Genomic DNA, 56,571 nt, shown 5'->3' with positions numbered 1-56,571 from the left:
TGTTGTGGGGTTGTACCGCGTTGATTTTTGTTGCGTCGGTTTATCTCTTGGCGATAGCACAGATGGATCGACCCGCGGTGTGGATGATTATGTTAGGTAGTGCGCTCTTCATCGGCAATTTGGGCATGTTTTCGGCCAATACCCAAGTTATTTTGCTAAGCCGTTTTGCTCAAACTTCTGGTGCCGCCGCCGCGTTAATGGGAGCCTTCCGCTTTGGTGTCGGTTCTTTAGGCGGTTTTGCTATCGGTCGCTTTCACGCTTCGTCGGCCGCGCCGTTACTCATGGTGATGGGTGTCTGTGGCCTGTTTATTTGTGCTGTCGTGGCATTTGCCGGGAAGAAACCTATAGAGTCTAGTTCAGCTTAGGTTCAGTTTACTTTTGCTCTACTTAGGCGCATCACGGCTCATTAGCAAATGTGCAGAGGTGCGTCATGCAACGCTTTTTCGATTTTCGAGTTCCTTTTCTTACCCATAGTATCGTCATTTGGCTAGTCGCTATGGTCTCTTTGTCTGTGCATGCTCAGACGACCCAGACTGAATCGCGCAGCGATGAATTCTCCGAGTTTAGCCAAGCGGAGCTGGATCAGCTGCTAGCACCAATCGCTCTCTACCCTGATTCTGTGTTGTCTCACGTGTTGATTGCCTCGACTTATCCTCTGGAGGTGGTGTTGGCGAGTCGCTGGCTTGACGACAACCCTGGCCTCAAAGGCGAAGATGCTATTAATGCTGTCGATGAGGAGTGGGACCCCAGTGTCATCGCGCTGGTGGCATTCCCTGAGCTATTGGATCGTATGAGCAAGGATTTGAGCTGGACGGAGCGACTAGGAGACGCGTTTTTAGCTGATGAGGCTAGGGTGCTGGATAGTGTTCAAGTGTTACGACGCAGAGCATTTGACGAAGGCAATTTGGATGATTCAGAGCATACTCGCGTTGTCACCGAGGAGCGGCGGATTATCATTGAGCCGCGCGTCCGTGAAGTGGTTTATCTGCCTTATTACGACACACGTGTTGTCTACGGCTCTTGGTGGTGGACAACCCACCCGCCAATTCATTGGTACTTCCCGCGCCCTCATCATTATGCCCATGCCAGACATGTTTACTGGGGGCCGCGTGTCCACCTCTCATTTAGCTTCTTTTTCAGCAGTTTTCACTGGTCGCAGCATCGGCTTGTGGTGGTAGATCGTCATCACTGGCATCACCGTCCGCACTATACCCGCCGCACGGTTATCGATCATCGCCACGCGCGAACGTGGAGGCATGAGGTGCGGCATCGTCGTGGGGTGACTTATCGGCATCATCGGGTAGCAGAGCGCTACAGCCCGCCGCGTCATAGGTTGCGGTCAGATAAAGCGCCTCACTCGCGCGAGCAGCGCAGTGTTTATCAACCGTCTATTGAACGCCATGCGGATGTGACTAGGCGTCTTAAGAATGAGCGGAAGATATCTGGGAGAGACTCTGATAGCGGTCATAGATCTCTCAATAAGCCCCGAGGTGAATTGAATAAAGGGCGCGAAAGTAAGAGTCGCGATGATTTGCGCGGTCACCAGAGTAGCCATGAGCTGAAAGGCGAACGTAGCGGTCGGCCGTCGAAAGTGATGCCCTATGGCCGCCAGGAGCGATCTAGAGAATCTAAACCATCCCGTGGTGATAGTTCGATCCTTCGGGGGACACCTGCTGGCAGGGGGCAAACACTCGAGCAGCGTCGCGGCGGTTTTTCTGGTAATAGTGTTGAGCGCGGATCAACAACACGCAATGCGGGCACTAGAAGTGCGCAACGTCAGGGAGGTGGTCAGCGGCGAGCTGAATCCCAATCACGACGAGTTGAACGATAAAATGGCTGTGTGAACGGAGGGTATTGGGCTGGCATATCGCTTGCAGTGAACCTTTTAACCAAGAATTCACTGTGAGAGCGATTAAGGCGAGAGCCCCCTAAATAGTGGCGCTTCACGATATAAAATGGATCAACTCGGCCCCGGGCCAAACAATAACGCACTATGACAAGTCAAATTGAATCTGCGTCTGCACCAATATTGGACGCTCAGCTATCCGAGCCTACGCCGGACAAAGATGAACAGAAGACATTCGAAACGTTTTGGCGCTCTTTACGTGCACGGCAAGATACTTTGCTGCTCATTCGCCAGCTGACGCAAATGGTCACGGCGGTTCAGCTTCACCGCGGAATGAGTATGTCTCTCTTGGCGGGAAGCGAATACTTTGGTGAAGAGATTGAGCAGCTTCAGTCACAATTGCGTCATCAACTGACCGCATTGGAAGTATTTGTCGAAGAAACAGGTGAGTTGTTATCCGACCGAGACAAGGAGTGTCTTCATCAGGCTTGGCGGACCATTACTCATGATTGGCGTGATGACGACGTGTTAGATAATTTTGAGCTTCACTCGCACTTTGTTGAAGAATTGCTCAACATGATTAGTCGCCTAAGTGACGAGCTTAAGCTGCCATTATCGGATCAACTGATATCAGAGCAAGAACACGAGTCGACAGTCACCTATCCCCATTCTTTCAAACAGCTGGAATTGCTAAATTTTGTCGCTCAGCAGTTGCCGAAGGTGATTGAGCAGCTGGCTAAAATTCGTGGTCTATCGTCTCACGCCGCGTCGATTGGTAGAGTCGAATACCAGCTTGATAGAAAGTTGCGCTATTTAATTGAAAGTGTACGCATTCAAAACGAAAAGTTGCGTCACCAATCTAGCCGTTTAGAAACGATAATCAATGAAGAGTACCGTTCATTAAGTGACGTCAAGCTATTTGAAATAAAACTCATTTTTCTATTTGGTCGCCTTGAGGATGAGTTGCTGGGCGGGCAAGGCGCTGATGTTGATGGCCCGCAGCTTTTTAAATTGTGTACCGAGGTTATCAATATTTATTCAAAAATTGCAGATGAAGGGTGGCAACTCGTTAGGCGTTGGATTGACTATGATGCAGAACGATGGATCCATCTTCAATCAACCGCAGCCTCTTCATGATTCTTGATTTTCTTTATCGCTCCCTCGACAGGGGGCAATGACCTCTACGGATTAAACTCTCTCTTAGCCATCTATCGATGGCTTTTTTTTGTTTGAAAATAGTCAAAACGCGGATATGTTTTATTCATCAGCAATATGATGAGTCTAGTATTTTACTCGGTGGTTACATTAGCCACTGGTCAAATGGCTGGACAGTAACCTCATCGCCCTCGTTACAGCCTTCGCTGCAGCTATCAAAAATGACGTAACAATTGGCGCGGCTCATCGATAGCATGGCCGCAGAACTTTGATTTCCCGCGCTACCAACTTGCCACTGCCCGCTCGGTGACTGGGATAATAGTGCGCGCTGGAAATCTATGCGTCCTTGACCACTTTTGAATGTTCTTGTCGCGATAGCGGATAGTGTCACGGGCGCGTGAATATTCTCCGGAGACTCACCCGCGTGTTGGCGAATGGCGGGTACACCAATCTGGTGAAGGGTGACGTTGGAAGAGACTGGGTTGCCGGGTAACCCATAAAAATACACGTCGCGACCTTGCGAATTTTTTAGGGTGCCAAACGCAAAAGGCTTCCCTGGCTTAATGGCAACTTTCCAAAAGTCGATATCCCCAAGCTTGTCTAAAATGATCTTCGTGTAATCTGCTTCACCTACAGAAACGCCGCCAGAGGTCACGATAAAGTCGGCTTCATTCAGAGCATTTTGAAAGCACGCTTCGAGCGCAGTTAAATCATCAGGAATAATGCCAAAATCGATCACATCGACGTTGAGCGATTCGAGCATTTGTCCAATCAAAATCCGATTGCTGTCAAAAATATCACCAGATGAGAGTGGTTCTCCTGCGCGTTTTAACTCATCCCCTGTAGAGAATACCGCGGCCTTCAATCGACGATACACAGTGACCTCGGCGATGCCGACAGATGAAAGTAAGCAGAGGTCGCGCGAGGTTAAGCGCTTACCTGTGGATAGTAGTTCATCGCCTATCTGGAAGTCTTCTCCGGCATAGCGCACATGCGCGCCGCAGGACTTGGGAGGGTGGTTAAGCGAAATGTGCGCCTCGTTATTTACCTCCTGGCTGTCGACATTTTCTTGCATAACCACTGTGTCGCAACCGGCCGGTAATACAGCACCGGTCATTATCCTTACGCATTGGCCACTCGACACATTGCCCTTATAGGGGGTGCCTGCAAAACTTTTTCCAACAACCTGTAGAGAAGCGTGGGTATGGATATCGTTAAAACGAAAGGCGTAACCATCCATAGCGGAGTTATCGAAGCCTGGCACAGCAATGCTGCTCGTGATTGTGCGCGCTAAAATTCGGTTTCTGGCGTGTTCTATAGCTACTGTTTCAGCATCGCTGATGGGGGTGATAGTGTTGCGCAGTTGATCAAGGGCTTGCGCGAGAGGCATGAGTCCGGGTTGAGAGCAGCAGTCCACAATAGAGCCTTTTAGTTTCAAGAGATGGGGTGTCATGTATTACGACATCAGTGGAATGGTAAACCATAATAAGTGTGAGTACATCAAGGATAGGCATGACCCGTAACTTGTAGAGCGGCTCGCGCGTAAAGGGGTGGCGGTATTCGTCACGCTTTGGTCATCCATCTTTGCTAAAGTGACGTATAACGCCTGAGTTTTCAGTATGTAATACTGTACAAATATACAAACAAGGTTGAAATTGTAAGCTCAACTCATTACTGTGTTGAACCTGTTATCAGGCTGATAGGTCGACCATTGCCTCTGTTCCTACCAGCTCGTCCAGCTGGCTGAAATAAGAAAGGATATCTCCTCATGAGTACTCCCCGTCCGCTTACCCCACAAGAGTCAGCACTGCTTAATACCCGCACAGTGCTATTAACGGGTAGCGACCCTGAAGCGAAAAAACAAGAAATCCGCGACTATTTTCATAACACTTTTACGCTGTACGAAAAGTTATTTGAGTGTTTGATTGACGACAATGCCTATTACGAGAAAGCGACGCCGCTTCGCCATCCCCTGATTTTTTACTACGGGCACACAGCAGTCTTTTTTATCAACAAGCTGCATGTTGCCAAAGTAATACCTGAGCGTATTGATTCCAAATTGGAATCCACAGTGGCTATCGGCGTTGATGAAATGTCGTGGGATGATCTCGATGAGACCAATTATGATTGGCCAACACCCAATGAAGTCAAACGTTACAGAGACAAAGTGCGTGAGGTAGTGGATCGTGTCATAGATGAAACGCCATTAACCTTGCCTATAACCTGGGATTCACCCTATTGGATTCTCATGATGGGTATCGAGCATGAGCGCATTCATTTAGAAACGTCATCGGTCTTGATACGCCAGTTGCCGTTGCGATGTGTCAAGCCTCATCCACTCTTTTCTATATGCGATGAAACGGGTACGGCACCGAGCAATGAATTATTACCGGTAGACGGTCAACTCATTACACAAGGTAAAAGTAAAGATGACCCGCTGTATGGCTGGGACAACGAATATGGCAATTTAGCAACTAACGTTGCCGCGTTTAATGCCTCACAATTTCTAGTGTCGAATCATGAGTTTTTAGAGTTTGTTGAGGATGGTGGATATCAAAACCAAGCCTATTGGACTGAAGAAGGATGGGGCTGGGCAACCTATACGCAGGCGCAATATCCGAGTTTCTGGGTTCCGGAGGGTGATAGCTATGTCTATCGCGCTATGGCTGAAGTGATTGCAATGCCATGGGATTGGCCGGTGGATGTAAATTACTTAGAAGCGAAAGCATTTTGTGAGTGGAAATCAGAAAAATTAGGTAGACCAATACGTTTGCCAACTGAAGCCGAGTGGTACTGTTTACGAAATGAGATAGAGGCAGATCAACCAACTTGGGATAAGGCGCCGGGAAATATCAATCTTGAATATGGCGCATCAGCCTGCCCAGTTAACAAGTTTGCAACTGAGTTTAAAAACGGCAGCCAATTCTATGACGTAATTGGCAATGTTTGGCAGTGGACTGAAACGCCTATCGATGCGTTGCCAGGGTTTGACGTGCACCCTGTTTATGATGATTTTTCAACGCCAACATTCGATGGCAAGCACAACCTCATTAAAGGTGGCTGTTTCTTTTCAACAGGAAATTACGCAATTAAAGATTCTCGCTACGCGTTCCGCAGGCATTTTTTTCAGCACGCTGGGCTACGTTATGTGGAATCAGACGCAGAGATCGATGTAACGGCAAACCCCTATGAAACTGACGAACAAGTCAGTCAATATCTCGAATTCCATTATGGCGCTAATTATTTCGGTGTCGAGAACTTCCCAAAAGCTTGCGCAGAAATTTGTTTGTCACATATGAAAGGGCAGCCAACCCGCAGAGCGCTGGATATAGGTTGTGCGGTTGGCCGAAGTAGCTTCGAATTAGCACGGGAATTTGATCATGTGGATGGGTTAGATTTTTCCGCGCGTTTTATTTCGCAGGCTGTAGAGCTCCAAACCTCTGGTGTTAAGCGCTATACCATCCGCGAGCAAGGTGATCTATTTGAATATAAAGAGGTGCGCTTAACCGACCTTAATTTACAAAGCGTCGCCAATAAATGTGTATTCATGCAAGGGGATGCCTGCAATTTGCATGAGAAATACGATAACTATGATTTGGTGTTTGCCGGTAATTTATTGGATCGCTTGTATTCACCGCAAAAGTTTTTGAGGTTAATTACCGAACGAATTAACCAAGGTGGCTTGCTAGTGCTTACGTCACCCTACACGTGGCTTGCAGATTTTACTGAGCCTGAAAATTGGTTAGGTGGTTTCAAACGTGATGGTGAGAACTATACGACGCTTGATGGTTTACATGATGCTCTCGATAAGACATTTGAAATGCTCGCAGACCCACAAGATGTCCCCTTCGTCATACGTGAAACGGCGCGCAAGTATCAACACACGCTGGCTGAACTAACGGTGTGGCGAAAGCGCTAGAGAACCGATGGCAGGGGTTGATGCAATGCTCAGGTTTCCGTCATACAAAATGCATGAATTTCCCAAGCGGTGGGCGAGTCATGCCCGTTATCGGATGTCGGCATCGACACTCGAGCCGCTCACTTTGGATGAAATTCTTAGTAGCGTGTCGGGAAAACAACGATCAGAATGGGAAAAACTGCCGCTAGGTTATGCGGCTGATCGAGGTGGTTTGGCCTTAAGAGAGGTAATAGCGAACGACTATCCTGGCTTGTCTGCCGACAATATCGTTGTGTTCGCTGGCGCGCAGGAAGCGGCTTTTTGCGCTCTCTACGCGCTGCTAGGTGACCAAGGTTTGGCAATAAACGATTCCACTCAATCTGCGCTGGTTGCAGCAATCGAGCCAGAGTTTGAACCGCTTATTGCGTTGCCAAAAGCATTGGGTGCGAACGTCATTACCTCGCCATTGCGGCCCACCACCTCAGGGTGGGTTTTTTCTGAAGATCAATTCTGTGAAATTCTCAATTCATCAGCTGCGTTGGCCATTCTTAATTTTCCTAATAACCCAACTGGGGCGTTAATCAGTCAACAACAGCAAGCGAAAATTATCGAACGTTTAAAAAGTACCAATGCCTGGCTTTACAGCGACGAAGTATTTCGCGGTCTCGAATATGATCCTGGTAATTGTTTGGCGCCTGCGGCCGAGTTGTACGAGCGCGCCGTGAGCTTAGGGTCTATCGCTAAACCTTATGGTTTGGGGGGTGTTCGCGTGGGGTGGTTGGCTTGCCAAGATCAGCAGTTTATCGACCGCGTTGTTGAGATAAAACAATCTTTGTCGATCTGTACCGGTACCCCTGACGAGTGGCTGGCGACCGTTGTGTTGCAACAAAAAGACCATTGGTTAGAAAAAAATCGAGCCTATATGGCTGATCATCTGCGCTTTATTACCAATACTCTCGCTGATCTTAACAGTAAACTGGAATGGTTGCCGCCGCAGGCTGGTATCATTGCGTATCCACAACTCCTTGGTGTCAATAGTAGCGAAAGGTTTGCGGAGAAGTTGGTGCAAGAGACGGGTGTTATGGTTTTTCCTAGTAGCAGTTTTATTGGTGATCTTGCACCGCATTTTCGTCTTGGTTTTGGGCTTGCCGACTTTAAAAAATCGTGGCAGTTATTTTGTGATTTTTTGCAAGCGCAATAAGTTTACTGATGTCGGTATGCGCTAATAATAAAGTCGCAGCGTAATGAAAGGGGCGGTTTTGACAACAATTGTTGTTTGGCCTCTGTGTTGCCACGGTGAAAAAATGGCGTCATTGTCAGCAGATCTTTCCACTCTTCACTTGAATCTAGTCTTATATCAAACGTGACTTGCCGTTGTGCTACTTTATTAAGCCCTATAAGTTGTGTTGGTTCTGCATAGGGCTTGAGCGTTGAATATATCGTTTGTTTTATTTCGATTAAATGTTGTGGTCCTGGCCCGACAACAATCAACACGCCGTCGCGTGAAAGAATACGTGCGAACTCTTCTTCTGACGTGGGTGCAAATACATTGAGAATGCCACCTATCGAATTATCTTGAAGTGGTATGTTTTTGCTGCTGGCACATACCCAATCGATGTCGGGGTATTGTTTTGCCGCCATCTGTACCGCGTCTTTCGCAATATCAAAACCACCAGCAATGATGTCTGTTGTTAGCTTTGATGTGATGTAGTTTAGGTAATATCCCTCACCGCAGCCGCTATCCAATAGGGTAGTTGGCGTTGCGGACGTGGGTGTATTGTCAGTGAGAGTCTCTGCAATAGCGTCGAGTAACGGTTGATAGTACCCACGCTGTAAAAATTGACGCCTAGCAAGCAGCATGGTTTTGCTGTCGCCTGGGTTTTTACTGCGTTTGTGATGAGCAAGTAATAAATTGACATGCCCCTGCTTGCTGACATCAAAACTGTGGCGGTTATCGCAACACCATGGAGAGTGGCTCGTATCTAGAGAGAACTGGCAAACAGGGCAGTGCCATGGCAAATGTCGTCTATTAGCCGTCATCGCGGGTCAGTTCTTGGTACATTTCTTCACAAAGAGATTTCAGTTGTACGATTTTTTTAAGGTCTGAAATCCCGAGGCAATAGATTTGATGAGGAATGGCTTCCGCTTTTTTGCGTAGCTTTTTACCCGCACTAGTGAGCACGATCACCTTTTGGCGCTCATCATTTGGTGAAGCTAAACGCTCTAACAGAGCCTTTTGCTCAAGGCGCTTAAGAATCGGCGTTAGCGTGCCTGAATCAAGGCGGGTATGTTCGCTGATGCGCTTAATATTGACACCATCCGACTCCCACAGGCTGAGCATGACGAGGTACTGCGGATAGGTCAGATCCAGTGGTTCGAGTAGCGGGCGATATGCTCGGACAAGCGCATTCGCGGCAGAATAGACCGAATGGCATATTTGGTTATCAAGCTTCAGGAGGTCGCTGGCTGATGGATTGGCGATTGATTTTCTCATGTGCGGTATTTTGCGTGCAAACTAATTGACTTGGCAAGCCCTAAGATATATTGTGCGCAAATAATTAGCAGGCAAAGTAAATTCAACCAGCTGACAAGCTAAATAATAGTGGAGCCAATTAACATGTCTATATTAACCGTGGGTAAGCGCTGTATCGGCGTCATATTGGGTATTACAGCGTTAGTGTCGGGTACGGTGAGTGCTGAAGAGAACTTCGATGTCAGTGAAGAGAGTTTTAAGTGTTTGTTTGACATGACACCGGTGCGCGGCTTCTTCGTCGATAATCTGGCCGGAAATGTTGAAGAAACGCTCGCTGTCGCTCATTCAGAAAATGGAGGGAGATATCCTGAAGGCTCAGTTGTGCAATTGGTGCCTGGGGAAGTCATGGTGAAGCGTGCGGAGGGTACTAGCCCGGCGACAAAAGATTGGGAATTTTTTGAGCTTGATGTCAGCTCTGGTAAAACGAAAATTGGTAAACGTGGTTTTGTTGATGTGGTGAATCGCTTTGGTGGTAATTGCTTTGGTTGTCACGTTCAAGCGGAACCTCAGTGGGATTTGGTCTGTGAAACTGGCCACGGTTGCGACCCATTACCTATAGGGAAAGTCGTTATTTCTGCAATTCAGAAAACGGATCAACGCTGCAGTGACGCGCCCGCGTTAACCGATGCCGAAAAAAAAGCACTAATGCAAATGAGCGCGGCGGCGTCTCAATAACCATTGGTGGATTAACCCGTTAGCAGATAAGCCTGAGCACTGGGTATATCTGCTTGGTTTGAATAAGTTTTAGGCGCTTGTAGTGGGCGCCTTCATACCCCTCTGTTTTATCGTCAATGTCTATTCCCTTAATGCACTCCTCTAAAATTTAACCTAACAATACAGGCTGATGCCTTAAGCCTCAGTATAGAAACGCCTCATGTAAAGTTTTGCAGTGTTCCCGGCTGGCTAGAGAAACGGGCGCGCTTTTTCAGTATTCTACGTGCCACTTACAATTCGTCATTTGCCTACAGTGGAGTAAATACCATGTCTCAGACAATGCACGTCTGGATGTTGCGCGCGGTACAGTTGATCGCGAGTTTTTGTTTAATGATGGCCTCTTTCGCGGCCTACAGCGCAACTACCGAGCCTCAACTCCGGATGGTTGAAAACAACGGTATTACGATGCGTATCGCGGAAATGGGCGAGGGGCCGCTGGTGATTTTGGTGCATGGTTGGCCGGAGTCCTGGTACTCATGGCGACACCAAATAACCGCTCTGGCAGAGGCTGGATATCACGTGGTTGCTCCTGATATGAGGGGTTATGGAAAGACCGACAAGCCCCACAATATTGAAGAGTACGATATCAAACATGTAACCGCCGATATTGCGGGATTAGTTGACTTGATGGGCGAGGAGCAGGCCATATTGGTGGGGCACGACTGGGGTGCCATTGTAACCTGGAATGCGATGTTACTTTATCCAGAGAAGTTTAAAGCATTGGTGGCAATGAGTGTCCCTTATCGTGGTCGAGCAACTGAATCTCCTATTGACTCGATGCGCAAGCGTCTTAAAGATAGCTTTTTCTACATCATGTATTTCCAAGAGTGGAACGTCGCCGAACGTGAGTTTGACGCCGACCCTCGTGGTGTACTAAGTCGATTGTATACCTCCCCAGATACACCGCTTGAAGAGCCAGAAATTACCGATATGAATCGAGGCGCGGGTGGTTGGATCCCTCGTCGCGGGGCACCTAAAGAGCGACCAGATTGGCTGAGTAAGGAAGATCTGGACTACTATGTAAATGAGTTTACGGAAGCGGGTTTCCGCGGCGGGATAAACTATTACCGCAATATGCATCGCAACTGGGAAATCACACCAGAATTAGCTGATGCCAAAATTACGCAACCGGTCTTATTTATTGCGGGTGAAAAAGATGTCGTGATAAGAGGTGCTACCAAAGAGCAACTCGAGTTTGGAATGAAACGCGCCGTACCGGGGCTAGAGGGCGTTGTATTAATTCCGGAGATTGGTCACTGGCTGCAACAAGAGAAACCTGAGGCCGTGAACAAACTTGTGATTGATTTTGTTAACAGGCACAAATAATAAATAGCTAAGGTTTTGTAATTAGCTTTTGTGAGTTTGATGAATAAATAATCGAGTGACGATGTGAACATGCAACGAAGTAAATTGAATATCCTAATTGGGCTTTGTTTTTTCGTAGGGTTCATCCCTGATTTAGCCACGGCGGAACAAGCTAGAAGCCCGCAAACCATTTTCGATACGTTTTGTTTTAGTTGTCATGGTACGGGCTGGGAAAATGCACCGGTGCTCGGTGATAGTTTTGCCTGGGAAGGGCGAAAAGAGCAGGGGATGGCTGTGCTTTTGCAACATACCCTGGAAGGCTTTGGTGGTATGCCGATTAAAGGTGGTTGCGCAGACTGTACCGAAGAAGAGCTAAAAGCCACGATTGAGTGGATGAGTGCGGAGTAATAGAGTGCAACAATTGAAACATAGAAAACTATCATCGCTGTTGTTTTTTTTGGCAGGTAATTTTGCATTAGCGGGATGCTCTGTAATCGACGACAGTACCCGTCACGCAAATGGTCACCAACAAACTGAATGGCGCTATTACGGCGGTGAAGCGAGCAGTAATAAATATGCACCGCTCGATCAAATCAATGCTGAAAACGTCAATCAACTGCAAGTCGCTTGGGTGTGGGATAGTGTCGACAATAAGCTAGTCGATAGCGCGACCCGTCAGCGACCGTCATATTTTAAAGCAACTCCGCTCATGGTTAATGGAAAGCTCTACACTAGTACGAGCTTAAACGTTATTGCGGCACTTAACCCTGCGACCGGTGAAACATTGTGGACATTTGACCCCGAAGCCTACACGCAAGGAAGACCACCCAACTCGGGCTGGCAGCATCGCGGTGTGTCTTATTGGGAGCAGGGTAATGACAAGCGAATTATTATTACCACTGGCGTTGGTGAGCTGATCGCGGTTAATGCAGACACGGGGTTAATCATCGACAGTTTTGGTAACGATGGGCGAGTTGATTTACAGGAAGGCATTACCCGAAACAAAAATGAACGCCGCATGATCGGCTACAGTGCGCCACCCGCCATTGTGAAAAATACAATTGTTGTTAACTGTACCGTGAGCGACGGTGTGCGCAGTGTCGAAACACCCACCTGTCACGTGCGTGGCTTCGACGTGGTTACAGGAAAACAAAAATGGATTTTTCATACGGTTCCGCAAGCTGGTGAGCCGGGGGTTGAAACGTGGCAAGACAATGCGTGGCAGTACACCGGTGGGGCCAATTCCTGGACTATGTCGAGTGTCGATCCGGAGTTGGGTTATGTCTATGTCCCAACAGGCACCCCCAGTAATGACTACTATGGAGGGCATCGTAAGGGCAGTACGGTTTACGCCGAAAGCCTACTTTGCATTGATGTCGAAACAGGAAAGCTGGTCTGGTACTTCCAAGGTGTTCATCACGGATTGTGGGATTACGATTTTCCAGCCGCCCCCAATTTGGTCGACATTACGGTTGAGGGCAAAAAAATTAAAGCAGTGGCGCAGATCAGTAAGCAAGGTTTTACCTATGTGCTAGATCGAGAGACTGGGGAACCCGTTTGGCCAATCGAAGAGCGACCTGTGCTTGCATCGGACGTTCCCGGCGAAGAGGCTTGGCCAACCCAGCCATTTCCAACCAAGCCGCCAGCGTTTGCCAAACAAGGTATCAGTGAAGATGATCTCATTGATTTTACGCCGGAGTTAAAAGCGACAGCCTTAAAAATTGTTGAAAACTACAAACTCGGCCCATTATTCACGCCGCCTAGTTTAGCCACTGAAACCAATCGCGGCACGATCCAAGTGCCTGCTGCTTCGGGTGGTGCTAACTGGGGTGGTGCTGGTTTTGATCCTGAGCTGGGCTATCTATTTGTTCAGTCAGCAAACCAGCCGTCTTTTGCAGCGTTGCGTGAAGGTGATGAAAGTAAAGGTCAGCCGCGTTATATGGGAGGTGGGCGATCGCCGGATATTAAGGCGCTTAATGGCTTGCCCTTATTGAAGCCGCCATACGGTACCGTCACTGCCATTGATTTGAACCAGGGAGAGATCGCCTGGCAGGTTGCGCACGGCAAGGGGCCAAAAGACCATCCTGCAATCAAACACTTAAACCTGCCGGACCTGGGTAATTCCAGTCATTCGTTTTTATCGAGTGGTGGGCCTTTAGTAACAAAAACCTTGCTGTTTGTTAATCAGGTACAACGTGAGTTCGATTCCTCTGCCTATTCCAAAACCGAATGGTATCTACGCGCTTTTGATAAGCAGACGGGTGAAGTTAAGTGGGTCGAAAAAATGAATGTGCCGCCTTTTGGTACGCCGATGTCATACAGCTATCAAGGTAAGCAATACATTGTGATGGCGACGGGGGGTGCGGGTGCGCCGGCTCAATTGGTAGCCTACGCGCTACCCTAAGCCGACAGCGAAAAACGAGCGTGGCTCAACTATTATTCTGTTGTTGGGCTGCGTTTAATTTGTCGAGATCGACAACACTGTTAACCCAAAACTCAAACGCTTCGAACACTGATTCCTTTTGTGTCATGCCGATTTTTTCGTAATTCGTGCGTTTGGCACAGCCCGCCATTAAAATAAAGTAAACCGACCACACGAAGTCGTGATTCAGCCCTTCTTTTAAAAACGGCGTGACGCGCTGTTTCATTACGGCCATACGTTGGTACAGCGAATCCACATACACCTTGCCGAGTTCTGGGTAATCTGATTTTAGATCGGTCCAAAATGCCGTTGAAAAACGTGCATCGTTATCAACCCAGATTTTTACCCATAAACGCAAGATTTCTAAGAGATCATCACCATAGTATTCGATGGGTTTATGAATACGGCTTTCCCAGCGCACAATCATCTCATGAACGATATCGTCCTTAGTGCGAAAATACTTATAAAACGTCTTTGTGCTAATGCGTAGCTCTTTCGCAATATCACCGATAGCGATGGAACGAATACCAACATGCTTCGCTCGTTCTGCAAACGCATCAACAATCTTATTGGGTAACGATTGAGGATCCTGATCGCTGATCTTGGAGGTTAGCAGAGGCATGGGTTTAGGTGCGGTGACGGTATTGAGTTCTGGCACAGGGTAATCTCGGTTTATTTCGCTTGCAGAATTATATCCTGATGTGCCGACCAGCTCCATGTTATCTATCCCAAAGATCCCTTTTGCAGAGATTGAGCATCAAATTCGCTCATCGTGGATTGAAAATATTTGTAAATTATTGCGTCCACCACACAGTAAAGGAAAAGCAGTGGGCTGCTCAATACCGCGCCAGCGCCCGTCAGATAAGGCTTGCTTTAGGGGGTTATCGTTGACAGTAATTTACGTGCGGACGCAGTAAGGCTTACCCCTGTTGACTTCTTGGTCCCGAGTCATAGAATCGGTGAAGGGAAAATACAATAAAAAATTAATTTTCTCTATCGACCAGAAGCGCTTTGTTCGTCTGCATTGGCGCACCACCTCAAGAGATATATCTATGTGGCCCTCTAGTTCTAATCCGTTTTTTAAAACCCCTACGCCGTTAGCTGTCGCAGGTCTATGCGCATTCTTACTGGGTTGTGATCAAACTTCGACGAGTGTTCAGACTGTTGATGCCCCTGTCTCAAAACAGTCTGTGCCCGCACCGGCAAAAGCGAATCCAAATTGGCTGACATGGGGAGGGGACTATGGCAACACGCGCTACTCGCCTCTGGCAGAGATTAACGGAGATAACTTCGCGGACTTAGAGGTAATTTGGCGTTGGAAGTCGATTGATGTTTTGGGTAGGCCAAACGGTAACTGGAAATCCACACCGTTGTATGTTGATGGTGTCCTGTATATCCCCACGGGCGCGACATCGGTCGCGGCTATCGACCCGGCAACTGGCGATACCTTATGGCTCTATACTCCAACACCTGAACATGTCGGAACACGACGTGCGAGTGGATCGTCGCGTGCAGTGTCCTATTGGACAGATGGTGAAGCGCAGCGGATTTTACACAATACCGTTGATGGCCGCATATTATCCATCGATGCGAAAACCGGTAAAGCGGATCCCAATTTTGGCGAAGGTGGCTACGTAGATCTCAACAAAAATCTTCTAGCGCCGGGTGATAATCGTGAAGTGGTCGATGTGGGTATTACCGCTCCAGGCGTTGTTGTTGGCGATGTTTTCGTTGCGCAAATTATCGGTAATGATACGCCAGCTAATAAAGTGGGAACGCCAGGTTATGTCCGCGGTTACGATGTACGTACCGGCAAAATGTTGTGGAAGTTCCACACTATCCCACAGCCAGGAGAATTCGGTCACGAAACGTGGGAAGAAGATTCTTGGAAATACACAGGTGCCGCTGGTGTGTGGACGATGATGTCTGCGGACCAAGAATCGGGTTATGTTTACCTGCCGGTGGAGAGCCCGACGAATAATTGGTGGGGCGGTCAGCGTCCCGGCGATGGATTATTTGGAGAAAGTCTCGTCTGTCTGGATGCAAAAACAGGTGAACGCGTGTGGCACTTCCAGGTGTTGCATCACGGGGTGTGGGATTACGATTTACCCGCAGCACCAATATTGCATGATATAGAGAAAGACGGAAAAACAATTAAAGCCGTTACCCTGTTGACCAAGCAAGGCATGAACTTTGTTTTTGATCGTGTCACGGGCGAACCTGTGTGGCCCATCGAAGAGCGGCCTGTACCAACCAGCATGGGTGTGCCGGGGGAAAAGCTTTCGGAGACACAGCCCTTTCCAACCAAACCTGCTCCGTATTCCAACCTGGGTTATCACGAAGAAGATCTCATTGATTTCACGCCAGAGTTGCGACAGCAGGCATTAGAAGAAATAAAAAATTACGTCACAGGGCCAATGTATACGCCGCCAACGTTGGTCGGTCCAGGAATCCCTACGAAAGGTACCGTGGTGTATCCAAATTATGGCGGTGGATCTAATTGGAATGGCGGTGCAGTTGATTTAGAAAACAACCGATTATTTGTTCCTACTCGAAACACCTACATGTCAATTGGTTTGCAACCTGCGGATCCGAATCTTACAGACTGGGAATACGTGACGAGTCGCCGTGCGTCGGTGCATATCGAATTGCCAAATGGCCTGCCGATTAATCGCCCGCCCTGGGCGTTGGTGACGGCGACTGACATGAATGCAGGTGAGCACCTTTGGTCGCGCCCTCTCGGCGGTGCGCCCGACCGTATTCGTAATCATCCGGCGCTACAAGGGCTAGGTTTGGATTTCGATAATATGGGCAACATTAGCATTCGACCTAGTCCGTTGGTGACTAAGACCGCAATGTTTTTAGCGGAATCAGCCAATATTGGCGGCGACCCTGGTACAAAAATGTTTCGAGCCTACGATAAAGATAGCGGAGCAGTCTTGAGTGAAATTGAGCTGCCGGCAAAAACGTCAGGGGCGCCGATGACCTATAGCCATGATGGCCGACAATATATTGCGGTAACTATTTCAACGCGCCAATATCCTGGTGAGCTAATTGTATTGGCTTTACCAAAAGAAGGAGAAGCCTTAGGTGTCGTTAAAAATGTTAAGCAAGACAAAGGTGGCAATAATAAAGAGAGTGTGAGCGCTACGCCGCAACAAATGGCAATGGGGAAAACGCTTTACGGACAATTTTGTTCAGGGTGCCATGGTGAGCGTGGTACTGGTGGCCCAAGTGGGGGTGCGCCTGCATTGACAGAGTTTACGGATTTGGCGTCGGTCAAAACCACGATTGAAAGTGGCTCGGCGGAAATGCCCGCGATGGGATCCGTTTTAACCGCTGAACAAATTGAAGCAGTATCTCGGTTTGTTGCCAAAGAATTTTCACGTTTATAAACATAACAGCATGACCTTAAAAATAACGAGAGGAAACACTATGTTCAACAAAGCAATGCTCGCTTTATCGTTTGGCATTTCCTTGAATGCTGTTGCTGAAAACTACACAGTGCCTACCAATATTTTTGGCCAGCCAGAAATTGGTGGGGTTTGGAGTAATGCCACCACGACTAAGTTTACTCGGCCTGATGAGTTTGGAGATCAGCTCATTCTAACGGAGGCGCAAGCGGCAAAGTTGGAAGGTAGAGCAGAGGCCTATCGTGCTGCCGGGAACAAACGCACAGACCCTAGCCAAGGTGTTTACGATGATGGCAATACCAGTGCAGGTTACAATCGTTTTTGGACCGATCCCGGCACTGGTGTTGTTCGTGTTGATGGAAAGCCGCGAAGCTCTATGGTGACTTTTCCGAAGAATGGCCAGCTACCAACACGTAAAAAGAGCGCGGCGCCCTATCCTCCACAGCGACTGGTCGCAGAAGCGGAGCGTTCAGATAACCCAGAAACTCGGGGGCTTTCCGAGCGGTGCGTTTTCTTCAATACCTCAGCGGGTCCGGTAATGCGGCCAACGCTATACAATAATAATTATCGTATTTCTCAAGGGCGGGATGCGGTTGTGATTGTTGTTGAAATGTCGCACGAAGCGCGCATTGTTCGCTTAAATGAAAAGCATAATCCCGTCGATCAAAATAAATGGATGGGTGATTCTGTTGGTCGCTATGAAGGGAATACATTGGTTGTTGAAACCATTAACTACAACGATCAACAATCATTTTATGGGGCGTCAGAGGACTTGAAAGTAACAGAACGATTTACGCGTGTTGCGGATGATCGTTTGCTGTATCAGTTCACCGTGGAAGATCCAAAAACATGGTCTGAACCATGGGGCGGTGAATATGAATTCTGGGCTTCTCCAGAGCAATATGAATATGCCTGCCATGAAGGCAATATCGGCCTTGAAGGTATTTTGGCTGGTGCTCGTGCAGAAGAGCGGCGCGAGAAAAGCCAAAAATAACTACATGCAATGATCGGGTAGGTGGAAAAAGCGAGCATATGCTCGCTTTTTTTTGCAAAACTATTTTCGGGGAGGCGGCAAGATCTCAAGAAATGCAACGATGTCGGCTCGCTTTTGCGGGTCATCAATGATTTGAACCATCTGCGTGCCAGGAATAAATTTTTGCGGTGCAATTAAAAAGCGACTTATGTTTTCTTTGCTCCAAGTCATAGGTTGTTTGGCTTTGATGGCATCGCTGTAGTTCGGATAATTGGGCTCGCTAGCCACCGTACGTCCAATCACGCCGCGCAAGGTGGGCGCTATGGAAACGCCGTGGCACCCCTTGCAAATAGCGTTATATATCTTTGAGCCAGATTTTACGTTGCCAGTGAGCGCTAAGGCTGGATCGTCGTTGTTGCCTGTGGCGAGAGCCGAGGACGTCAACAGCATTAGGGCGTTGTATGCGGCAATCTTTAAAATGGTGTGGGGCATGTATTTATCCTATGGGCTTAAGGGCGAAAATAGTCGCGAACCTCAATTGTAAAGTTGTGTTGACAGTTGCAAATGGTTGATTTTGATATCGGGTTTTAGGTCGCAATAGGCGCCTTTGGTCATAATATGTCGGATTTACAAACCTTAATCTAAAACACATAATCAGTAGACCTAACATCATTGACTTTCCGGTCGCTGAAGATACAATTTTTTAAATCGAAAATAAAACGATAATAAAATTTTCCACGAATTCCAAGCAGACTCGTTCTCGTATATACCTTCGGCGAGCACGCCCATCGACAGGCTCTTCGAGATCAAGGCTAACGCGACCCACTTTCTATCTTGTGGGATATAACATCAATAAATAGTAGGCCGAACTATGTTTAAACCCCGTCTAACAACCTGGCTATTAGGGGCAACGCTGAGTGCGTTAACCATGGCTGATGCTATGGCTAGTGCATCTCAAAGCATTACCGTGGCTGCCCGACGCTTGAATGAATCTGAGTATCGCCACTCAATAACGGATATTTTTGGTGAGCAGATTAAAGTACAAGCCCGTTTTGAGCCGGAGAAGCGAGAAGAAGGTTTGCTAGCATTAGGCAATACGGTGCTATCTCTGACGTCGTCAGGTTTTGAACAGTATTTTAATTTGGCTCAAGACATTAGTACTCAGGTGCTGTCTAGAGACGATAAGGCCGGTTTGCTTGCGTGCATGCCTGAGTCGTCAACGACTATGGCGAGGGACTGTGCAGAACAATTTATTCGCGATTACGGTGAGCAGCTTTTCCGCCGGCCATTGAGTGACGCGGAAGTAGAGGCACGACTAGAGACGCTGATGGCGGGCGCTCGCCAAACTGAAAATTTTTATGCGGGCTTGGAGTTGGCACTAAGCAGTTTATTGGTTGCGCCGGAATTTTTGTTTCGCATAGAAACAGCAGAACCTGATCCAGATCGCGTCGGTGAATATCGACTTGATGCCTATTCGAAAGCATCCCGATTATCGTACATGTTCTGGAATACAACACCGGACAAAGAATTGCTGTCCGCTGCGGCGAGTGGTGCGATCCATACAAATGAAGGCGTTAGTGAACAAATTAATCGACTAGCGTCCTCGCCACGATTTCGTCAAGGTTCGCGCGCCTTTTTTGCTGACATGTTGCAGCTCGAAGGTTTCGCAAACATGGTCAAAGATTCGAACATCTACCCCAAGTTTAATCCCACTGTCGCCGACAGTGCTCGCGAGCAAATGCTAAAAACATCAGTGGGTTTGTTGGTGGATAAGGATCGCGATTACCGCGAATTGTTTAGCTCTAACGAAACCTACATTAACCGTGCACTGGCGTCGATCTATAAAGTGCCTTACCCATCAAAAGAAGAATGGGTTCCCTATACATTTCCCGATGAGTTAGAACGTGCTGGCATCCTCACGCAAGTTGGATTTCTTTCTCTGTTTTCTCATGCCGGAACCTCATCACCGACACGTCGTGGGATCAAAATCTTCGAAATATTTATGTGCGAGCCAACGCCAGATCCTCCCGCCGACGTAGACTTTTCAAAAGTCCAAGCACTCGGTACCGGTACTGTGCGCGATCGTTTGTTAGATCATATGGAAAATACTGGCTGTACGTCATGTCACAAACGCAGTGATCCGCCGGGCTTGGCGCTTGAGCACTTTGATGGCTTAGGGCAGTTACGAAAATATGAAAACGGTGTGTTGATTGATGTGAGCGCTGACCTCTATGGCAAAACCATGGTGGGTGCAGAGGGACTTGCAGATTTTCTCCACGATGATGAGCGCATACCTGCATGCCTTGTGCGTAATGTCTATGCATACGGTACCGGTAAAGTGCCTGATTTTTGGGATGAAGAATATCTTGAGGAGCAAACATCAGTGTTTGCTGATCAAGGTTACAAATTTCGTTCTCTGATGAAACAAATTGCCTCAACACCTGAATTTTTTGCAACAGAAATTCCCGAAGATGTTGCTGCCCGATTAATGCATGAACCTGCCACCGCGCAGCTCACTCGATAACAAATTTGGAGAAACCGTATGAGTCGTCATCTAGAAAAGAAAGGCTTTAGTCGCCGCTCCGTTTTGCGAGGAGGTTTGCGTGGCATGTTGGGTGGTACGGCAGTCAGCCTGGGGCTACCCATTTTGGATATCTTATTGGATGAAAATGGGAAAGCATTCGCTGACGGTGCAGCATTGCCGACGCGTTTTGGATCCTATTTTTGGGGCTTGGGATTAACGGATACACCTGCTGGCGGTACTCGTTGGGTGCCAGAAAAAACAGGTTTCGGCTACGACATAAAGCCTGAACTTGAGTCTATCGCGCACCTTAAAGATAAGGTCTCAGTGTTTTCCGGTTACCGCGCAATTACCGACGGTAAAGCTAATCTCGTGCATTGGAGTGGTCACGCCTCGATTTTATCGGGTGCAGCTCCGGGTGCGAATGGTCGTTTTGATGCGCCTTCGTTCGATACAAAAATTGCCGACGCTATCGGCGGATCGTCTCGCTACAAAATGATTAACGTAGATGCGTCCACATCACGACAGCCCGTTAGCTATTCAACGCGGAGTGGTACAACATTCGCGTCGCCAGAAGTCACGCCGTTAGGTTTATATATGCGGTTGTTTGGTGATGGTTTTCAAGATCCGAATAGTGACAACTGGCAGCCTGATCCATCAATCATGTTGCGTCAAAGCGTATTGTCAGCGGTAAAAGATCAGCGTCACGCGCTGATGAAATCTGTTGGTAAAGAAGATCAGATCCGTTTAGATCAATACTTTACATCACTGCGAGAACTTGAGAATCAGCTCGAAGTACAACTTCAAAGGCCAGAAAAATGTGAGGCGTGCGTTATCCCCGATGCCCCTAAAGAAACACCACCTTCTGCATCTATTGAAGTTGTTAATGCGAATACCAAGGTGATGGCTCGTCTACTTGCGATGGGCTTAGCGTGTAATCAATCGCGTGTATTTAACTTTGTACACACAGCGGGTACATCAGAAACCTATATTGGTGGTCAAAGTAAAATTTATCACCAAATTACTCATGATGAACCAACCGATGCTACGTTAGGTTATCAGCCAATTACCAGTCAGCTCGCTGGCATGGTGATGCAAGGCTTCGGTGACTTCTTAACAGAGTTTGAAAATATCAAAGAAGGTGACGGCACCTTGCTCGACAACTGTTTAATCATGGGCTTCAGTGATACCGGTTACGCAAAAATTCACTCCATCGATAATATTCCAATGTTTTTCGCCGGTAGTGCAGGTGGTCGACACAAGGCTGGTCAGCATGTTCATACAACAGGTGAGTCCGTGACGCGCGTGTCGTTAACAGCCATGCAAATCATGGGCGCGCCGGTCGGTGAGTTCGGCCAAGGTACGATGAAAACCGCGAATCCAGTTAGTGAAGTCATGGCGTAAGGAGTAACTAATGAAAAAAATAATTTCCTCCGCCGTTACGGCGTTGCTTCTGCCTGCTGTTGCTAATGCAGAGTGGACGAAAAGTTATGTCATCGAGTGGAATGAACCAGCGATGTACTTTGGGGGTGTCGACGGCAGCATCACTAACCCCGGTAAAGATTGCCCAAAGGGCGTTAACCCGGAGTTGGATTGGATTAAAGTGCTAACCAACGCTGGGTATAGCGAAGAAGAGGCTAAGTGGATTCGTAACCCTGCAAATCCAACTCGAAGTCCAGTTCATGGTCAAAACCAGGTCGCGTTTCGCGGTAAAGATCGTGCTAATGTCTATGTTCATCCCGAATCCTACCCTGACCCTGGTTTGTATCCGATGGAAGGGCAGGTTGCCGAAGGGTTAAACCTCGACGGTGATGATTCCACGGGTTTGACTAGCCCAGCCGGTAAAAAAGGCATCGACAATGTATTTTACGAAACCTTAGGGTGTTGGAAGTCATACCGCGGTCCAGAACGCCTATCCAGTGGTGCGTTGCAATTTAATGATGCAATGCGAAATGGCGCATGGACAACTGTTGTTGTCGTCCATGGTCGAGGTAAAGATCCACTGAATGATAACAATGTAGAGGTGGGTTTTTATCTCAGTGATGACGATATGGTTAAAGGTGGCAATGGGGAAATCGCGCCGGACTATACTTTTGTCGTCAAGCCTGACGCAAAATATGAAGCTATTTTTAAAGCAAAAACTGAAAATGGCGTCATTAAAACTAAAAAACCTAGTGAGCAGGTCATGTTGCGTGACCCCGGTTACACTCGTGACCTTGAATTGTTAGATGCACAGCTAGAACTTGTCATGAATGAAGACGGCACTTTGCGCGGTTACGTGGGTGGCTATCGACCATGGATGAAAGTCTATCAAGGTTGGGTTGATGCGCGAGGGCCGGTCATTGAAGCGCTGACTTGGGTTGAACTTCCAGCCGTTTATTATGCTTTAAAGCGTACCGCAGACTATAAGCCGAAAGGAGCAAAAGGCCCGAATACGCACATTTCTTATGCGCTGCGTATTGATGCAATTCCTGCTTATGTAATGTCGCCTGATGCTCACAATCAAGTGGCAAAAATTAAATCTTATAAAGCGCTAGTGGATGAACCGCCTCAGGTTGCGCGGGCGACTCGCTTCCGCGTGATAGATGGTTTGGTACCACTACCCGACAAAAGCCTAAAGTACGGCCCAGATGTGGATGTCTTCGCGTCACGTAAAACTAACTAAGAATAAAAAAGTGAATCATCGATGAAAAAAATAAATAGCATATTGTGTTTAATTGCTAGCCTAGCGTTGGTTAGTGTTTCCAGCGGGGCTGTTGCAGAAACTAAGGCGGAAAGCAGTACACGATTAGCGGCGGTTGCGCTGAATGTAGTGAGTTTGGAAAAGGCCACCGCATTCTATACAGATGTGTTTGGCATGATCGTGAAGCGAAACATTACTAATGATCAAATGAGTGAAAATATCATGGCCTTCCCCAGCGGTGAAGGTGCTAGTTTGGTGTTGGTGCAATATAAAAATCGAGAGGTAGTCGACAAGAAGCCCGCCCGCGTTGTGTTCTATGCGGCCGACCCGGTTGCTATTGTCAATAAAGGGGTGTCGCTTGGGGCGGAAGTAATTCGCAAGCCACAAACTAGTGAAAGCATGAAGACAGTTATTGGAATTATGCGCGATTTAGATGGCTACCCAGTGGAAGTGATTCAGCGATAAATTACTAGTGATTCACCGATAAAGCACTATCAAAAAATGGCCTCTTGTGAGGCCATTTTTTATTTGAATATTAAAGTGTTAATTTTTCGTGATTGTTGCGCTAGCGATTGTTGGGCTGGAAATAGTGGGCCGAGTATCGCGCATCGCGTGACTGACAAAATTAACGCGATTGGCGAGTTTTTCTTCCGCCCAAATAAGCTGCGTGTTAAACCGGTGGTGCCTGCCGCGTACCTGTTGTACTTTGTGACGTACGGAGTCACTCGCGTAAATTAGCAGCGATAAGCCAATAGCCATAAAAATAATACCAATGGGTATTGGAGAGAAAAGAAATATCACACCAAGCATGATAAAAATCCATGCCATGCTGAGTTGTAGCAAGTGTTTTACTGCTTTTTTCACAATACGCTCTTCAATAAAAATGCACTAATGCGCCGGTCCACTGGTCAAAGTTTTCAGGCTAATTTTTTGCAAGCTTGGCGCGCAAAGTAAGTGCTTCCGAATCGGAATTGATTTGCCGTTCTATAAGATTAATGAGATCTCGCCTCGTTACGGTTACCCAACGTTTATTGCCTGCCGATGCAACCAATAAAATAGAGCTAAACACAGCTGCCAACATGGTGTACTCAAAGTGAATAGCCAGGGCTTCTGTTACGATTATCACGCACAAGGGTATTAATGACAGAACTGTTAATACCTGGGATGCAAACTCTTCCTTTTTGGCTTTTAAGAATATTTTTAAATCGTCTTCAGACATTCTTACCACTCCTGTGTTATTAATATTGTTTGTTTACTCCATTGCTGGGACGGTTTATCTAAACGCCGAGTCTATCACGATGCTGTTGAGTGCTTCCAATAGCTATTCAATAGTTATCAGAGCTAATGGTTATAAGATAAACCTCTTGGAGTTTGGCTCATCAGGAACTTCGTTATAGTCTCGCCCTGCTGGCACACATAATGCAAATTTACCCATAACACCATCTTTTAACGGCCAATGTTGGACATTGTCCACTAAGCGGATTGTTACTATGGGTTCAGCCATTTCTATCGACTATCTCAGTCACACGTTTAAAGGTGCCAGTGAGCCCACGCTTAAAGAGCTTTGTACGAATATTGCTCGAGAAGAATCGGTGTGTCTTATCGGGCGTAGCGGTTGTGGTAAGTCGACATTGTTACATATGTTGGCCGGGCTGCTTATGCCCAGTGATGGCTGTGTCAGGATCGATGGTCACCAAGTGACAAAGCCCTGTGCTAAATGGAACATGATGTTTCAAAGCGCTTCACTGTACCCCTGGATGGATGTTGCGGCTAATGTGGGCCTAGGTCTGCAGTTTGCGGGTGTTGCTAAAAAAGATATTCGCCGCCGTGTAGCAGAACTCCTTGAGTTGGTTGGCTTAGCTGACTATGCCGGTGAGCGCGTCACTGCTTTATCAGGTGGGCAGCAGCAGCGTGTGGCCCTCGCCCGTTCACTCGCGACCGAGCCAAGTGTCTTACTTCTCGATGAACCCTTCTCTGCGCTCGATACATTTACCCGGCGTGCATTGCAGATTGATGTTCCCGCCATTTGTCGGGAGAAAAAAGTAACGCTGGTGACGGTGACTCACGACATTGATGAGGCCATTCTCATGGCAGACCGCGTAATGATAATGGCGCGCAACCCCGGGCGGATTATTGGCGAGCTGGACATCGATTTACCCCGTAGCAACCGCCACAGTCACCCGCGCTTTCAAACACTTCACGACGAGCTGATGAAACAATTCAGTGCAAGTAACAACCCGGCGCAACCCGATGCACCAGAGCAACAACCCGATACATCAGAGAAAAGTAAACCCAAACACCTTAGCTGCGTGAGTTAATCCCAATCTTTTAACTTATATTTAACTTATAGATGAGTGACCATTATGAGTAAGCACGACGATGATGATTTGAAATATCTCCAGGACCATGAAATGAGCCGCCGCGATTTTTTAATGGACACCTTGGCCAAAGGTGGGCTTGCGGCAACATTTGGTTTGGGGTTGGGGGCAACCGCTCAATCGTGGGCAAACATTCAGGCCCCTGCTGATGAGGTTGTACGCATTGGTTATCTTCCTATTACCGACGCCACCGTGCTGTTGGTGGCGCACGCTAAAAAGTTTTTTGAAGAAGAAGGTTTGCAAGCTGAGCGCCCCACACTCATCCGGGGCTGGTCTCCGCTGGTTGAGGGGTTTGCGGCGGGCAAGTTTAATCTTGTCCATTTCCTAAAACCAATTCCCATCTGGATGCGTTATAACAACGGTTTCCCGGTAAAAATTATGTCATGGGCGCATCTCAATGGCTCGGGATTGGTGGTTGGTCGGCACATAAAAGCTGACAGTTTCTCAGCGTTGGGCGGAAAACAAATAGCCGTTCCTTACTGGTATTCCATGCACAACATTGTGCTTCAGATGGGCTTGCGCCACGCGGGATTAACGCCAGTCATCAAACCACAGTCGGCTAAATTGGCAGCGAACGAAGTCAACCTTCAAGTCATGCCGCCACCGGATATGCCTCCAGCGTTAGCGGCGAAAAAAATTGATGCGTTTATCGTCGCCGAACCATTTAACGCCGCTGGTGAGTTACTCGCTGGTGGTCGGATGCTGCGATTTACGGGTGACATTTGGCGTAATCATCCGTGTTGTGTGGTCTGTATGAACGAACTCCAGGTCAACAAGAATCCGGTGTGGACACAAAAAGTCATGAATGCCATCGTGAAAGCGCAAAGCTATGCGCAAGAAAATAAAGAAGAAGTTGCGCAACTGCTGTCGCGAGACGGAGAAGGTTATTTGCCAATGAAGTCCGATGTTGTGAAGCGGGCCATGACGTTGTACGACGATACCACCTACGCATCACCAGACGCGATTAAAAACCCGGAGTGGGGTAGTGGTCGCATTGATTTTCAGCCTTGGCCATTTCCGTCGGCAACGAAGTTAATTGTCAATGAATTAAAACGCACCCTCGTCGGTGGCGATGCGACGTTCCTAAACGGCTTGGACCCAGACAAAGTAGCTGAGGACCTGGTGGACTATAACTTCGTTAAAGTGGCGATGCAGAAGCATACTGGCTGGCAGAAGGCCCCTGGCTTTAATGCGGATAACCCCTTTGACCGAGAGGAAATCGTATCGCTATGAGTATCGCTATAACCGCCAGCAACCTAAACGAGGACGGTGTCAGTCAATGGTACCGTAGGCTATACACCGTGCTGCGTAACGTGCAGTACCCCATTCTGGGGTTACTATTATTGCTCGGCCTCTGGTGGCTGGGTGGTTATATGATTGCCAGTGACCCGTCACTCATGGCGTTTACTGACTTTGCACCAGCACCCACATTCTCAGCTTTATGGTATTTAGTCAGTAGCGGTGAACTGTGGCCAACCATTACGGCCAGTTTATATCGCATCGTGCTCGGTTTGCTGTGGGGTGTCATGTTGGGAGTTCCCATTGGTGTGCTAATTGGTTGGAACCGACTAGCACTTAAAATTGCCAACATGCCGTTTCAATTGGTGCGAATGATTAGTCCACTGGCGTGGATGCCTATTGCGGTGTTGGCATTTGCGACCTGGGATTCGGCCATTATATTTTTAATTATTATGGCCACTGTATGGCCCATTATTTTTTCAACGGCGCACGGTGTAAAGCGGATTGATCCAAACTGGTTCAAGGTTGCCCGCAACTTGGGCGCGACGAACCCGCAAATGTTAGTGCGTATCGTGCTGCCAGCCATCATGACGGATGTACTTTCAGGTATCCGACTCGCCGTTGGTGTAGCCTGGGTGGTGTTGGTGCCAGCCGAATACCTAGGTGTCACTAGTGGTCTCGGCTACGCCATCAATGATGCCCGAGACACCTTATCATACGATACCTTAGCGGCAATCGTCGTGGTTATAGGGGTGATTGGTTACGGCTTAGATAGTCTTTGCGGACTGATGGTAAAACGCTTTAACTGGCACGCCGAACAGTAATTCCCACAGTGGTGTTACGCTGCGAGTACCAGAGCGGTGACAACAATGTCGGACAATGTCCCGCACGGCATACTCTTTGCTCATCTCTTGGTAAATGTCTTGGAATTTATCTTGGGAGCAACGTTATGCTTAGTGGTCATCCGGTTAAACCTGTCCCACTTAACCTCGCCGAAAGCAACCTCGCCGAAAGTAATCACGCCGATGCAATAAACCATGCTCACTCTCGCTTTCAGGATGAATCGCCAGATTTGACCGTGTTGCGTGAAGCGGCCAAATTGATTAATCACCTGGATAAACCCGAGACCATGATTCTTGGGACGCTACGTCTGATGTCGGAGATGTTGGGCCTAAATCGCGGGCGCGTGGTGTTGCCGGAGTCGGATGGCGCAACCCTACGTATTCAGTACAGCTATGGTTTGACTCAAGCCGAACAAAAACGTGGCGTTTATCGATTAGGAGAGGGGATTACCGGGCAGGTCATGCAAACCGGGCGGGAAGCGGTTGTGCAAAACGTCGATGAAGAGGCGCAATTTGTTTTTAAAGCGGTTGATCGTAAAACACTGCCCCAACAAGTCGTCGCGTTTCTCGCCGTACCGATTAATATCGGCACAGAAACTATCGGTGTGTTGGCTGCTCACCGATTGCGGATGCGCCCCCGCGCGATCAAGTCCGATTTGGCGACGTTAGCCATCATCGCCACATTCATTGCCCAGGTCATTCAAATAAACCGTTTGCTCGATGCGCACACACGTGACCTGCAAAACGAAAATCAGGCACTGAAAAAAGCGCTCAGCTTTCGCGCTAGTGCCAGTAATATTCTGGGTGGCTCTCAGGCCTTTCGAGTAGCGTTGGAGCAAGTTGAGCGGGTTGCCGACACTCAAGTATCCGTGCTTCTACGAGGCGAGTCTGGGACCGGTAAAGAACGATTCGCACGTTTGCTCCATAGCAAAAGTGCTCGCCATGATAAAACGTTCCTCGCGATTAATTGTGCCGCCATTCCGGAACACTTGTTAGAGTCGGAGCTGTTCGGTTACGAGCGCGGTGCTTTTACCGGCGCAAATTCCCGTAAACTGGGGCGCTTTGAGCAAGCATGCGGCGGTACACTATTTCTCGATGAAATTGGTGACCTCAATTTAGAACTACAATCAAAATTATTACGCGTCCTAGAAGAACAAACGATACAGCGTGTGGGCGGCACCCAAGATATTCCAATTAATGTCCGTGTGATTGCAGCGAGCCATAAAAACTTGCAGCAAGCAGTTAACGACGGTGGATTTCGGCTGGATCTATTTTATCGGCTCAACGTATTCCCCATTTATCTTCCTGCTCTGCGAGAGAGAGACGGTGATATCGCCATCCTCAGTCGTTATTTTCTGCAACAAGCGAATCACGAATTTAATCGCTCGGTGGGATTTGCCGAAGGCGTATTAAGACGCCTAGAAAGTTACCCCTGGCCGGGAAACATTCGGCAACTCGAAAATGTGGTCAAACGTGCTGTTCTCGTCGCTGGTACTAAAAATATCAATATCGCCGATATCGAAAGTATCTTGCTGCAGGAATCACAAATCTTCCAACCCATTCACCACGTGCCACCTATTGAGTCGCCACCGGCCGCACCTGCGCCAAAAACGACAGAGGCCTATTCGCCGTCATATAACAGTGTGACTGAATCCAGCCCTGCGCCGGAGCGGATGCGTAGCTACGCTTGGGTATCCGAAGACGAGGCGCAATCATTGCTCGATGCATTGCGTGCGACTCACGGTAATAAAACCCAAGCGGCTACTCGTTTGGGAATGACGCCACGTCAATTTCGTTATCGCCTAAAAAAATTGCAACTTATCGATTAACCGCTTGCTTGCAAACAATGTCCATCTGAATTGGACAATTTGACAATGACGCGCAGTCAATTTGTAGAACTTTGCGTCATGGTTTCGTTTGTCGCCAAATTAGTATTGCCTCCATCACTGACTTTTCGCAGTAACTGGTCGTCAGCGCCAGCAATATCAAGGCCTTCACGCCATTACAAAAAATAGATACCGACTCTCTCAGTTTTTTTAATCAATTTCACTGAGCTGGCATAGCTTTCGCTCTAGGTTGTAAAACCCACTGTGAACAACAGCAAGTTAATCATCTATTTTATAGAACACCACTTTTCAGGAGATTCACCATGACCGAACCCGCTACCACTATCAGCACTTACCTTCGACCTATCGATCGCGACGGTTTATTAGGGTTTGCTGAAAAAGGACGTAACAACCCTGGAATGCGCGGTACCAATAAAGTTCACACCGTTACCGATGGGCAGTATCGCACCGTCAGTCATGTAAATCAGCACGAAGTGGTAGTGGATGAACCATTACACCTTTTTGGTGAGGACACGGCGCCCGCTCCGGGTGAAATTGTGTTGTCTGGGTTGGGCGGATGTCTCGCCGTTGGCATCACCGCTGTCGCTACCTGGAAGCAAGTGAAACTCAGCAAGTTAGAAATATTTTTAGAAGGGGACATTGGTAACCCCGCCGCTTGGGGTGCAGGTGGCGCCGAGATGAAACCGGAAGATATGGGCTTCCAAGAAATTCGCGTTAAGGTGTTAGTCGAAGGTGATGCCACTAAAGAAGAATTCGACGAGATTATAAAGCATGCGAACTATTTCTCGCCGGTGGCTAATTCAATGCGTAACCCCATCGCATTCGATATCAGTTTAATGGATGACTAACGTTTATAAGGTGAAACAGTCATGAGTGTAGCCGCCGAACGTGTAGCTGATACGCAAGCATTTAGTGACACTGATAAAGTGCTTGCCGATGTCGAGACCATTGCACGCGAACAACTTAAACCGCTTGCAAATCGTATCGATCAGGAAGGGTTTTATCCCGTCGACACCTTGCAAGCTTTAGGCGAGGCAGGCGCATTTGCTTGCCACCTAGATCAATACGGGCAACGTTTTGATGTTGCCTTACAAACTATGCAATCCATCAGTCGCTATTGTGGATCAACAGGCTTTGTCGCCTGGTGTCATGACGTCTGTGGTTTGTATATGGAACAGTCGGCTAATCCTTCCTTATTGGCGCGTTTACCTGCTCACGCGCTGGCGCAGACGATGGGCGGGACAGCGTTATCGAACCCGATGAAGGCCATTACGGGTATTGAAAATATGGCACTCACCGCTGAGCCTGTCGATGGAGGCTATGTCGTTAGCGGCACCCTGCCGTGGGTCAGCCACATTCGCCCCGGACAATATTGCGGTGCTATTGCCGGAGTAAAAGCCGCAAACAGCAGCCGTATCAGTCACGAGATGATGTTTTTACTCGATGTGAATGATGCCGTTGCTTTGCGAAAGTGTCCAAAATTTTCAGCAATGGAAGGAACCAGTACCTGGGCCATTGCGCTAGATAAATATTTTTTGGGTACCGAGAGCATTATTGCTGATCCACTGAGGCCCTATATCCAAAAAATTCGAGCAGCGTTTATTTTGTTGCAAATGGGTATCGGTATTGGTGTTTGTCAGGGCGCGATTGATTCCATATTAGAGGTTGAGGCAGACCTTGGTCATGTCAATCAGTTTCTCCATGATCGCCCGCAGGAATTACTCGCAGAGTTTGAAGAGATCGGCGCACGTACTATGGCACTTGCGAAAACACCCTATGCGCAAGAAAAAGAATTTTTACTCGATGTTTTAGATTTACGCGCGCAAGCGTCAGAGTTTGGTTTAAAAGCGACCCAATCGGCCTTGCTCCATCAAGGCGCTCGTGGCTATCTAATGCAATCCCCGGTACAGCGCCGTATTCGAGAAGCGCAATTTGTCGCGATAGTGACACCTGCTATTAAACATCTACGTTGGGAAATGAATAAATTAATGTCGGAGCCGGTGCGCGTATGACGGTTGATGAGAACGAAGCCAACATTAGCTGGCGGCTGTATATCTGCAAAGCGTGCGGCTTAATTTACGACGAAGAACAAGGTGACCCCGATAGTGGTTTAGCACCCGGCACCCGCTTTGAAGATATTCCCGACGATTGGGAGTGTCCTCTCTGTGGCGTTACCAAAATGGATTTCGAACCTTACGAGCGTCCCTCGTTAGTGGCAGCGCCAGAACCGACGCAGATCGGTCGTCGTCATGCTGATGTTGTCATCGTTGGCGCCGGTCTAGCCGGTTGGCAAATGGCAGAGTCTCTGCGTGCGCTCGATAGTAGCTTGAGCATTACATTAATTACCGCTGACAGCGGCGATCGCTACCACAAGCCCGAATTATCTTTGGCTATTAGTCGCGAGCAAACGCCGCAGTCCCTAGTGAAAGAAACGGGTAGTGATGCGGCTGCTCGCCTGGGTGTCTATTTATTGTCGAACAGCTATCTGACAGGGATCAGTAGCGCCTGCAAAAACGTGCGCACTACGCGCGGCACATTGCGCTATGGCGCGCTCATTCTGGCGCTTGGTGCAAAACCTGCCTGGCCGCCAACGTTGCCCCAAACCTTGTGCTGGCATGTAAACCACCTAGCGACGTGGCAAGGCTTTGCAGAGACCCTGGGAGAGAATCAAACAATTGCTATTGTTGGTGCCGGTATGGTCGGCTGTGAACTTGCAGAAGATCTAACGCGCAGTGGCCATAGCGTAACGCTCATTGATCTTGCCGAGCAGCCGCTAGCAGCGCTATTGCCCAGCGAAGCAGCTGAACGATTACAACAACATTTTTCCGCTATTGGTGTGACATTTATACCCGGTTGCGCCGTGCAAAAAGTATCGTTACTCGATTCGGGGCAACGACGTTGTGACCTATCCAATCAATCGCAAATCGATGTCGATCATGTCGTTGTAGCGACCGGATTAAAAACGGACGCGCGTATAGCCGAGGCCGCAGGGCTTGATTTCGAACGCGGTATTGCCGTTGACCCAGACTGTCTACAAACCAGTGTTGATGACATTTATGCACTGGGAGATTGTATTAGCATCAACGGCAACCCCTGCCGGTTTATCGAACCTCTCGCTCATCAAGCCGATACGATTGCCGCATCCATCACCCAAATTAAGCCGGCGAGCTACAGCCATCAAAGCCCGGTTATCCGATTAAAAACACCTAGCTTACCGATAGTGATGCACGGCTCGCCGAATCACTCGCTGACATGGCAAACGCGGGAAGCGAGTGAGGACTGTTTGATTATGGAGCAGATTGATAACGGCGAAGTAATTGCACGTTTGCAAGTAGGTTAACGTAAAGGAAGGTGTATGTTTTCTGGTATTAGCGCTTATAGTCCTGATGACACTGTCAGTCGATTAACCCAAGCGGCTGAAGCGGCAGGTTACCGTGTCCTTGCGCATATTTACGCATCGAATAATGTAAAAAACATTGGGATCGACACACCTAACCACCAAGTGATGGAAATTTTTCGGCCAGACTATGCGGCTAAAGTATGGTCTTACAAACCGGCGGCGGGTATTTCGATTCCAATTAGACTGCATGTTTTCGAAAATGATCAAAACGATGTGCAGGTGGACTGCCAACAAGCCAGTGAAACGCTAGGCGTTCACGACATACAAGCACTGAGCGATTTTGCCAACCGCATAGATGAAGATTTTAAAACACTCTTAGCCACAGTGTGCGAGAGCATCTCAACCACCCCGATACACGTTTCCGCCTAACACCCAATCATGACCACTGCCAGAGGATTCAACCATGGAAAAAATTCTTTATAGCGCTAGCGAAGCAAAATCACTTGCTGAAAGCGGCGAAGCACTCATCATTGATATTCGCGATGACGAAGCGTATGCCGCTGGACATATACCCGGCTCCGTCAATATCCCCGACGTGTTTTTCTTTTTGGCTGAGACTAGCCCGGAAGGACTAGCCGCGATGCAAAAAACCTTCAAAGATCAATTTTCTGCCGTGGGCCTAGATGGTAAAAAAACAGCGATTATTTGCGAAGACTCATTAAATACTCGCTACGGCGGTTCGTGTCGTGGTTGGTGGATTCTAAAATATCTAGGATACCCCAGTGTTGGCGTGTTAGATGGCGGGATAAGCGCTTGGAAGGGATCTGGTTTCGACACAGCTACGGAGCCGACTGAAGCCACCCCGGCGGATTGCCCAATTAATCCTGTACCCGATATGCTAGTGACAAAAGAGCAAATGCTCGATGCCATCTACGACGACAGCATCATCAAATTGGATAATCGTGATCAAGATGAATGGTTAGGCGAAAGTTCATCGCCTTACGGTAAAGATTTTGTCCCGCGCAAAGGACGCCTGCCAAACGCGGTGTGGGTAGAATGGTATAGCTTGATGGAGGATGTCGATGGTGTAGCGCAATTTAAATCGCCAGAAGCGACTCAAGCGCTGCTGGCGGATCGGGGCGTAAAAACCAGCGACGATATCATTATCTACTGCTTTAAGGGTGCACGCGCTTCCAATACCTATGTCGCACTAATGTTGGCTGGTTTTACTAAACTGCGCATCTATTTTGGTAGCTGGAATGAATGGTCAAAAGACCCTGAACTGCCAATCGAAAGTGGACTGCCAAGCCGCTCTTCCCCGATGCGTACGGTCGCTTAACGCTACAAATTTATCAGATGCTTCGCTGGGGGTAAGGTCGGGGAAAAACAACCCGCTTACCCCCGCTTAGTGTGAGTCAAAATCCCGCAGGGATGATCATTCAGCGCAATAATATCTAGAGTTTACTGGCCTGGACTAAAAGCGGCTTGAGATATCTTTTATCTACTTCTTTAGTGATTTTATAATTTATATGTCGCCGATACTTACCAGTCCCCGCGAGCAAGGATTTTGGATCATCAAGATCGACGCCACGAGCAAAGGATAATTGGACGTGGTTGGTGTGCACAAATAGCCCACAAAACTGTCCTTCTTTTTCATCTGGTTTCAATGTAAAAAGTGTACCACCGTACTTGCTAACGCAAGTGGATTTCGGCACGCAGGCCAATATGAAGGATTCAAGCTCCTTCTCTAGGTCAGTGAGTGTTAAATCGTTGTCTGTCATTTTTGAGCTTTGTTTCGTTGTTTGTATTAAGTTTAAGGTCTTGGTTTAGATGAAGGATGATAGTAGCCAGACAACTCAATGGGAAAACTGGTGGGGTTTTAAGCTTTATAATCAGACGCTAGCATTGAATAAATGGCATGGTTTACAAATTGCGAGTAAAGCCATTCACACTCTCTTAACGTGGCTTCATAAGTAAAACCAAGTCGCTCCGGTATAGCCCTGCTTCTACTATTGTTCTCGGCGCATCGAATCTCAATTCTATTGAGATTTAATTCACCGAATCCAATTTTTAGCAAATCTTTTACGGCAGACGTGATTATTCCTTTGCCGACATAGCTTTCTGCGAGCCAGTAGCCAATGGAGCCAGTTCTATGTTGACTATTTATCTGATGGAAGCCGGCAACGCCGCATATAGCTCCCTCGTGAAATACAGCAAAATGCGGGGCGCCGAGTTTTTCTAACTCGCGGGTAGTTGATTCAATGAAATTTATTGTATCAGTGCATGATGTCATGGAATCAAGCCAAGGTAGCCATTCTCTTAAATAGTCACGATTGGCGATTGTTAGGTCATAGAGTTCTCTTGCATGGGATATAGCCAATTGCTCAAGGGAAAAGTTGATCTTCACTTTTTCATCCATTTTTTCTGTAATCTACTGTTCCTATTGGTAAGCTCTAAATCGATGACGTTAATGTATAAGAGACCATTATAAGGCCGATAGTGATAAGAAGTTTTGCTGCTTTCATTTGTTACTGCACTGTAATATTGTCTTTTTAACAGTCTCATATTGTGCTATCTGTTGGTAAATTTTACCCACGTTCCTTCACTATTTTTCCATGCTTCGCCTGTAATTGTGTCCAGTCGAATGGTTCGCCAATTTAAACCGGTGCTAACGACCCGAAATTCATATGCTGATTTAGGTATCGAGTTGGGATCTTCAATCCTTTGCCACACTGTATTTTTAGACCACCATGCTTCTCCTGTTACGCGGTTAAATTTTATGTGGCGTGTTTCGCCATTGTTTAAAGCGACCATCTCTATTCCAAAGTCGCTATTACTATTCGCCCAAGTTGAAATTGATAAAAGGTAAATAGCAAAAATAACGTAATATTTCATCATATAGACTCGATCTCGTTTAAGCACGCTTATAGAGTGAATGATTTAGGTACAGCTGAAATGTTTCCTGTATGCCTGGGTTTGCACTATTTACATTATTGGCACAACAAAGAAAGAGCATTATCTAGTCTCTCCTATTGGAAAAGTGGAATACTTGCCTGAAATACCAGAACCTGTGAAATATAAGCAATGTATCGCTTCTTTGTCGCTGCGCAACTTTGCATTTGCACCTAACACGTTGATTTTCTGGCCGGGTGGTAATTTTTCTTGTTTTATCAAAACCTTGCCGCCTAACGTAAAAAACGTCATCGATCCGATTATTAGTGCAAAAACTCCAGTTAACATAATGGTTGTTTTCATTTTTATTAGCCCAATATCGTAATATATCGCGCCGTGCTTTTCCATGGCACAAGCCTGTATGGTTTTGTTACATATTTTTATTGTTTTCGTCTGTTTTGTCGTCAAGCTTGTAATCGTGACGAATTTCTGCCTTTTGCTTTTCAATCATGTCTATTGTATGTTTTGCACCTGGGTTGAAAATTGAATCCGCTTGCATAAAACCTCCTGCAATCGATGAGGTGCCTCCAGTTGATTTCCGAGTTCGGAACCATCCTAAGTTCCCAAATTTATTTGCCAGAAAGAGGCCGAAAATCGGTATAAGCCAGACAAGAGCATACAATAAAGCCTGTTTTTTTATAGATGGCACCCAGTCATATATTGCTTTACTCATTAGGCTGTTAAAAAACACAAGGGATAACGAAAGGACTAAAAGCAGAAAATAAATTTTAGGCGTTTCCATTTTAGAGCTCCCCCTTTTGTTGTCGATTGCTTCTAGTGCTTATAACGCCTGTGGCGGCTATGGCGCGTTGTTATCACCGTCGGTCTGCCAATTCTCGTTTGGGTTTTTAGTGACTATTTGGACTACCTTTCCGTTCCCATAGGCAACCCTAATGGGTAGCTTTTGTATGTCGGTATCTTTCTCAATAATCTCTTTCACTGTATCGAAGTTATATTCTATATCTAGATCCCATGTGAACTTTGTTCTGATGTCGACGTTTTTAAAGATCCAGTTCCCAAGATAGGTAACTGCATCATCAGTTACTACAAATGTATTCGATATATCTTCGGGCTTGCCTAATTCACTCTTTGGAACGTTTGAATAATGAGTCCAAATCTCACTTAAATAATATCTGCCAGGCGGCACTTGCTTGGCGAAAGAGCTGTTTCCATTGATGATCTTAAATTTTTTGCCTGAAGTATATTCCCGAAAGTGAACAGAGCGAATTGTTGTGGTTCGGCTAGACTCTTCTATACCGATAATGACGAATGAGCGCTGTACATCATCTCCTTCTGCTAGAACATAGGGGGAAATAAAAGCGAATAATAGAAACGCACTTCGTAGCATATATACTCCTAACGCTTAGCTCACCGGAAAATTAGGAGCGTAGCAAGTAATTTATCCATGTGCTGCCACTTGTAATGCAGGTGTTTTGGCCTGAGAAGGCTCAGCTAGCTAGAATTCCCGCACGAATTATTGGTTCAATATCGCTTCGATCCAATTTAGAAATCTGACTGCACTTCTAGTTTCGAAGCTGTCCTTGTTTGGCACATAATAGCACAGGTCCGATTTGACCGATTGAGTTCCGAATTGCTGTAGAAGGTTTGCTTTTAACAGCCTTTTAGCAAGGGTCGTAGAGCAGAACACAAGCCCATTTTCTGCCATAGCCTGCTGGATTCCGAAAAGCTCTTGATCAAATTTTTTGAGTCTAATAGTAGACCCATCGAGCGCATTTTTTTCAAACCAAGCGGCTAAGGGAGGATCCGGTAACGATTTATTTTTCCACTCTGTCGTAAAAATTGTAATGGTTTCATTTGACCATGATGGAGCCATCACTCCATGAGCGCCAAATACATTAAAAGACTCAGATCTAATAACGTCAGAATCCTTAGCCAGCGAGATATCACCGAATCGAATTGGAATAATGTGGGATTGGCTATCGATGGATTCTCCGGTCGATATCTCCACAGAAATATCTGGGTTGGCTTGCTCAAATTCGTGTTGGGAGGGGATTACCACCATAGCGGCTAATGATGATGTCGTCGTCACCCTCACCGCACTGCTGGCCTTCATCACCTCTTCCAGAGCATTGTCAATTTTACGGAATCCGTCTGAGGTGGCTTGAGCCAATCTTGAACCTGTTTCGGTGAGTGATACTCTCCTTCCTTGCCGATGAAATAAACTTACATTTAGCCGATCTTCCAGGTTACCGATATGGTGTGAAATGGCAGTTGGCGTCAACGAAAGCTCCTCTGCAGCCAACTTAAAGCTTCCCAGACGGGCAGCCGACTCAAAGGCTTTTAGTGCCTGTAACGATACCTGCACACTTAATCTCCAAATTTACAACCAGATCATCGACATTATAGATGAATTTAGCTCATCTATAAGTGCGAATTCTTCGTTTGTCCCAGACTCTTCAGGCTCGCAAAATAGTGCATTCGATCAACCAGCCTAGGTAATGAACATGAGCACTATACTACACATAGACTCGAGCGTTAGAGCGGCAAAAAACCCGAATCCAGATCACGACTCCATATCGAAAAACATCGCTCTCCGGTTTATTGATATATGGAAACAGAATCGGCCTAAAGATGAGTATATCTATCGTGACGTTGGAGTGAATCCGCCTGATTTCATTACACAAGACTGGATTGGGGCGGTGTTTACCCCTGAGGAAAAGAGGACTCCTGCGCAGAGGGAGAGTCTGGCATTATCCGACAAGCTTATAGCTGAGGTAGCAAAAGCCGACGTTATTTTGATTTCCTCACCAATGTATAACTATGGCATGCCGGCTCAGCTAAAAGCCTGGTTCGACCAAATTGTGCGCATAGACAAAACGTTTGATTTCGATCTCTCACGAGGAGACTTCCCGTTACAACCTTTACTCTCAGGCAAGACATTAATCATCGTGACTTCCAGCGGCGAGTTTGGTTTTGAAAAAGGTGGAATAAGAGAAAAGTCTGGTCACTTAGCACCACACCTTCGGACGCTGAGTAAATATTTAGGGGTGGGCACAATGTATGAGATTGCCGCCGAGTACCAAGAATTTGGTGACGAGAGACACCGTATGTCAGTAGCCAACGCAAAAAATCAAGCCGAAAGGATTGCATCAGAACTGAGTATTTCATCCCTGGCGCCATCGTCAAAAAATGAGGTCACCAATGTGTGACCATATTATTGAAGAGCTTCTCATAAAGCGTGGAGAAAACGTTATTGATTTGGCTATTAGCAATGTCAAGGTAGGTGGCTTGCCGTTTGCAGCTATTATCGTTAATCAGAATGGAGAGGTTATCGGCGAAGGTGTAAATCAAGTTGCCGAGCATCTCGACTGTACCGCACACGCTGAAATCCAGGCGATAAGAGACGCTTCAAGGAATGAAAAAAAATATTCTTTAAAAGGAACGACATTATTTGCTTCAGGAGAGCCTTGCGCTCTTTGTTATACGGCAATCCGTATGGCAGAGATCATGAAAGTTATTATCGTATCGGATAGATATGAAGCGGCAAAATACGGGTTCGATTATCTATGGACTTACAAGTATTTCAATGCCAGCCTCTTTGATGAGCTCGAGGTTGTGACGCTAGAAAATGACAGGAAATTGCTTCCATTCCAGTTAGCCAAAATCAAATTGAATGGTTAAGGTTAGTGGTTGCCACATTTTATTTATTTCCAGTTTAGTGGATGTATAACAAAAAATAAAAATTCGGTTATTCGAAGTGCTTTATCCGTGGTTTACATTTGACGCCCGCAGCTGTGGCTGGCGCGTCTTTTGCGCCAGTTCGGCTGCCTGCGATTGTTAAAACTTATACTCTTCATTGAAGTCCAGGCCGCAATAAGGGCAAAAATTTAATTCTTTTTTTGGAGTAAAATAACTTTTCCTCTTTCGAAAAGCCATAAACTCAAATTCTTCGCCACATTTCGGACAGCTGACCATTTTTGATCCAGCATAAGCCGAAACAAGCATTACAGCTATTGAGCCAACGATCCCAAAAACAATAGAATCCAGGCTTATAGAAATAAGACATATTGGAAATACAAGCCATATCGAATAACCCCATATTGCTTGTTTGAGTAACTTCTTATCTAAATATTCTCTGACGGTCATGATTCGTTTTAACGCCGCCAGCAGGGGCACGAAAACCAGAGCGAAGCGGCGGTTTTTGTGTCCCTCTGGCTGGCTTTGTTATGCATTGGGATTTGACAACTTATTGAAGATAAAGCCAATTAAAATACCAAAAATTCCGAATTGCAAAAGCAAGTAGAAGCTTTCCATTGCTACGAAGCCTATGGGGTTTTGTACTATCTGCTTAGCCACGAAAGCCAGCACATGCGATGTCCAAAAGAAAGCGCCAATTAACAAAGAGTACTTTAAACCGCGAATAGGGCCATTACCTGAAAAGTTTACGAACGGATATAGAAAAGATAAGACAACGCCTTGAATAACAATAGTAGCGAAACCCAACAAGAAGCTTGGCTCGCCCTGAAAATAGCCAAATACCTTGTACTTTTCCTCAAATAACAGAATGTGCCACACTACAGCTAGTGGGAATGTTACAAGCGTATAGGCCAATGTACCTGCCAAGATTAGTTTGAAGTTCAAGGCAATCCCCTTCTATACATTGATAATCTTTAATTTTCAGGAAGTTCGTTGAACTCTATTCGCTTTGATTCGAACCATTTATTCATTTCTTCAGGATCATCCATAAGTTTTCGCATTTTTTCCATTGCTGACAAATGCGCTACATCTTGTTTTTTGTACATTTCCATTCCATGTTGCTTGCTCAACTCAGCCATCTCTTCAAACGTATCGGCATGAAATTCTGCTTCACATGCCCCACCCAATTGCTTGCAGTTCATGGTTTTCATAATTTCTCCTTATTTCGATATTGGTTGCATAACGCTTGGCTCTGGAGCTGCATGGACAGTAGTGTAATGCGGCCCCTAGCAGCCACTTGTTATGTTGTGACTCTTGTACGCTACGATTGGCAACAACCGAGAATCAAGAATGGCAGCGGTTCTATGACCTATTCCAACTGAGTATTCTGGATTGGAGGCGAAAGCAAAGAAACTTTCTACGGAGTTTTGCTTAACAAGCATAACCACATCCCATAGTTCATCGTCAGGACCTATGAAGTATTTTCCTCCATCTCCAAGAAACAGAAGCTCACCGCCACTCTCTATCAAATAAGGCATCGTGTGATCTATATATTTCTGAAAAGCCTCTCTACCAGATATTTTTGTCTCTGGTGACAGTTCAGGATTACTTGAATAATCAGCGAACTTCCTAAAACGCAGCATATTGAGCATTACCACTTCCCCAGTAATGTTACGCTTGAATAACGCTGCCCCAGTCTCTTGTGTTAGTTCGATGTAAGATTTGTCCATTATCTTTAAATTACCTTTGCGTACAGTTCCATTAATTTTTCTAGTTGGCTTTGACTCAAATTGGATGTTAGTTCACTTGCAATATGAGAAAAGCTTTCACGCGCCTCTTCGAATACACGTTTCCCCGTGGCTGAAAGTTTAACGAGACTCTGTCGGGAGTCTCGAGGATTTTTGGTCTTTTGAATGAATTTATTTTTTTCCATAGGTATTAGCAGTCGAGTGACACCAGAAGCGCTCATGCCTAATTGATCAGCCAACTCAATTCTTGAAAGCTCTTGGTGCAAATCGTTGCTCAAACAGTGCATAACGATAAACTCGGTTAGACTGATTCCATGAACGCTTAAACGATTCCCAGCTCTTTTCGATAGTTTCGATGCGAGCAGAGAGTTTTTGATAATAAATAATGAACTAATATTTTCGTCCAATATGAAAACACCTTCACATATACTTGATTATGCAAGTATATGTGAAGGTGTTTGAAAGTCAAGAATAGATTGAAGTGAAACATAACGCCGCCATAAGGGGCGGCGCGTCGTTTGCGCCGTCCCTGCCGCCGCCGTTTTTTGGCGGTGGCTTGATGCCTTTGTTATGCGCCACTTGCAGCCTCATTTAGAACTTTTGTAAGGCGGTCTATATTTTGTTCGTTCGCAGAACCTGCTCTCTCTTTTACAGCTTGTGCTGTTTGAGCGTTCTCAAAAACTTGATCCCAAGTAAGGAGTGTACCTTCATTGGTAGGACTAAGTTCAATTGTTAGTTTAAAGTTCGGTGGGCAATCATGATGAATAACTATTTTTGAATTCGGAACGAGGTTTTCGAAATAACTTTTATTGTCATAGCTATTTCCATCTGGCCCGTGCATGACAAACTGCCAACGCCCCCCTTCAGTAAACTCAAAAACATCGAATGTATTTGTAAATCCTTCAGGCCCCCACCATGATGCTAACTTCTCTGCTGAAGCAAAAGCATCATATATTTCTTCGGGAGAGAATGGCAAAGTCCTCGAAGTACTTAGAGTTCTATCTTCATACATGAATCTGACTCCTGGGCATGATGTTTAGTACCGCATAACGCCTCAGGTTGGGGCGCGACGCCAGGAGCGTCCCAGCCAACGGCGACAACCCTGATTTGTTAAATACCATTTTCATTTCCAATATAAAAAGAGTGCTATTAAACAAGGAAAAACAATCAGGCCTAGAGTAACGCCTTTAAGCATGTTAACTCTATACTCAACCCGCATATCGATAATTTCGTTTTCAGTAAACACGTGACCACAATGTAAGCACTCTTTTTCTTTGAGAGATATTTCCTTATTACAAACAGCACAATTGCCAATACCAAAAAACCTGAACACAAGGCCATTGGGATCAATGTACCTGCCTTGAAAATTTGGATCAGGATCAAAATAACCCTTGGTTGGGTTCCAACGATCGACCTCTTCGGCTGAGACTGTTGATGGGCATCCGCATCTAGAACAATTATTCAAACCAGCATTGTTTGTGTATTCACACGACTGACAATTCCACTCGTAATCTGGCATAGGTATATTTAACGCTGCCATAAAAGGCGCGACGAAAGGAGCGTCCTGGGCCGCGTTTTTTGCGGCCGATTTTTGATGGCCTTGTTAGAGTTTTTTGGCACCGTACTGCTCCATTAGCTGAATAAATTTTTCTTTTTCAGCGGGCGGATAGTAGAAGTAACCACCATTATAAGAAATACGAAAATGACCATAGCACGACATACAAGGCGTACTCTCACGAGGTGGAAATATTGGCCAAAGCCAGCCAAATACAATTACTTCCTTTGGCGAGACTTCTTGGAAGCTTTGAATATCTGCCCACTGAATATTTTTAGGCCCCCCAAGCCGCCGATTAAGCTTGATGCCTGCGTCTGAAAGAGTGATTGATAAGGCGCAAAAGGACATGAAAGCCAAATATAAGAAAATACCAGTGCAATAAGCTGCTGTAGTACTGCCTGATAATAAATAGATGACATAACTTGGAAAAACAAACAGGATGCCGACCAGAAGGGTGCCTACAACTATAAAAATGAAGAAATCATTTATATTTGATAGCGCCATTTTTGGCTCAATTTTGTTCATATAGTAACTCTAACGCCCAAGCCAGCCGCGAGCGAAACGAAGTGTAGCGAGTCGGGCCGCGCTTTTTGCGGCGGACTGGGCTTGCTTGTTAAGGTTTTTGCTACCAAGACAAAGGCCTTTTTCTACCGTATACAAAACTAATATCGACAATTTCAAACCTATCACCACTAGGATATAAGTGTATACTCAGCTCGCGCCCCTCAGCTAACGATAGTTTCTGAACCGGGATTAGGGGCGGCATCCCGTTATTGGAAAGCGGCATATATGCCATTCGTTCAATCTCGTATTTACCAATTTTGCCAAAATCCCGAGTATTCACCACGCATTTAGCGTAAAAATACTCAACATCATCAATATATTTGCTTTTTGGGGAAAGTAATTCGGCAAGCTGACGACACTCTCGATTATTTAGATTTTCCACAATTCGCTCTACAAATTCACGAATATTTCCCGACGCAGCTATTTGCTCATTTAGTGATTCGATTTCTTGTTCAACTTCTTTTGGTATCTGAGCAAGCGCTGAAACAGAAATTAATAACGCTAGTATTATTGCGAATCTCATTGTGTAACCTTAACGCTGAGCCAAGGGGCATGCGGCGCGAAGCAGAGCATGTCCCGCGGAGGGCGCGTTTTTTAGCGCCCGGAGTGACTTCGGCGACTTGTTGAATATTATTTTCATTGAATTTTCCCATTCAGAGCTAAAAGCCTAATTATTAGATTTTCACCGATTTCGGCAAATTGCTCTTTGGACAAACTCAAGCTAGAAATAGCATCGCGATCAAATGAAGCAGAAGTGAATAGAAACTCTTTATTCCAAGTTGAAGGATTCTCTCCATCTCGGCAACTGACATCATCAAACGTCAATTTTATCTCGCCACCTTCGTCCTCTATGTAAGCTACTACACCTTCCATTCTTTTAATCTCGTGTATATTTAACGCCTCAGGTTGGGGCGCGACGTCAGGAGCGTCCCAGCCAACGGCGACAACCCTGATTTGTTACGTGTAGCCTTACCGAAGCCTGACATGTTTAGAAACCTTATTTTCTAGCAACCGCACTAAAAAAGGGTCCATGCGATCGTAGTTGTCGGGTATGTCTAGGCAAATAAGGCGCTTACTTGCCAATAACTCTTTGAATTTTTTCTTAACTTTGTTGCGACGGGACTTTTCCATAACAAAAATGATATCGGCCCACTCAATAAGATCACCGCTGATAGGTGTTTCCGCATCTTTGTTGGTACCACAACCAATCGCGGCAATTCCATCATATGCTGAGAATACCTCTTCGCCTGTTGGGCTTCTTAATCTATTCTCGCTACAAACAAATAGTAAATTCATGCTCAGTACAAATTACACGTAACGCCGCAACCAGCGGCGAGCGAAACAACGTGTAGCGAGTCCACCACAAACCGCGCTTTTTGCGGTTTGTGGGCGCTGGGTTGCCTTGTTAAGCATTACTTTCATGTTCCTGCGTTTCGCGAAAATATAGGAAATACAATATTATTACCCATGCAAGCAAAAAGTAACTATAAGAGTTACTTTGAAGTGGATATACAGTAAACGATAATAGTAAATCCAATACTAATGAACTTAAAATTAGGTGCCTACTAATTTTATAGTTAAACAGAAATAGTACGGAACCAACCAAAAAGAACAATTTAACAATTACTGTGCCAATAAACCAAGGTAACTCCATTTTTTGGTGCCAATCAGACCAAAAACTGATATCGATAATATATAGAATACTCGCAACTGCGAAAAAAAAAGCCAGATATTTTTTATATTGCATGACTTTCATGGATGCTTAACGCTCACAGCTGTGGCGGCGCGTCTTTTGCGCCGTCCAGCTGCCTGTGCTTGTTAACACCCTTCGCTGGAAAATCAATGTCGTAGCTATCCCAACTTTTAAAATGATCACTCCAGCTAAGCGTATATTCGCCATTGTTTTTGGATACCCAATAGCCGATTCCTTTGCCCGGTGATTTATACAAGTTCACTTCGCAACCACTGGGACCAGCACTAATGTAGTTAGGGGATACTGAATTAAAGACTTTTGGAATTTCTGGATAGAAATATACACTTTCCTTACCTTTATCCATTAGCGCCTTACATTCACTCACTATCGTCTCGTATTCTCGCGCGCCATGAGCTTTTAGGAGAGCTCTCGCTTCTCGTATGCTATTTGCGGATCCGGAATCCCATACAACTCGAATTAAAACAATTGGCGCAGTTACTATAGCAAGCCCAATTACTAGACCTAATACTAATTCTTTTCTTGTGATTAGTTTCGAGACCATAGAGTGTTAACAGTTTTATTCTGCAGCCTTGTTCATTTATTTATTTGGCTGCGAAGTTTTTTCAGTGAAAATCATTAGACCGATTAATGCTCTTGAAATCAACAGCTTATAGTTGAAGATGAAATGCGCGCCAATAAATATGAGCGTGACGCTCATATAAGACGAACGGTTTTTCGGTTTGGTTATATAGAAACTTTCGTAATTTCAGAGAGTTAGAAATTCTGTCCCGGTGTAAAGTCGGTTTGGCTGCTGAAAAAGGGTGGTGTAGCGTTGATAGGGGTTATAAAAATACTGCAGTGTGTTGTTGTGATAGGTGGTTTGAGAATAAAAAGTGGGTGTATTGCGAGCGAGGGGTGATGGGCCTCGCTCGCATTGAATTGACGTTAGTCTTGCAATACGTCGAGTACGTCGGCCGTAAATTCGGTAATTTTAAAGCCAGCTCTTGGTTGGTCGTAACCGCGTCGTACAACGATGGTGTCTCGTGAAGGAATAATGACGGCATATTGCCCTTGTCCACCACCTGGGGTGTAGGCGTCTTCGGGTAAGCCGGATAAACCGCCGTACAGCCAAAATTGTAATCCGTAGCCACGTCCGCCCATATTGGGTTGCACTGGCCCTTTGCTCCTCACCTGTTGATGCCAGTCTTTCGGAAGAATCTGTTCGCCGTTCCATTGACCTTTGTTCATGTACAACAGACCAAATCGCGCAAAGTCGCGTGCCGTGCTATAGGTTTGCCCCGACATTAAAAAGTCACCGTTCCAATCGCTCGAGGGCGTTGTGCGCGTCATGCCAATTTTCCAAAAAAGCTCGGTAAAGGGCATCGCCCAAAAGGTTTGGTCGTTGTTTACTTTTTCGCGTACGGCCCTGACTGCAAGCATGGTGTCGGGTGGGTTATAGACAAATCGAGTGCCCGGTAATGTGTGCAGGAAGTTGGTCACCGCACGCCCTTCGACAGTAGCGCCATTTGCGTATATGTCCGCTTGTGGGCTGCCATTACCTTCACCGTATAGCCCGCTGCTCATACGCAATAGGTGTTCTAGTGTGATTTGGTGTCGTGGGTCCGCCGGGTTTTGCCAGGCTTGTAGAACGCCCTTTTTCTGAAGTTGTAAACCGTAATCTTTCACTGCGATACCGACTAAGGTTGAAGCAAAACTTTTGGCAGCGGAGTGTGTTTGCGCACCTTTGTGCATGTTGTAGCCGAGGTCGTATTGCTCGGCCACTATCTTACCTTTGTGAACCACGATGACGCCCCAGGTTTTGCCGGAGTAGGTGTTGCCGTCGAAGGCTTTGGCGACCAATGCATCGAGTGCCTGCTGCTGTTTATTGGGAAGTGATCCTCGCGCATTTTGATCGCCAGTCGGCCAGGGTTGATCATCTAAGTTGGGCGCTCGCAGTTTGCTGTTTATTTGCGGTAGCGAAGCCGCTGCACTTAACTCAGCTCCAACGGGCAGTTGCGTACAGCCGAGTACTGGCCGCCAGATCACATGGCGTGGTGGCATGTTGTCGGCGTATTGAATTGAGATTGTTTTATTTTTTTCGTCGATGTGGGTAGTAAACTTTTCTGCGTCGTCTTGTCGTAAAGGGCTGTAATTATCGATGTCTTGAATGGTTTGATTGGCATCCCAGAGGCCGCTGCACAGCGCAATGGCGCGTGTCGCGGCAGCTGAAGAAGCGAAATATAACGGGGTGTCTGGTCGGCCGCGACCGAGTCCGGATGCTTGCCTTCCAGACGCGGATTGCGCCGCTTCACCCGTTGTTCTGCTGATGCCTTCTTGGGCAATCGTGGCTATGGCTAAACAGCTAAGGAAAAATAGGCAGATAAGTTGCTGAATGGCTTTCATGTTCGCCTCTTATTAACGGTGGTGTTGGTGCTAATACACTAGGGTTTGTATACCGCTTATGGGTTGTGTGACGTAATGAATCGTACCAGTGCATCGCCAAATAGCGGATCGCGGGGTGCTTCAATGTGATTGCGCCCAGGAATCACAACGTAGGTGAAGTCCCGCAGCTCGCGCCACATACGATGTGTTTTCGCCAGTGGGAAATCATTACCGCCGTTGAGTGCCAATACAGGGAAGTCAATTTGAGTGAGGTCGACTTCAGGGTTGGGGTGGGGGGCGCCTTTCGGTGCACCTCGCGGTACGCCGTCTGCGCCGGCGCTAAGGTCGATACGAGGAGGGCGCGTGCTGCGGCCGTTGTCTGGATCTTGCGGTGTTTTGCCATGCCATTCCGGCGTTTCTTTAATACCAATCCCCATAACTGAGGCGGTGATGAAACGCTCTGGCGCAATATCAAGTAGCCCCGATGTCGTGGCTCCTCCCATGGAGTATCCACCAATATGGGCTTTCTCTATTTTCAAGTAGTCCATAAAGTCCACAATGTCTTGAATCATGGTACCGGTGCTGCCTTCTGGGCTTGGGCCTGTGTCACCGTGGCCGCGCATGTCGATGGCGATGACGCGGTTAGTTTTTGCAAGTTTTTGTGCAATACCGGGGTTAAACCAGTTTTGAATGGCGGATGATGTCAGGCCGTGGATAAGGATGACGGGTGTTCCTTCGCCCTGTTCGACATAATGGAACTTTGTTCCGTCGCTACCCGTCCATGTGTGATCTGTCCAGGTTTTCTCAGGTTTAACTCGTTCGGGGAGTGGCGCAATTTCTCGTGCCATCGTTTGTGCAACGTTGCCAAAGGTAATGACAATTATCAGCGCTAGGCAGGCGGTTTTAACGTGAGTCGCTATCATTATTATTCTCCGCATTTTGAATGGGTTATTGCAAATAGTTTGTGGTGCAAATCAATTGATGTCGAGTATAAAGCGAGTATTCCTAAATAGCATGTTGTGTGTTGTCAGGAAATTGTTAAGAAACGCAGTGTGGGTGACTTGAGCAGTGTGCCTGTATAGTAAAGGTCTCGATAATAAAACATTGAATGCAGGGAGCGATTTTCTTAGTCTGTGGGATGAAGTTTTAGGTGTTAGCAATTGGGGTTGTGGGGAGAGTAGATGAACGTGTTGCTTGCGCAATTAGAGCGCTATTTTATTGTTGATATCACCGCATTTTTGTTGGGTTTGGGATGTGCTTGGGGGCTCAGCTGGACAACGACGGATTTGGTGTGGAGTTTATGGTTGAGTAGTTTGGTGGTGGGTTACTTAACTATCGTCAGTATTATCGCTAGCGGTGTGTATATCGGTTGGCGTGTGATGGGGCATCCAGAGTTCCCGAGCGATAAGCGAGGGCTTGCACTGGGTATTGGTGGTTTTGCGGGTATTTTCTTTCTGGGCTTTTTTACCCTGCATTTTTGTGGCTTTCACGCCGGTCATGCGACCTTTCTTGCGAGCTTTTTTCCGTTGGATGGGGTTGAGAGTAACACCTTTGGACGCGCATTTATGAATCCCGTCTTACTGTGGAATATTGCGCTCACCCAGCTGCTGCCATTGTTTGGTGTATTTTTAATTCCTGTGGTATTCGCAGAGCGTTACGCTCTATTTGGCCCCCTCAACAAAGCACGGCGCTTGGCTGAAAAGATTCAACAAGATGAGCCATTGTCGGCTGAACATATACTGTCACGCGTCAAAGTGTCTCCCGCACCTGGTCGTCATCAAAGCAAACGTGCGATGTTAGGTAGGCAAAAATCAAAAAATAGTGCCTTCAACGATGTGTTTATCGGCCCTTATAAAAATGTCATCCGCATGCATGTTTTAATATTTGTGTTTGCGGGGCTGAGTTATTTTGAGCTGGAGTCGTTCGGCGTATTTGCGCTGGTTTATGCCGTTTACTTTTTTCCTTGGCGAGTATTACGAAAAAACCAGCAGCAATCTATTGATAATGTTGAGGTATAGATAGGGCAGATATAGATAGGGTCGATATAAAAAAGGCGCTTTGTTTTAAAAGCGCCTTTTTACTTGGATCGAGAAAAAATTTATTTAGAGGATGCCGTTTTTAAACCGCCGAGATCAAGCTCTAAGAAAGAGCCGCCTTCTGCGGCAAGTTTTTTCAAGGTTTCTGCCGGTGCAAACATTGGGTCTTCCGCACCGAGTTCTTCCATTTTCGCTAACACCGCTTTGGCGCCAACAACATCACCCCAATACATTGGGCCGCCTTTGTCGCGTGGCCATCCGTAACCATTTAACCAAACGATATCGATATCTGATGGACGAATCGCTTTGTTCTCTTCGAGAATTTTGACGCCTTCGTTAATCATCGGGTAGATACAGGTTTCGATAATATCTTGTTCGGACATCTCTTGCGGCTCAGCACCGAGCATATCTTTAATGACTTTTTCGGTGACAGGCGATGGAATCGCTTTGCGGTTTTCATCGTAGTCATACCAACCGGCTTTGGTTTTCTGTCCACGGCGATCCATTTCGCAGAGTGCGTCACGAATAGGCAAATGGGTTTTCGCGCCTTTTTGCCAACCAATATCAAGACCGGCCAGGTCAGACATTTGATAAGGGCCCATGCGGAATCCGAACGCATTAATGGCTGCATCCACATCCCAAGGCATCGCGCCTTTTTCTAATAATTTGTTGGCCTGTGCTTGGCGCATGCGCAAGATGCGATTGCCCACAAAGCCTGGAGTCACGCCAACCAAAACGGCAATTTTGCTGATTTTCTTGGCGAGATCCATTGATGTAGCCACGACGTCATCTTGCGTGTGGTCAGCGCGAACGATTTCGAGCAATTTCATGACGTTGGCTGGCGAGAAAAAGTGAAGGCCGATAACATCTTCAGGGCGCTTGGTGACGGAGGCAATCTCATCAATGTTTAGTGCCGAGGTGTTTGTCGCCAAAATAGCGCCTGGCTTCATGATGGCGTCGAGTTCGGTGAAGATAGTCTTTTTCAAGTCCATGTTTTCGAACACTGCTTCGATCACCAAGTCGCAATCCGCAAGATCACCTTTGTCCAAAGTGCCTTTGAAGCGGTTCATACGAATGTCGACTTCTTCGGGTGGGAAGCGGCCTTTATCGGCACTGCGCTGATAGTTGGCGCGTACCACACCTAAACCACGGTCCAGCGCTTCTTGTTGAGTCTCAACAATCACCACCTCATAGCCGGCTGTGGCGAAGTTCATGGCGATACCGCCGCCCATAGTACCAGCACCGATAATGCCGACTTTGCTAATAGGGCGAATTTGAATGTCGGCCGCAAGACCGGGCACGTCCCACGCGTCGGTGGAAGCTTGGTTAACGTAAGCTGCAACAGCTTCGGGTGATGGTTGAGTCATAGAATTAGTCCGAATTGGGTGTTAAAGCAAGAATTTACTAGGTTTTTAAGAGGGGTGAGACGTTACCACAATTGGCTATTTGACGGAATAACGACCTGTAAATGTAGATTTGATAGTCGTCAAATTGTAGGCATTTAGAATCCCGTCGTTGACTGTTAGACTCACCTATTACAATTCTATAAAGCTACAGCTTAACTTAATAAAATTGATTTATAGTCTTATATAAGAATTCAAGTTAGCTGCTATTCGAGGGCGTATTATGTCTAACGAGCAAATAGGCTCTGAGACTTTGACCATAAAAAAACTACTCATCGCCAACCGTGGTGAAATCGCGATTCGTATCGCGCGCACGGCGGCGGACATGAACATCAAAACGGTGGCGATTTTCTCGCGTGACGATGCGACAAACTTACACGTCAAGCGTGCTGATGAATCTTACGCGTTGCCGGGTAGTGGTGCGCGTGCCTATTTAGATATGGAGGCGGTGATCGCTGCCGCTAAATCGACGGGTGCAGATGCGATTCACCCTGGCTACGGGTTTCTTTCAGAGAATGCTGAGTTTGCGCAGCGTGTGGAAGACGCCGGATTAATTTTCGTCGGCCCAACGCCGCAAGCTTTGTCCTTGCTTGGCGATAAAATTGCTGCCAAGCAGCGCGCAGAAGAATTAGGTGTGCCAACCATCCCTGGTACTAGTGAAAATACATCACGAGCTCAAGCTGAAACATTTTTTTCAAGTTTGCCAGCCGGTGCTAGCATGGTAATTAAAGCCGTTGCTGGTGGCGGTGGTCGCGGCATGCGAGTCGTCAATCAACTCGATGATGTAGCGGATGCGTGGCAGCGTTGCCGCTCAGAAGCAGAAGCTGCTTTTGGTGTGGCGGATGTGTATGTTGAACGCTTTTTACCAGCGGTTCGACATATCGAAGTGCAAATTTTGGGAGATGGTCAAGGTGCTTGTATAAATTTCGCTGAGCGTGAATGCACCTTGCAGCGACGACACCAGAAACTTATTGAAATTGCACCAAGTCCTTCGCTAACCGATATTCAGCGTAAAGCACTGGTGGATTATGCTGAAAAAATTGCTAACGGCGTCGGCTATCGTTCGCTAGGCACATTCGAGTTTTTGTTAGCGACTGATAGCGAAAAAGACAATCTGTTTTTTATTGAAGCCAATCCGCGTATCCAAGTTGAGCATACGGTAACGGAAGAAATATTTGATACCGACCTGGTGCGTTGTCAGCTTGCTATTGCGAATGGTAAAGCCTTGGCCGGTCTCTCTCTTCCAGCAATGCCGAAAGGTTATGCTATCCAATCTCGCATTAATATGGAACGTATGGATGGGAGCGCTAACGCGTCACCAACCTGTGGAACGATTTCGATTTATGAACCGCCAACTGGTGCGTCTGTTCGTGTAGATGGGTTTGCGTATTCCGGATATCAAACATCCGCTAGTTTCGACGGCTTGCTCGCGAAAATTATTGTATCTACCGATGTCGATGAATTTTCGACTGCTGTTGCCAAAGCCGCGCGCGCCTTAAGTGAAACGCGTATTGTCGGTTTGGAAACGAATCTCACCTGGTTGCGTGCCTTGTTGTCGCATGTCGATGTTATTAACAACAATGTGTCGACCGGTTTTATTGAAGCAAATGCTGAAGCGCTTTATCAGAGTGCGCAATTATTTGTCGATGAAGAACTCAATACGAATAATCCACAACAAGCTCATCAGGCTGTATTCATTCCTGAAGGGTTAAATGCGGTTGTCGCACCCATGCAGTCAACGGTGGTGTCCTTTAGTGTTCAAATCGGTGATGAGGTAGCCATTGGTCAAGAGCTGGCAATTCTCGAAGCGATGAAGATGGAACATGTTGTTGTTGCGACAACGGCCGGTAAGGTTGTCGATATTATAGCGAGTGTGGGCGAAACGTTAATGGAATCACAGGCGTTTATCGTCGTTGACCCTAGTGACGTTGAGCAGAGTGTGAATGGCGAACTCAGTGATATTGACCTCGATAGAATTCGTGATGACCTACGTGAAGTAGAAGAGCGCCGAGCCTTTGGGCTTGATGAAAATCGGCCAGAGGCAGTGGCAAAACGTCACGCTAAAGGAAAGCAAACCGCGCGCGAAAATCTTGCTCAAATGTGCGACCCCGACTCATTCATCGAATACGGCGAGTTTGCCATTGCAGCCCAGCGTCAGCGTCGCTCGCTAGAAGATCTTATAAAAAATACCAGTGGCGATGGTATTTTAACGGGGCTAGGTTCCATCAACGGTGATTTGTTTGATGAAACGTTATCACGCTGCGCGTTTGCGTTGGGGGATTACATGGTGTTGGCCGGAACGCAAGGTCAGCGTCATCATCGAAAGTTAGATCGACTGTTTCATACCGCTGAGGACTGGAATATTCCGGTCGTTATTTTCGGGGAGGGCGGGGGTGGCCGTCCTGGTGATACGGAGCGCATTACGCATGCCGGTATTTCGAACGGCACCTTTACTTCCTTCGCTAATTTAAGTGGCAAGGTGCCACTAGTGGGTGTTGTTTCTGGCCGTTGCTTTGCGGGCAACGCGGCGTTTCTTGGTTGCTGTGATGTCATCATTGGTGACGAAAGTGCCAACATAGGAATGGCCGGCCCCGCGATGATCGAAGGCGGTGGTTTGGGCGTCTATCCGCCGGAAGCGATTGGTCCGATCGATGAGCAGTGCAAGAATGGTGTGATCGACATACGCGTCAAAGACGAAAAAGAAGCCTGCGAAGTGGTGAAAAAATACCTGTCGTACTTTCAGGGAGCCATTAAAGATTGGCAGGCACCCGATCAGCGAAATCTGCGTCATGTGATCCCTGAAAATCGTTTGCGAGTGTATGAAATTCGCGATGTGATCGACAATCTTGCTGATATTGATTCAGTCTTAGAAATTCGCAAAGAGTTTGGTGTGGGTGTCGTCACTGCGTTTATCCGTATCGAAGGTAAACCGTTTGGCGTTATTGCCAATAATCCAAAACATTTAGGCGGCGCGATTGATGCTGATGCCGCCGATAAGCTCGCCCGCTTTATTCAATTGTGCGATGGCTTTGATATTCCTTTGCTATCGCTTTGCGACTGTCCTGGATTTATGGTGGGGCCCGAAGCCGAGAAAACTGCGTTGGTACGACACGTCTCGCGCGTTTATGTGACGGCGCGTTCCATCACTGTACCGATGTTCGGCGTGGTATTGCGCAAATGCTATGGCCTGGGTGCGATGGCAATGCTCGGCGGCGGTACCCTGGACAATTTCTTCACAGTGTCTTGGCCTACGGGTGAATTTGGGCCGATGGGACTGGAAGGCGCAGTGCGTTTAGGTTTTCGAAAAGAGTTGGATGCAATTGATGACCCCGAAGAGCAAAAAGCATTGTTCGATAAGTTGCTCAATGAAATGTATGAGCAAGGTAAGGCGATGGCCGTTGCGTCTTCTCTTGAGGTGGATGCTGTAATCGATCCCATTGATACTCGCAAAACTATTCTAGCGGGTTTGCGGTCAGCGCAACTCCGTCCGCCACTGTCCGGGCGAAAGCGCCCTTGTATAGATTCTTGGTAGTAGCCAGTCTAATTAAATAAATAAATAAATAAACACATTGGAGAGAGCGATGAGTAACGAATTGTTAGTAGAAAATAAAGATGGCTTGCTGGTGCTGACGATGAACCGCCCCGAGCGACGAAATGCATTAAGCCCAGCACTTTTAGAAAATATGGTGAGCACATTAGCCGCAGCGGCCGATGATCCGAATGTGCGTGCGGTTATGTTAACGGGTGCAGGTGGGCATTTTTGTGCCGGTGGTGATGTCAAGGCAATGAACGAGGGCGCTGGACAAGATTTGCCTTACGGAAATCGACACTACAGTTTGCGTGATCGTATGAACGCATCACGTTTGTTACATCAGATGCCTAAACCCACGATTGCAGCAATCGACGGTGCTGTGGCAGGTGCCGGATTGTCTATGGCGTTAGCGTGTGATTTTCGTGTTTGCTCGACTTCATCAAAAATCACCACAGCGTTTGCCAAAGTAGGTTTGTCCGGAGATTTTGGTGGCAGCTATTTTCTAACGTCTATTGTAGGATCAGCGAAGGCACGTGAACTGTATTTTCTTTCTCCGGTATTAACTGGCGAAGAAGCCTTGGCGATCGGGTTAGTGAATCGCGCTGTTGAACCAGACCAAGTACAAGGGGTCGCACGTGAATTGGCTGAGCAGCTTGCAAACGGTCCCACATTCACCCTGGCTAGAATAAAGCAAAATATTAATCTTGCTGTGAGTGGTGCTAATCTCGCGGATTGTTTTGACCAAGAAGCCAAACACCACATGCAATGTACGTTAACAGAGGATCACAAAGAAGCCGCCGCCGCATTTGTTGAAAAGCGCGCGCCAGTTTTTAAAGGGAAGTGATTTTTTAGCAACACAATATTGTAAAAAAATAGGCCCAAGTAAGGGCCTATTTGAATGATGAACACCAATAGTACTAGCAGCCACCTACCTTGCGAGTTGCGCGTAACCAATTTACCGGCTCATTAAAATAAAACGAGATCGCTGATTCGTCATCATCTTGATGATGTGACTCTGACAACCTTGCCGTTAATGTGTAGATATGATTGGCGTAAATTTTAAAATCTCCAACCTTATGGTGTTCTACGTAGTTGCTTTCCTGGTAGTCGACAACAATGTTATTGGTTGTGATATCGACTAATTTCGCTTGAACAAACCCTTGTATTCCGCGAACTTGAAAGATCATGTAAGCGGTCGTGTTACTGTCCGAACGAAAACGCCATTGAAGAGCGCCTTTTGCGACATGTTTTGGATCTTGGTTTGGGTTCCAAGTTTGTTGACTTGGTGTTGATGGGCTGCCTGGGAAATAAAACTCAGCAATAGTGAATAAATCGAATCCGAAGCTTGAAATATCAGCCGTAGAATTCGCATAAGTGACCACTTCATCAGACGGGGACGACCCGTCTTTAGCCGTGAGTCGGCTATTAGCATCGCGATCAAAATTTAATAGAGGGCCAGAATACGTTGTCTGCTGAGTTAAATTGCCTCCTTCGATGAGCGGTAGCTTTAAACTCGACTTTAAACATAAATGATCCTGGTTAACCGCAATATTTGGAATAGCGTGGCATACTGAAGTGGAGAGGATAAGTAGCGGTATGGCAAAGTATTTCATTTCAAAACTCCTTTTTGAATAAATGATTAGTTGACTAACTAAAGATACTTTTGCACTCAAAGATGGCGAACATGAAGATGCTATAGTTGAACGCCCTTCATCCATAAACGAGCGCAGGCGGTAGGGTATTACGGTTCTCGACAAAATGCCACGATTTGCGAAAGTAAGATTTATACGAATTAAGCATATACGGCAGATGTCACGCGGGGATTCTTGGTGGGTGGCTTTGTTAGAGGTGGAAATGATTGGGGAAGAAAACACTTGGTGAAAGCAACTACTAAAGCCACAGTAATAGCAGCCAAATAAAAAAGGGTGCCTTGAAGGGCA

Annotated in this window: 59 protein-coding genes (1 of these 59 only partly in view); 29 read left to right on the top strand and 30 right to left on the bottom strand. The window is 46.8% G+C overall.

The genetic code is table 11. The features are described from left to right. The 3 genes from ACZ5NB_RS17875 to ACZ5NB_RS17865 all read left to right on the top strand — a co-directional run. A protein-coding gene (locus ACZ5NB_RS17875) for a Bcr/CflA family multidrug efflux MFS transporter (RefSeq protein ID WP_460234065.1) crosses the window boundary here: on the top strand, positions 1–365 show its final stretch. 826 nt of this gene lie to the left of the window's left edge; only the last 365 of its 1,191 coding nucleotides appear in the window; its start codon lies beyond the left edge, outside the window; its stop codon occupies positions 363–365. 65 nt (positions 366–430) lie between these two features. Further along, a complete protein-coding gene (locus tag ACZ5NB_RS17870; RefSeq protein WP_460234064.1) occupies positions 431–1,831 on the top strand; it encodes a DUF3300 domain-containing protein in 1,401 nt (466 codons plus the stop codon). A gap of 162 nt (positions 1,832–1,993) precedes the next feature. Beyond that, positions 1,994–2,983 carry a lytic murein transglycosylase gene (locus ACZ5NB_RS17865; protein ID WP_460234063.1) on the top strand — a complete coding sequence of 330 codons (990 nt, stop codon included), beginning with the start codon at positions 1,994–1,996 and terminating at the stop codon, positions 2,981–2,983. A gap of 163 nt (positions 2,984–3,146) precedes the next feature. Here ACZ5NB_RS17865 and moeA read toward each other — a convergent pair whose 3' ends face one another. Beyond that, on the bottom strand, positions 3,147–4,454 hold the full coding sequence (moeA, locus tag ACZ5NB_RS17860) for a molybdopterin molybdotransferase MoeA (RefSeq protein ID WP_460234062.1): 1,308 nt from the start codon (positions 4,452–4,454) through the stop codon (positions 3,147–3,149). A gap of 315 nt (positions 4,455–4,769) precedes the next feature. On the opposite strand from moeA, the gene ovoA reads away from it, so the two are divergent. Continuing rightward, entirely contained in the window at positions 4,770–6,920 is a 2,151-nt protein-coding gene (ovoA, locus tag ACZ5NB_RS17855; RefSeq protein WP_460234061.1) for a 5-histidylcysteine sulfoxide synthase, read from the top strand. Between the two features lie 7 nt (positions 6,921–6,927). Continuing rightward, complete coding sequence (locus tag ACZ5NB_RS17850) at positions 6,928–8,100, top strand: aminotransferase class I/II-fold pyridoxal phosphate-dependent enzyme (protein WP_460234059.1); 1,173 nt, start codon at positions 6,928–6,930, stop codon at positions 8,098–8,100. A gap of 2 nt (positions 8,101–8,102) precedes the next feature. Here the strand turns inward: ACZ5NB_RS17850 and ACZ5NB_RS17845 are convergent, their stop codons facing one another. Next, positions 8,103–8,939, bottom strand: coding sequence for a putative RNA methyltransferase (locus tag ACZ5NB_RS17845; protein ID WP_460234058.1), 837 nt, complete (start codon positions 8,937–8,939; stop codon positions 8,103–8,105). Beyond that, positions 8,929–9,393, bottom strand: a complete 465-nt coding sequence (locus ACZ5NB_RS17840; protein WP_460234057.1) for a MarR family winged helix-turn-helix transcriptional regulator — start codon at positions 9,391–9,393, stop codon at positions 8,929–8,931. Before ACZ5NB_RS17840 ends, ACZ5NB_RS17845 begins: the two co-directional genes overlap by 11 nt. A 123-nt stretch (positions 9,394–9,516) precedes the next feature. Here ACZ5NB_RS17840 and ACZ5NB_RS17835 point away from each other — a divergent pair, with 123 nt between their 5' ends. The 4 genes from ACZ5NB_RS17835 (at position 9,517) to ACZ5NB_RS17820 (ending at position 13,855) form a co-directional block, all read left to right on the top strand. Next, the gene (locus ACZ5NB_RS17835; protein ID WP_460234056.1) at positions 9,517–10,107 is read left to right on the top strand and encodes a hypothetical protein; all 591 of its coding nucleotides are present in this window, start codon (positions 9,517–9,519) and stop codon (positions 10,105–10,107) included. A 306-nt stretch (positions 10,108–10,413) separates the two neighbouring features. After that, on the top strand, positions 10,414–11,472 hold the full coding sequence (locus ACZ5NB_RS17830) for an alpha/beta fold hydrolase (RefSeq protein WP_460234055.1): 1,059 nt from the start codon (positions 10,414–10,416) through the stop codon (positions 11,470–11,472). Between the two features lie 69 nt (positions 11,473–11,541). Then, a complete protein-coding gene (locus ACZ5NB_RS17825; protein ID WP_460234054.1) occupies positions 11,542–11,859 on the top strand; it encodes a c-type cytochrome in 318 nt (105 codons plus the stop codon). Between the two features lie 4 nt (positions 11,860–11,863). After that, positions 11,864–13,855, top strand: a complete 1,992-nt coding sequence (locus ACZ5NB_RS17820) for a pyrroloquinoline quinone-dependent dehydrogenase (protein WP_460234053.1) — start codon at positions 11,864–11,866, stop codon at positions 13,853–13,855. A 25-nt stretch (positions 13,856–13,880) separates the two neighbouring features. Here the strand turns inward: ACZ5NB_RS17820 and ACZ5NB_RS17815 are convergent, their stop codons facing one another. Next, entirely contained in the window at positions 13,881–14,591 is a 711-nt protein-coding gene (locus ACZ5NB_RS17815) for a TetR/AcrR family transcriptional regulator (RefSeq protein ID WP_460234052.1), read from the bottom strand. A 334-nt stretch (positions 14,592–14,925) separates the two neighbouring features. On the opposite strand from ACZ5NB_RS17815, the gene ACZ5NB_RS17810 reads away from it, so the two are divergent. Next, positions 14,926–17,268 (top strand): outer membrane protein assembly factor BamB family protein, encoded by a 2,343-nt coding sequence (locus ACZ5NB_RS17810; protein WP_460234051.1) that lies wholly within the window; start codon positions 14,926–14,928, stop codon positions 17,266–17,268. Positions 17,269–17,308: 40 nt separating this feature from the next. After that, positions 17,309–18,280, top strand: a complete 972-nt coding sequence (locus ACZ5NB_RS17805) for a hypothetical protein (protein WP_460234050.1) — start codon at positions 17,309–17,311, stop codon at positions 18,278–18,280. A 60-nt stretch (positions 18,281–18,340) separates the two neighbouring features. Here the strand turns inward: ACZ5NB_RS17805 and ACZ5NB_RS17800 are convergent, their stop codons facing one another. After that, a complete protein-coding gene (locus tag ACZ5NB_RS17800; protein ID WP_460234049.1) occupies positions 18,341–18,751 on the bottom strand; it encodes a c-type cytochrome in 411 nt (136 codons plus the stop codon). 379 nt (positions 18,752–19,130) lie between these two features. Between ACZ5NB_RS17800 and ACZ5NB_RS17795 the strand changes: the two genes are divergently transcribed. From ACZ5NB_RS17795 to ACZ5NB_RS17780, 4 genes are read left to right on the top strand one after another with little or no spacing between them, the layout of a single operon-like run. Then, on the top strand, positions 19,131–20,783 hold the full coding sequence (locus tag ACZ5NB_RS17795) for a DUF1592 domain-containing protein (protein WP_460234048.1): 1,653 nt from the start codon (positions 19,131–19,133) through the stop codon (positions 20,781–20,783). A gap of 18 nt (positions 20,784–20,801) precedes the next feature. Next, positions 20,802–22,184 (top strand): DUF1552 domain-containing protein, encoded by a 1,383-nt coding sequence (locus ACZ5NB_RS17790; protein WP_460234047.1) that lies wholly within the window; start codon positions 20,802–20,804, stop codon positions 22,182–22,184. A 10-nt stretch (positions 22,185–22,194) separates the two neighbouring features. Next, positions 22,195–23,445 (top strand): hypothetical protein, encoded by a 1,251-nt coding sequence (locus ACZ5NB_RS17785; protein WP_460234046.1) that lies wholly within the window; start codon positions 22,195–22,197, stop codon positions 23,443–23,445. A 21-nt stretch (positions 23,446–23,466) separates the two neighbouring features. Then, positions 23,467–23,928 carry a VOC family protein gene (locus ACZ5NB_RS17780; RefSeq protein WP_460234045.1) on the top strand — a complete coding sequence of 154 codons (462 nt, stop codon included), beginning with the start codon at positions 23,467–23,469 and terminating at the stop codon, positions 23,926–23,928. 78 nt (positions 23,929–24,006) lie between these two features. On the opposite strand, the gene ACZ5NB_RS17775 is transcribed toward ACZ5NB_RS17780, so the two are convergent. Next, positions 24,007–24,327, bottom strand: a complete 321-nt coding sequence (locus ACZ5NB_RS17775) for a hypothetical protein (protein WP_460234044.1) — start codon at positions 24,325–24,327, stop codon at positions 24,007–24,009. A gap of 58 nt (positions 24,328–24,385) precedes the next feature. Continuing rightward, positions 24,386–24,682 carry a hypothetical protein gene (locus ACZ5NB_RS17770; protein ID WP_460234043.1) on the bottom strand — a complete coding sequence of 99 codons (297 nt, stop codon included), beginning with the start codon at positions 24,680–24,682 and terminating at the stop codon, positions 24,386–24,388. A 271-nt stretch (positions 24,683–24,953) separates the two neighbouring features. On the opposite strand from ACZ5NB_RS17770, the gene ACZ5NB_RS17765 reads away from it, so the two are divergent. The 9 genes from ACZ5NB_RS17765 to ACZ5NB_RS17725 all read left to right on the top strand — a co-directional run bounded on the left by ACZ5NB_RS17765 (position 24,954) and on the right by ACZ5NB_RS17725 (position 34,448). After that, on the top strand, positions 24,954–25,781 hold the full coding sequence (locus ACZ5NB_RS17765; RefSeq protein ID WP_460234042.1) for an ABC transporter ATP-binding protein: 828 nt from the start codon (positions 24,954–24,956) through the stop codon (positions 25,779–25,781). A gap of 45 nt (positions 25,782–25,826) precedes the next feature. Continuing rightward, positions 25,827–27,074 (top strand): ABC transporter substrate-binding protein, encoded by a 1,248-nt coding sequence (locus ACZ5NB_RS17760; RefSeq protein ID WP_460234041.1) that lies wholly within the window; start codon positions 25,827–25,829, stop codon positions 27,072–27,074. Then, the gene (locus ACZ5NB_RS17755; RefSeq protein ID WP_460234040.1) at positions 27,071–27,904 is read left to right on the top strand and encodes an ABC transporter permease; all 834 of its coding nucleotides are present in this window, start codon (positions 27,071–27,073) and stop codon (positions 27,902–27,904) included. The genes ACZ5NB_RS17760 and ACZ5NB_RS17755 overlap by 4 nt, the downstream gene beginning before the upstream one ends. A gap of 125 nt (positions 27,905–28,029) precedes the next feature. Continuing rightward, positions 28,030–29,751, top strand: a complete 1,722-nt coding sequence (locus ACZ5NB_RS17750) for a sigma-54-dependent Fis family transcriptional regulator (protein ID WP_460234039.1) — start codon at positions 28,030–28,032, stop codon at positions 29,749–29,751. A 320-nt stretch (positions 29,752–30,071) separates the two neighbouring features. Then, positions 30,072–30,617: an OsmC family protein gene (locus ACZ5NB_RS17745; protein WP_460234038.1), complete on the top strand. Its 546-nt coding sequence runs from the start codon at positions 30,072–30,074 to the stop codon at positions 30,615–30,617. A 21-nt stretch (positions 30,618–30,638) separates the two neighbouring features. Then, positions 30,639–31,781 (top strand): acyl-CoA dehydrogenase family protein, encoded by a 1,143-nt coding sequence (locus ACZ5NB_RS17740; protein WP_460234037.1) that lies wholly within the window; start codon positions 30,639–30,641, stop codon positions 31,779–31,781. Further along, on the top strand, positions 31,778–33,109 hold the full coding sequence (locus tag ACZ5NB_RS17735; RefSeq protein WP_460234036.1) for an FAD-dependent oxidoreductase: 1,332 nt from the start codon (positions 31,778–31,780) through the stop codon (positions 33,107–33,109). The genes ACZ5NB_RS17740 and ACZ5NB_RS17735 overlap by 4 nt, the downstream gene beginning before the upstream one ends. 15 nt (positions 33,110–33,124) lie before the next feature. Continuing rightward, positions 33,125–33,538, top strand: coding sequence for a DUF302 domain-containing protein (locus tag ACZ5NB_RS17730; protein WP_460234035.1), 414 nt, complete (start codon positions 33,125–33,127; stop codon positions 33,536–33,538). 34 nt (positions 33,539–33,572) lie between these two features. Next, positions 33,573–34,448 (top strand): sulfurtransferase, encoded by an 876-nt coding sequence (locus ACZ5NB_RS17725; RefSeq protein ID WP_460234034.1) that lies wholly within the window; start codon positions 33,573–33,575, stop codon positions 34,446–34,448. A 115-nt stretch (positions 34,449–34,563) separates the two neighbouring features. Here the strand turns inward: ACZ5NB_RS17725 and ACZ5NB_RS17720 are convergent, their stop codons facing one another. The 7 genes from ACZ5NB_RS17720 to ACZ5NB_RS17690 form a co-directional block, all read right to left on the bottom strand. Next, positions 34,564–34,890 carry a DUF1801 domain-containing protein gene (locus ACZ5NB_RS17720; RefSeq protein WP_460234033.1) on the bottom strand — a complete coding sequence of 109 codons (327 nt, stop codon included), beginning with the start codon at positions 34,888–34,890 and terminating at the stop codon, positions 34,564–34,566. Positions 34,891–34,988: 98 nt separating this feature from the next. Beyond that, positions 34,989–35,528: a GNAT family N-acetyltransferase gene (locus ACZ5NB_RS17715; protein ID WP_460234032.1), complete on the bottom strand. Its 540-nt coding sequence runs from the start codon at positions 35,526–35,528 to the stop codon at positions 34,989–34,991. 152 nt (positions 35,529–35,680) lie between these two features. Beyond that, the gene (locus ACZ5NB_RS17710) at positions 35,681–36,007 is read right to left on the bottom strand and encodes a hypothetical protein (protein WP_460234031.1); all 327 of its coding nucleotides are present in this window, start codon (positions 36,005–36,007) and stop codon (positions 35,681–35,683) included. Between the two features lie 117 nt (positions 36,008–36,124). Next, positions 36,125–36,409, bottom strand: a complete 285-nt coding sequence (locus ACZ5NB_RS17705) for a hypothetical protein (protein WP_460234030.1) — start codon at positions 36,407–36,409, stop codon at positions 36,125–36,127. 22 nt (positions 36,410–36,431) lie between these two features. Next, positions 36,432–36,803: a hypothetical protein gene (locus tag ACZ5NB_RS17700; RefSeq protein WP_460234029.1), complete on the bottom strand. Its 372-nt coding sequence runs from the start codon at positions 36,801–36,803 to the stop codon at positions 36,432–36,434. Positions 36,804–36,860: 57 nt separating this feature from the next. After that, positions 36,861–37,409: a hypothetical protein gene (locus tag ACZ5NB_RS17695; protein ID WP_460234028.1), complete on the bottom strand. Its 549-nt coding sequence runs from the start codon at positions 37,407–37,409 to the stop codon at positions 36,861–36,863. 126 nt (positions 37,410–37,535) lie between these two features. Then, positions 37,536–38,387: a LysR family transcriptional regulator gene (locus tag ACZ5NB_RS17690; protein WP_460234027.1), complete on the bottom strand. Its 852-nt coding sequence runs from the start codon at positions 38,385–38,387 to the stop codon at positions 37,536–37,538. Positions 38,388–38,526: 139 nt separating this feature from the next. Between ACZ5NB_RS17690 and ACZ5NB_RS17685 the strand changes: the two genes are divergently transcribed. Both ACZ5NB_RS17685 and ACZ5NB_RS17680 read left to right on the top strand, forming a co-directional pair. Next, complete coding sequence (locus tag ACZ5NB_RS17685; protein ID WP_460234025.1) at positions 38,527–39,231, top strand: FMN-dependent NADH-azoreductase; 705 nt, start codon at positions 38,527–38,529, stop codon at positions 39,229–39,231. Further along, a complete protein-coding gene (locus ACZ5NB_RS17680; protein ID WP_460234024.1) occupies positions 39,224–39,703 on the top strand; it encodes a nucleoside deaminase in 480 nt (159 codons plus the stop codon). Before ACZ5NB_RS17685 ends, ACZ5NB_RS17680 begins: the two co-directional genes overlap by 8 nt. A gap of 156 nt (positions 39,704–39,859) precedes the next feature. Here ACZ5NB_RS17680 and ACZ5NB_RS17675 read toward each other — a convergent pair whose 3' ends face one another. The 14 genes from ACZ5NB_RS17675 to ACZ5NB_RS17610 all read right to left on the bottom strand — a co-directional run bounded on the left by ACZ5NB_RS17675 (position 39,860) and on the right by ACZ5NB_RS17610 (position 48,583). Then, complete coding sequence (locus tag ACZ5NB_RS17675; protein WP_460234023.1) at positions 39,860–40,168, bottom strand: hypothetical protein; 309 nt, start codon at positions 40,166–40,168, stop codon at positions 39,860–39,862. 78 nt (positions 40,169–40,246) lie between these two features. Further along, positions 40,247–40,663, bottom strand: coding sequence for a hypothetical protein (locus ACZ5NB_RS17670; protein WP_460234022.1), 417 nt, complete (start codon positions 40,661–40,663; stop codon positions 40,247–40,249). Positions 40,664–40,692: 29 nt separating this feature from the next. After that, a complete protein-coding gene (locus tag ACZ5NB_RS17665) occupies positions 40,693–40,929 on the bottom strand; it encodes a DUF1059 domain-containing protein (protein ID WP_460234021.1) in 237 nt (78 codons plus the stop codon). A gap of 75 nt (positions 40,930–41,004) precedes the next feature. Next, positions 41,005–41,448, bottom strand: a complete 444-nt coding sequence (locus ACZ5NB_RS17660; RefSeq protein ID WP_460234020.1) for a DUF1330 domain-containing protein — start codon at positions 41,446–41,448, stop codon at positions 41,005–41,007. Between the two features lie 5 nt (positions 41,449–41,453). Continuing rightward, positions 41,454–41,873 (bottom strand): MarR family winged helix-turn-helix transcriptional regulator, encoded by a 420-nt coding sequence (locus tag ACZ5NB_RS17655; protein WP_460234019.1) that lies wholly within the window; start codon positions 41,871–41,873, stop codon positions 41,454–41,456. Between the two features lie 161 nt (positions 41,874–42,034). After that, positions 42,035–42,478, bottom strand: coding sequence for an SRPBCC domain-containing protein (locus ACZ5NB_RS17650; protein ID WP_460234017.1), 444 nt, complete (start codon positions 42,476–42,478; stop codon positions 42,035–42,037). 111 nt (positions 42,479–42,589) lie between these two features. Continuing rightward, positions 42,590–43,006, bottom strand: a complete 417-nt coding sequence (locus ACZ5NB_RS17645) for a hypothetical protein (RefSeq protein ID WP_464107702.1) — start codon at positions 43,004–43,006, stop codon at positions 42,590–42,592. A gap of 63 nt (positions 43,007–43,069) precedes the next feature. After that, positions 43,070–43,546: a hypothetical protein gene (locus tag ACZ5NB_RS17640; protein ID WP_460234998.1), complete on the bottom strand. Its 477-nt coding sequence runs from the start codon at positions 43,544–43,546 to the stop codon at positions 43,070–43,072. A gap of 100 nt (positions 43,547–43,646) precedes the next feature. Next, positions 43,647–44,108 carry a hypothetical protein gene (locus tag ACZ5NB_RS17635; RefSeq protein ID WP_464107701.1) on the bottom strand — a complete coding sequence of 154 codons (462 nt, stop codon included), beginning with the start codon at positions 44,106–44,108 and terminating at the stop codon, positions 43,647–43,649. A 113-nt stretch (positions 44,109–44,221) separates the two neighbouring features. Beyond that, positions 44,222–44,458: a hypothetical protein gene (locus ACZ5NB_RS17630; RefSeq protein ID WP_460233520.1), complete on the bottom strand. Its 237-nt coding sequence runs from the start codon at positions 44,456–44,458 to the stop codon at positions 44,222–44,224. A gap of 96 nt (positions 44,459–44,554) precedes the next feature. After that, positions 44,555–44,881: a low molecular weight protein tyrosine phosphatase family protein gene (locus ACZ5NB_RS17625; protein ID WP_460233519.1), complete on the bottom strand. Its 327-nt coding sequence runs from the start codon at positions 44,879–44,881 to the stop codon at positions 44,555–44,557. Positions 44,882–45,354: 473 nt separating this feature from the next. Then, the gene (locus ACZ5NB_RS17620; RefSeq protein WP_460233518.1) at positions 45,355–45,663 is read right to left on the bottom strand and encodes a hypothetical protein; all 309 of its coding nucleotides are present in this window, start codon (positions 45,661–45,663) and stop codon (positions 45,355–45,357) included. 560 nt (positions 45,664–46,223) lie between these two features. Next, positions 46,224–47,681, bottom strand: a complete 1,458-nt coding sequence (locus ACZ5NB_RS17615; protein ID WP_460233517.1) for a serine hydrolase domain-containing protein — start codon at positions 47,679–47,681, stop codon at positions 46,224–46,226. A 56-nt stretch (positions 47,682–47,737) separates the two neighbouring features. Beyond that, on the bottom strand, positions 47,738–48,583 hold the full coding sequence (locus tag ACZ5NB_RS17610) for an alpha/beta fold hydrolase (RefSeq protein ID WP_460233516.1): 846 nt from the start codon (positions 48,581–48,583) through the stop codon (positions 47,738–47,740). A gap of 258 nt (positions 48,584–48,841) precedes the next feature. Here ACZ5NB_RS17610 and ACZ5NB_RS17605 point away from each other — a divergent pair, with 258 nt between their 5' ends. Further along, complete coding sequence (locus ACZ5NB_RS17605; protein WP_460233515.1) at positions 48,842–49,678, top strand: DUF6498-containing protein; 837 nt, start codon at positions 48,842–48,844, stop codon at positions 49,676–49,678. 80 nt (positions 49,679–49,758) lie between these two features. Here ACZ5NB_RS17605 and ACZ5NB_RS17600 read toward each other — a convergent pair whose 3' ends face one another. Continuing rightward, positions 49,759–51,063: a 3-hydroxyacyl-CoA dehydrogenase gene (locus ACZ5NB_RS17600; protein WP_460233514.1), complete on the bottom strand. Its 1,305-nt coding sequence runs from the start codon at positions 51,061–51,063 to the stop codon at positions 49,759–49,761. 259 nt (positions 51,064–51,322) lie between these two features. Between ACZ5NB_RS17600 and ACZ5NB_RS17595 the strand changes: the two genes are divergently transcribed. Both ACZ5NB_RS17595 and ACZ5NB_RS17590 read left to right on the top strand, forming a co-directional pair. Beyond that, positions 51,323–54,631 carry an acetyl-CoA carboxylase family protein gene (locus ACZ5NB_RS17595; RefSeq protein WP_460233513.1) on the top strand — a complete coding sequence of 1,103 codons (3,309 nt, stop codon included), beginning with the start codon at positions 51,323–51,325 and terminating at the stop codon, positions 54,629–54,631. Between the two features lie 49 nt (positions 54,632–54,680). After that, positions 54,681–55,475 (top strand): enoyl-CoA hydratase, encoded by a 795-nt coding sequence (locus tag ACZ5NB_RS17590; RefSeq protein ID WP_460233512.1) that lies wholly within the window; start codon positions 54,681–54,683, stop codon positions 55,473–55,475. A gap of 73 nt (positions 55,476–55,548) precedes the next feature. Here the strand turns inward: ACZ5NB_RS17590 and ACZ5NB_RS17585 are convergent, their stop codons facing one another. Next, positions 55,549–56,244: a hypothetical protein gene (locus ACZ5NB_RS17585; RefSeq protein WP_460233511.1), complete on the bottom strand. Its 696-nt coding sequence runs from the start codon at positions 56,242–56,244 to the stop codon at positions 55,549–55,551. Between the last annotated feature and the right edge of the window lie 327 nt (positions 56,245–56,571).

Source organism: Aurantivibrio plasticivorans, from assembly GCF_055392955.1.
This window is presented reverse-complemented; position numbering and strand designations above follow the sequence as displayed.

Excerpts from the sequence above, each read along its gene's own strand:
- ACZ5NB_RS17870 (WP_460234064.1), top strand. The coding sequence starts at position 431 with ATGCAACGCTTTTTCGATTTTCGAGTTCCTTTTCTTACCCATAGTATC.
- ACZ5NB_RS17865 (WP_460234063.1), top strand. The coding sequence starts at position 1,994 with ATGACAAGTCAAATTGAATCTGCGTCTGCACCAATATTGGACGCTCAG.
- moeA (WP_460234062.1), bottom strand. The coding sequence starts at position 4,454 with ATGACACCCCATCTCTTGAAACTAAAAGGCTCTATTGTGGACTGCTGC.
- ovoA (WP_460234061.1), top strand. The coding sequence starts at position 4,770 with ATGAGTACTCCCCGTCCGCTTACCCCACAAGAGTCAGCACTGCTTAAT.
- ACZ5NB_RS17850 (WP_460234059.1), top strand. The coding sequence starts at position 6,928 with ATGGCAGGGGTTGATGCAATGCTCAGGTTTCCGTCATACAAAATGCAT.
- ACZ5NB_RS17845 (WP_460234058.1), bottom strand. The coding sequence starts at position 8,939 with ATGACGGCTAATAGACGACATTTGCCATGGCACTGCCCTGTTTGCCAG.
- ACZ5NB_RS17840 (WP_460234057.1), bottom strand. The coding sequence starts at position 9,393 with ATGAGAAAATCAATCGCCAATCCATCAGCCAGCGACCTCCTGAAGCTT.
- ACZ5NB_RS17835 (WP_460234056.1), top strand. The coding sequence starts at position 9,517 with ATGTCTATATTAACCGTGGGTAAGCGCTGTATCGGCGTCATATTGGGT.
- ACZ5NB_RS17830 (WP_460234055.1), top strand. The coding sequence starts at position 10,414 with ATGTCTCAGACAATGCACGTCTGGATGTTGCGCGCGGTACAGTTGATC.
- ACZ5NB_RS17825 (WP_460234054.1), top strand. The coding sequence starts at position 11,542 with ATGCAACGAAGTAAATTGAATATCCTAATTGGGCTTTGTTTTTTCGTA.
- ACZ5NB_RS17815 (WP_460234052.1), bottom strand. The coding sequence starts at position 14,591 with ATGGAGCTGGTCGGCACATCAGGATATAATTCTGCAAGCGAAATAAAC.
- ACZ5NB_RS17810 (WP_460234051.1), top strand. The coding sequence starts at position 14,926 with ATGTGGCCCTCTAGTTCTAATCCGTTTTTTAAAACCCCTACGCCGTTA.
- ACZ5NB_RS17805 (WP_460234050.1), top strand. The coding sequence starts at position 17,309 with ATGTTCAACAAAGCAATGCTCGCTTTATCGTTTGGCATTTCCTTGAAT.
- ACZ5NB_RS17800 (WP_460234049.1), bottom strand. The coding sequence starts at position 18,751 with ATGCCCCACACCATTTTAAAGATTGCCGCATACAACGCCCTAATGCTG.
- ACZ5NB_RS17795 (WP_460234048.1), top strand. The coding sequence starts at position 19,131 with ATGTTTAAACCCCGTCTAACAACCTGGCTATTAGGGGCAACGCTGAGT.
- ACZ5NB_RS17790 (WP_460234047.1), top strand. The coding sequence starts at position 20,802 with ATGAGTCGTCATCTAGAAAAGAAAGGCTTTAGTCGCCGCTCCGTTTTG.
- ACZ5NB_RS17785 (WP_460234046.1), top strand. The coding sequence starts at position 22,195 with ATGAAAAAAATAATTTCCTCCGCCGTTACGGCGTTGCTTCTGCCTGCT.
- ACZ5NB_RS17780 (WP_460234045.1), top strand. The coding sequence starts at position 23,467 with ATGAAAAAAATAAATAGCATATTGTGTTTAATTGCTAGCCTAGCGTTG.
- ACZ5NB_RS17770 (WP_460234043.1), bottom strand. The coding sequence starts at position 24,682 with ATGTCTGAAGACGATTTAAAAATATTCTTAAAAGCCAAAAAGGAAGAG.
- ACZ5NB_RS17765 (WP_460234042.1), top strand. The coding sequence starts at position 24,954 with ATGGGTTCAGCCATTTCTATCGACTATCTCAGTCACACGTTTAAAGGT.
- ACZ5NB_RS17760 (WP_460234041.1), top strand. The coding sequence starts at position 25,827 with ATGAGTAAGCACGACGATGATGATTTGAAATATCTCCAGGACCATGAA.
- ACZ5NB_RS17755 (WP_460234040.1), top strand. The coding sequence starts at position 27,071 with ATGAGTATCGCTATAACCGCCAGCAACCTAAACGAGGACGGTGTCAGT.
- ACZ5NB_RS17750 (WP_460234039.1), top strand. The coding sequence starts at position 28,030 with ATGCTTAGTGGTCATCCGGTTAAACCTGTCCCACTTAACCTCGCCGAA.
- ACZ5NB_RS17745 (WP_460234038.1), top strand. The coding sequence starts at position 30,072 with ATGACCGAACCCGCTACCACTATCAGCACTTACCTTCGACCTATCGAT.
- ACZ5NB_RS17740 (WP_460234037.1), top strand. The coding sequence starts at position 30,639 with ATGAGTGTAGCCGCCGAACGTGTAGCTGATACGCAAGCATTTAGTGAC.
- ACZ5NB_RS17735 (WP_460234036.1), top strand. The coding sequence starts at position 31,778 with ATGACGGTTGATGAGAACGAAGCCAACATTAGCTGGCGGCTGTATATC.
- ACZ5NB_RS17730 (WP_460234035.1), top strand. The coding sequence starts at position 33,125 with ATGTTTTCTGGTATTAGCGCTTATAGTCCTGATGACACTGTCAGTCGA.
- ACZ5NB_RS17725 (WP_460234034.1), top strand. The coding sequence starts at position 33,573 with ATGGAAAAAATTCTTTATAGCGCTAGCGAAGCAAAATCACTTGCTGAA.
- ACZ5NB_RS17720 (WP_460234033.1), bottom strand. The coding sequence starts at position 34,890 with ATGACAGACAACGATTTAACACTCACTGACCTAGAGAAGGAGCTTGAA.
- ACZ5NB_RS17715 (WP_460234032.1), bottom strand. The coding sequence starts at position 35,528 with ATGGATGAAAAAGTGAAGATCAACTTTTCCCTTGAGCAATTGGCTATA.
- ACZ5NB_RS17710 (WP_460234031.1), bottom strand. The coding sequence starts at position 36,007 with ATGATGAAATATTACGTTATTTTTGCTATTTACCTTTTATCAATTTCA.
- ACZ5NB_RS17705 (WP_460234030.1), bottom strand. The coding sequence starts at position 36,409 with ATGGAAAAGCACGGCGCGATATATTACGATATTGGGCTAATAAAAATG.
- ACZ5NB_RS17700 (WP_460234029.1), bottom strand. The coding sequence starts at position 36,803 with ATGGAAACGCCTAAAATTTATTTTCTGCTTTTAGTCCTTTCGTTATCC.
- ACZ5NB_RS17695 (WP_460234028.1), bottom strand. The coding sequence starts at position 37,409 with ATGCTACGAAGTGCGTTTCTATTATTCGCTTTTATTTCCCCCTATGTT.
- ACZ5NB_RS17685 (WP_460234025.1), top strand. The coding sequence starts at position 38,527 with ATGAGCACTATACTACACATAGACTCGAGCGTTAGAGCGGCAAAAAAC.
- ACZ5NB_RS17680 (WP_460234024.1), top strand. The coding sequence starts at position 39,224 with ATGTGTGACCATATTATTGAAGAGCTTCTCATAAAGCGTGGAGAAAAC.
- ACZ5NB_RS17675 (WP_460234023.1), bottom strand. The coding sequence starts at position 40,168 with ATGACCGTCAGAGAATATTTAGATAAGAAGTTACTCAAACAAGCAATA.
- ACZ5NB_RS17665 (WP_460234021.1), bottom strand. The coding sequence starts at position 40,929 with ATGAAAACCATGAACTGCAAGCAATTGGGTGGGGCATGTGAAGCAGAA.
- ACZ5NB_RS17660 (WP_460234020.1), bottom strand. The coding sequence starts at position 41,448 with ATGGACAAATCTTACATCGAACTAACACAAGAGACTGGGGCAGCGTTA.
- ACZ5NB_RS17650 (WP_460234017.1), bottom strand. The coding sequence starts at position 42,478 with ATGTATGAAGATAGAACTCTAAGTACTTCGAGGACTTTGCCATTCTCT.
- ACZ5NB_RS17645 (WP_464107702.1), bottom strand. The coding sequence starts at position 43,006 with ATGGCAGCGTTAAATATACCTATGCCAGATTACGAGTGGAATTGTCAG.
- ACZ5NB_RS17640 (WP_460234998.1), bottom strand. The coding sequence starts at position 43,546 with ATGAACAAAATTGAGCCAAAAATGGCGCTATCAAATATAAATGATTTC.
- ACZ5NB_RS17635 (WP_464107701.1), bottom strand. The coding sequence starts at position 44,108 with ATGAGATTCGCAATAATACTAGCGTTATTAATTTCTGTTTCAGCGCTT.
- ACZ5NB_RS17630 (WP_460233520.1), bottom strand. The coding sequence starts at position 44,458 with ATGGAAGGTGTAGTAGCTTACATAGAGGACGAAGGTGGCGAGATAAAA.
- ACZ5NB_RS17625 (WP_460233519.1), bottom strand. The coding sequence starts at position 44,881 with ATGAATTTACTATTTGTTTGTAGCGAGAATAGATTAAGAAGCCCAACA.
- ACZ5NB_RS17615 (WP_460233517.1), bottom strand. The coding sequence starts at position 47,681 with ATGAAAGCCATTCAGCAACTTATCTGCCTATTTTTCCTTAGCTGTTTA.
- ACZ5NB_RS17610 (WP_460233516.1), bottom strand. The coding sequence starts at position 48,583 with ATGATAGCGACTCACGTTAAAACCGCCTGCCTAGCGCTGATAATTGTC.
- ACZ5NB_RS17605 (WP_460233515.1), top strand. The coding sequence starts at position 48,842 with ATGAACGTGTTGCTTGCGCAATTAGAGCGCTATTTTATTGTTGATATC.
- ACZ5NB_RS17600 (WP_460233514.1), bottom strand. The coding sequence starts at position 51,063 with ATGACTCAACCATCACCCGAAGCTGTTGCAGCTTACGTTAACCAAGCT.
- ACZ5NB_RS17595 (WP_460233513.1), top strand. The coding sequence starts at position 51,323 with ATGTCTAACGAGCAAATAGGCTCTGAGACTTTGACCATAAAAAAACTA.
- ACZ5NB_RS17590 (WP_460233512.1), top strand. The coding sequence starts at position 54,681 with ATGAGTAACGAATTGTTAGTAGAAAATAAAGATGGCTTGCTGGTGCTG.
- ACZ5NB_RS17585 (WP_460233511.1), bottom strand. The coding sequence starts at position 56,244 with ATGAAATACTTTGCCATACCGCTACTTATCCTCTCCACTTCAGTATGC.